62 protein-coding genes and 7 pseudogenes (1 of these 69 only partly in view) are annotated in these 54,000 nt (G+C 63.1%); 33 read left to right on the top strand and 36 right to left on the bottom strand.

Annotated elements, in window-relative coordinates:
* A protein-coding gene (locus QTI24_RS29585; protein WP_286605353.1) for an SCO family protein crosses the window boundary here: on the top strand, positions 1–478 show its 3' portion. Its footprint begins 1,106 nt before the window's first position; 478 of the gene's 1,584 nt are visible here — the last part of the coding sequence; its start codon lies off the left edge, out of view; its stop codon occupies positions 476–478.
* Positions 479–704: 226 nt separating this feature from the next.
* Here the strand turns inward: QTI24_RS29585 and QTI24_RS29580 are convergent.
* Positions 705–1,099, bottom strand: a pseudogene (locus tag QTI24_RS29580) (transposase); the annotation flags it as partial.
* 403 nt (positions 1,100–1,502) lie between these two features.
* On the opposite strand from QTI24_RS29580, the gene QTI24_RS29575 reads away from it, so the two are divergent.
* From QTI24_RS29575 to QTI24_RS29525, 11 genes are all read left to right on the top strand, one after another.
* Positions 1,503–2,567: a glycosyltransferase family 4 protein gene (locus tag QTI24_RS29575; protein ID WP_286605351.1), complete on the top strand. Its 1,065-nt coding sequence runs from the start codon at positions 1,503–1,505 to the stop codon at positions 2,565–2,567.
* Positions 2,568–2,595: 28 nt separating this feature from the next.
* Positions 2,596–4,749 (top strand): amylo-alpha-1,6-glucosidase, encoded by a 2,154-nt coding sequence (locus QTI24_RS29570; RefSeq protein ID WP_286605349.1) that lies wholly within the window; start codon positions 2,596–2,598, stop codon positions 4,747–4,749.
* Between the two features lie 235 nt (positions 4,750–4,984).
* The gene (locus QTI24_RS29565) at positions 4,985–5,224 is read left to right on the top strand and encodes a hypothetical protein (protein ID WP_286605347.1); all 240 of its coding nucleotides are present in this window, start codon (positions 4,985–4,987) and stop codon (positions 5,222–5,224) included.
* A 9-nt stretch (positions 5,225–5,233) separates the two neighbouring features.
* Positions 5,234–5,863 (top strand): plasmid pRiA4b ORF-3 family protein, encoded by a 630-nt coding sequence (locus QTI24_RS29560; RefSeq protein WP_286605345.1) that lies wholly within the window; start codon positions 5,234–5,236, stop codon positions 5,861–5,863.
* A complete protein-coding gene (locus tag QTI24_RS29555; RefSeq protein WP_286605343.1) occupies positions 5,860–6,333 on the top strand; it encodes a hypothetical protein in 474 nt (157 codons plus the stop codon). The genes QTI24_RS29560 and QTI24_RS29555 overlap by 4 nt, the downstream gene beginning before the upstream one ends.
* Positions 6,305–6,859, top strand: a complete 555-nt coding sequence (locus tag QTI24_RS29550; RefSeq protein ID WP_286605341.1) for a hypothetical protein — start codon at positions 6,305–6,307, stop codon at positions 6,857–6,859. Before QTI24_RS29555 ends, QTI24_RS29550 begins: the two co-directional genes overlap by 29 nt.
* Before the next feature lie 30 nt (positions 6,860–6,889).
* Positions 6,890–7,243 carry a hypothetical protein gene (locus QTI24_RS29545; protein WP_286605340.1) on the top strand — a complete coding sequence of 118 codons (354 nt, stop codon included), beginning with the start codon at positions 6,890–6,892 and terminating at the stop codon, positions 7,241–7,243.
* A 75-nt stretch (positions 7,244–7,318) separates the two neighbouring features.
* Complete coding sequence (locus tag QTI24_RS29540) at positions 7,319–8,305, top strand: hypothetical protein (RefSeq protein WP_286605339.1); 987 nt, start codon at positions 7,319–7,321, stop codon at positions 8,303–8,305.
* 615 nt (positions 8,306–8,920) lie between these two features.
* Entirely contained in the window at positions 8,921–11,131 is a 2,211-nt protein-coding gene (locus QTI24_RS29535; RefSeq protein ID WP_286605338.1) for a sulfatase-like hydrolase/transferase, read from the top strand.
* Between the two features lie 124 nt (positions 11,132–11,255).
* Positions 11,256–11,744: a hypothetical protein gene (locus QTI24_RS29530; protein WP_286605337.1), complete on the top strand. Its 489-nt coding sequence runs from the start codon at positions 11,256–11,258 to the stop codon at positions 11,742–11,744.
* A 71-nt stretch (positions 11,745–11,815) separates the two neighbouring features.
* Positions 11,816–12,070, top strand: a complete 255-nt coding sequence (locus QTI24_RS29525) for a hypothetical protein (protein ID WP_286605336.1) — start codon at positions 11,816–11,818, stop codon at positions 12,068–12,070.
* A 184-nt stretch (positions 12,071–12,254) separates the two neighbouring features.
* On the opposite strand, the gene QTI24_RS29520 is transcribed toward QTI24_RS29525, so the two are convergent.
* The 3 genes and pseudogenes from QTI24_RS29520 to QTI24_RS31560 form a co-directional block, all read right to left on the bottom strand.
* The gene (locus QTI24_RS29520) at positions 12,255–12,536 is read right to left on the bottom strand and encodes a hypothetical protein (protein WP_286605335.1); all 282 of its coding nucleotides are present in this window, start codon (positions 12,534–12,536) and stop codon (positions 12,255–12,257) included.
* 115 nt (positions 12,537–12,651) lie between these two features.
* Entirely contained in the window at positions 12,652–13,956 is a 1,305-nt protein-coding gene (locus QTI24_RS29515; RefSeq protein ID WP_286605334.1) for a cation:proton antiporter domain-containing protein, read from the bottom strand.
* A gap of 114 nt (positions 13,957–14,070) precedes the next feature.
* Positions 14,071–14,193 (bottom strand): annotated as a pseudogene (locus QTI24_RS31560) (DNA polymerase ligase N-terminal domain-containing protein); the annotation flags it as partial.
* Positions 14,194–14,454: 261 nt separating this feature from the next.
* Here QTI24_RS31560 and QTI24_RS29510 point away from each other — a divergent pair.
* Entirely contained in the window at positions 14,455–14,679 is a 225-nt protein-coding gene (locus QTI24_RS29510; protein WP_286605333.1) for a hypothetical protein, read from the top strand.
* Positions 14,680–15,216: 537 nt separating this feature from the next.
* Here the strand turns inward: QTI24_RS29510 and QTI24_RS29505 are convergent.
* Positions 15,217–15,393 (bottom strand): DUF3606 domain-containing protein, encoded by a 177-nt coding sequence (locus QTI24_RS29505; protein ID WP_286605331.1) that lies wholly within the window; start codon positions 15,391–15,393, stop codon positions 15,217–15,219.
* Positions 15,394–16,279: 886 nt separating this feature from the next.
* On the opposite strand from QTI24_RS29505, the gene QTI24_RS29500 reads away from it, so the two are divergent.
* On the top strand, positions 16,280–16,786 hold the full coding sequence (locus QTI24_RS29500) for a YciE/YciF ferroxidase family protein (protein ID WP_286605329.1): 507 nt from the start codon (positions 16,280–16,282) through the stop codon (positions 16,784–16,786).
* A 199-nt stretch (positions 16,787–16,985) separates the two neighbouring features.
* Positions 16,986–17,699, top strand: a complete 714-nt coding sequence (locus tag QTI24_RS29495; protein ID WP_286605327.1) for an OmpH/Skp family outer membrane protein — start codon at positions 16,986–16,988, stop codon at positions 17,697–17,699.
* Positions 17,700–17,722: 23 nt separating this feature from the next.
* Here the strand turns inward: QTI24_RS29495 and QTI24_RS29490 are convergent, their stop codons facing one another.
* From QTI24_RS29490 to QTI24_RS29460, 7 genes are all read right to left on the bottom strand, one after another.
* Positions 17,723–18,664, bottom strand: a complete 942-nt coding sequence (locus tag QTI24_RS29490; RefSeq protein WP_286605326.1) for an alpha/beta fold hydrolase — start codon at positions 18,662–18,664, stop codon at positions 17,723–17,725.
* 5 nt (positions 18,665–18,669) lie between these two features.
* Positions 18,670–19,014 (bottom strand): hypothetical protein, encoded by a 345-nt coding sequence (locus tag QTI24_RS29485; RefSeq protein WP_286605324.1) that lies wholly within the window; start codon positions 19,012–19,014, stop codon positions 18,670–18,672.
* Between the two features lie 118 nt (positions 19,015–19,132).
* Complete coding sequence (locus QTI24_RS29480; protein ID WP_286605367.1) at positions 19,133–19,885, bottom strand: extensin-like domain-containing protein; 753 nt, start codon at positions 19,883–19,885, stop codon at positions 19,133–19,135.
* A gap of 370 nt (positions 19,886–20,255) precedes the next feature.
* Positions 20,256–20,633 carry a hypothetical protein gene (locus QTI24_RS29475; RefSeq protein WP_286605323.1) on the bottom strand — a complete coding sequence of 126 codons (378 nt, stop codon included), beginning with the start codon at positions 20,631–20,633 and terminating at the stop codon, positions 20,256–20,258.
* A gap of 25 nt (positions 20,634–20,658) precedes the next feature.
* Positions 20,659–20,958, bottom strand: a complete 300-nt coding sequence (locus QTI24_RS29470) for a hypothetical protein (RefSeq protein ID WP_286605321.1) — start codon at positions 20,956–20,958, stop codon at positions 20,659–20,661.
* Positions 20,958–21,797: an SHOCT domain-containing protein gene (locus tag QTI24_RS29465; RefSeq protein ID WP_286605319.1), complete on the bottom strand. Its 840-nt coding sequence runs from the start codon at positions 21,795–21,797 to the stop codon at positions 20,958–20,960. The genes QTI24_RS29470 and QTI24_RS29465 overlap by 1 nt, the downstream gene beginning before the upstream one ends.
* 15 nt (positions 21,798–21,812) lie before the next feature.
* Positions 21,813–22,115 (bottom strand): type 1 glutamine amidotransferase family protein, encoded by a 303-nt coding sequence (locus QTI24_RS29460; protein WP_286605318.1) that lies wholly within the window; start codon positions 22,113–22,115, stop codon positions 21,813–21,815.
* Between the two features lie 537 nt (positions 22,116–22,652).
* On the opposite strand from QTI24_RS29460, the gene ligD (QTI24_RS31555) reads away from it, so the two are divergent.
* Both ligD (QTI24_RS31555) and ligD (QTI24_RS31550) read left to right on the top strand, forming a co-directional pair.
* Positions 22,653–22,841 (top strand): non-homologous end-joining DNA ligase LigD, encoded by a 189-nt coding sequence (ligD, locus tag QTI24_RS31555; protein WP_353506124.1) that lies wholly within the window; start codon positions 22,653–22,655, stop codon positions 22,839–22,841.
* Between the two features lie 101 nt (positions 22,842–22,942).
* Positions 22,943–23,503, top strand: coding sequence for a non-homologous end-joining DNA ligase LigD (gene ligD, locus QTI24_RS31550; RefSeq protein WP_353506123.1), 561 nt, complete (start codon positions 22,943–22,945; stop codon positions 23,501–23,503).
* Here the strand turns inward: ligD (QTI24_RS31550) and QTI24_RS29450 are convergent.
* Positions 23,481–24,644: a PAS domain-containing sensor histidine kinase gene (locus QTI24_RS29450; RefSeq protein WP_286605317.1), complete on the bottom strand. Its 1,164-nt coding sequence runs from the start codon at positions 24,642–24,644 to the stop codon at positions 23,481–23,483. The genes ligD (QTI24_RS31550) and QTI24_RS29450 overlap by 23 nt on opposite strands.
* Positions 24,645–24,859: 215 nt before the next feature.
* On the opposite strand from QTI24_RS29450, the gene ku reads away from it, so the two are divergent.
* Together ku and QTI24_RS29440 are read left to right on the top strand one after the other, a co-directional pair.
* A complete protein-coding gene (gene ku, locus QTI24_RS29445; protein WP_286605315.1) occupies positions 24,860–25,798 on the top strand; it encodes a non-homologous end joining protein Ku in 939 nt (312 codons plus the stop codon).
* Positions 25,799–25,807: 9 nt separating this feature from the next.
* Positions 25,808–26,647 carry a tetratricopeptide repeat protein gene (locus QTI24_RS29440; protein ID WP_353506122.1) on the top strand — a complete coding sequence of 280 codons (840 nt, stop codon included), beginning with the start codon at positions 25,808–25,810 and terminating at the stop codon, positions 26,645–26,647.
* A 543-nt stretch (positions 26,648–27,190) separates the two neighbouring features.
* Here the strand turns inward: QTI24_RS29440 and QTI24_RS29435 are convergent.
* The 5 genes and pseudogenes from QTI24_RS29435 to QTI24_RS29415 form a co-directional block, all read right to left on the bottom strand.
* Entirely contained in the window at positions 27,191–27,679 is a 489-nt protein-coding gene (locus QTI24_RS29435) for a hypothetical protein (protein ID WP_286605313.1), read from the bottom strand.
* A 1,734-nt stretch (positions 27,680–29,413) separates the two neighbouring features.
* Positions 29,414–29,997, bottom strand: a pseudogene (locus tag QTI24_RS29430) (transposase); the annotation flags it as partial.
* A 407-nt stretch (positions 29,998–30,404) separates the two neighbouring features.
* On the bottom strand, positions 30,405–31,352 hold the full coding sequence (locus tag QTI24_RS29425; protein ID WP_286605312.1) for an IS5 family transposase: 948 nt from the start codon (positions 31,350–31,352) through the stop codon (positions 30,405–30,407).
* A 141-nt stretch (positions 31,353–31,493) separates the two neighbouring features.
* Positions 31,494–31,958 carry a GAF domain-containing protein gene (locus QTI24_RS29420; RefSeq protein WP_286605310.1) on the bottom strand — a complete coding sequence of 155 codons (465 nt, stop codon included), beginning with the start codon at positions 31,956–31,958 and terminating at the stop codon, positions 31,494–31,496.
* Positions 31,955–32,251, bottom strand: coding sequence for a hypothetical protein (locus tag QTI24_RS29415; protein WP_286605308.1), 297 nt, complete (start codon positions 32,249–32,251; stop codon positions 31,955–31,957). The genes QTI24_RS29420 and QTI24_RS29415 overlap by 4 nt, the downstream gene beginning before the upstream one ends.
* Positions 32,252–32,976: 725 nt before the next feature.
* Here QTI24_RS29415 and QTI24_RS29410 point away from each other — a divergent pair.
* Positions 32,977–33,219 carry a hypothetical protein gene (locus QTI24_RS29410; protein ID WP_286605306.1) on the top strand — a complete coding sequence of 81 codons (243 nt, stop codon included), beginning with the start codon at positions 32,977–32,979 and terminating at the stop codon, positions 33,217–33,219.
* A gap of 146 nt (positions 33,220–33,365) precedes the next feature.
* A complete protein-coding gene (locus tag QTI24_RS29405; protein ID WP_286605304.1) occupies positions 33,366–33,872 on the top strand; it encodes a YciE/YciF ferroxidase family protein in 507 nt (168 codons plus the stop codon).
* Positions 33,873–33,977: 105 nt separating this feature from the next.
* Here QTI24_RS29405 and QTI24_RS29400 read toward each other — a convergent pair whose 3' ends face one another.
* A complete protein-coding gene (locus tag QTI24_RS29400) occupies positions 33,978–34,199 on the bottom strand; it encodes a hypothetical protein (RefSeq protein WP_286605303.1) in 222 nt (73 codons plus the stop codon).
* Between the two features lie 506 nt (positions 34,200–34,705).
* Between QTI24_RS29400 and QTI24_RS29395 the strand changes: the two genes are divergently transcribed.
* Entirely contained in the window at positions 34,706–34,939 is a 234-nt protein-coding gene (locus QTI24_RS29395; protein WP_286605302.1) for a DUF2630 family protein, read from the top strand.
* Here QTI24_RS29395 and QTI24_RS29390 read toward each other — a convergent pair.
* The 5 genes and pseudogenes from QTI24_RS29390 to QTI24_RS29370 all read right to left on the bottom strand — a co-directional run bounded on the left by QTI24_RS29390 (position 34,927) and on the right by QTI24_RS29370 (position 39,058).
* Entirely contained in the window at positions 34,927–35,607 is a 681-nt protein-coding gene (locus QTI24_RS29390; protein WP_286605301.1) for an amino acid ABC transporter permease, read from the bottom strand. The genes QTI24_RS29395 and QTI24_RS29390 overlap by 13 nt on opposite strands.
* A 13-nt stretch (positions 35,608–35,620) precedes the next feature.
* Positions 35,621–36,322: an amino acid ABC transporter permease gene (locus tag QTI24_RS29385; protein ID WP_286605299.1), complete on the bottom strand. Its 702-nt coding sequence runs from the start codon at positions 36,320–36,322 to the stop codon at positions 35,621–35,623.
* A 10-nt stretch (positions 36,323–36,332) separates the two neighbouring features.
* Positions 36,333–37,126 (bottom strand): annotated as a pseudogene (locus QTI24_RS29380) (amino acid ABC transporter ATP-binding protein).
* Positions 37,127–37,155: 29 nt separating this feature from the next.
* A complete protein-coding gene (locus QTI24_RS29375; RefSeq protein WP_286605298.1) occupies positions 37,156–38,025 on the bottom strand; it encodes a transporter substrate-binding domain-containing protein in 870 nt (289 codons plus the stop codon).
* Positions 38,026–38,047: 22 nt separating this feature from the next.
* On the bottom strand, positions 38,048–39,058 hold the full coding sequence (locus tag QTI24_RS29370) for an alanine racemase (RefSeq protein WP_286605366.1): 1,011 nt from the start codon (positions 39,056–39,058) through the stop codon (positions 38,048–38,050).
* Between the two features lie 57 nt (positions 39,059–39,115).
* On the opposite strand from QTI24_RS29370, the gene QTI24_RS29365 reads away from it, so the two are divergent.
* From QTI24_RS29365 to QTI24_RS29355, 3 genes are all read left to right on the top strand, one after another.
* A complete protein-coding gene (locus QTI24_RS29365) occupies positions 39,116–39,349 on the top strand; it encodes a hypothetical protein (RefSeq protein WP_286605297.1) in 234 nt (77 codons plus the stop codon).
* Positions 39,346–40,128, top strand: a complete 783-nt coding sequence (locus tag QTI24_RS29360) for a hypothetical protein (protein WP_286605296.1) — start codon at positions 39,346–39,348, stop codon at positions 40,126–40,128. Before QTI24_RS29365 ends, QTI24_RS29360 begins: the two co-directional genes overlap by 4 nt.
* 151 nt (positions 40,129–40,279) lie before the next feature.
* Entirely contained in the window at positions 40,280–40,585 is a 306-nt protein-coding gene (locus QTI24_RS29355; protein WP_286605295.1) for a hypothetical protein, read from the top strand.
* Between the two features lie 357 nt (positions 40,586–40,942).
* On the opposite strand, the gene QTI24_RS29350 is transcribed toward QTI24_RS29355, so the two are convergent.
* The 5 genes from QTI24_RS29350 to QTI24_RS29330 all read right to left on the bottom strand — a co-directional run bounded on the left by QTI24_RS29350 (position 40,943) and on the right by QTI24_RS29330 (position 44,211).
* On the bottom strand, positions 40,943–41,170 hold the full coding sequence (locus tag QTI24_RS29350) for a hypothetical protein (protein WP_286605293.1): 228 nt from the start codon (positions 41,168–41,170) through the stop codon (positions 40,943–40,945).
* A 433-nt stretch (positions 41,171–41,603) separates the two neighbouring features.
* A complete protein-coding gene (locus QTI24_RS29345) occupies positions 41,604–41,879 on the bottom strand; it encodes a hypothetical protein (protein ID WP_286605292.1) in 276 nt (91 codons plus the stop codon).
* A 475-nt stretch (positions 41,880–42,354) separates the two neighbouring features.
* On the bottom strand, positions 42,355–42,756 hold the full coding sequence (locus QTI24_RS29340) for an Hsp20/alpha crystallin family protein (protein WP_286605291.1): 402 nt from the start codon (positions 42,754–42,756) through the stop codon (positions 42,355–42,357).
* A gap of 11 nt (positions 42,757–42,767) precedes the next feature.
* A complete protein-coding gene (locus tag QTI24_RS29335) occupies positions 42,768–43,205 on the bottom strand; it encodes an Hsp20/alpha crystallin family protein (protein ID WP_286605290.1) in 438 nt (145 codons plus the stop codon).
* 634 nt (positions 43,206–43,839) lie between these two features.
* Complete coding sequence (locus tag QTI24_RS29330; RefSeq protein ID WP_286605365.1) at positions 43,840–44,211, bottom strand: response regulator; 372 nt, start codon at positions 44,209–44,211, stop codon at positions 43,840–43,842.
* Positions 44,212–44,324: 113 nt separating this feature from the next.
* On the opposite strand from QTI24_RS29330, the gene QTI24_RS29325 reads away from it, so the two are divergent.
* The 5 genes and pseudogenes from QTI24_RS29325 (at position 44,325) to QTI24_RS29305 (ending at position 47,085) form a co-directional block, all read left to right on the top strand.
* On the top strand, positions 44,325–44,519 hold the full coding sequence (locus QTI24_RS29325) for a hypothetical protein (RefSeq protein WP_286605289.1): 195 nt from the start codon (positions 44,325–44,327) through the stop codon (positions 44,517–44,519).
* A gap of 159 nt (positions 44,520–44,678) precedes the next feature.
* Positions 44,679–45,191 carry a hypothetical protein gene (locus QTI24_RS29320; RefSeq protein ID WP_286605288.1) on the top strand — a complete coding sequence of 171 codons (513 nt, stop codon included), beginning with the start codon at positions 44,679–44,681 and terminating at the stop codon, positions 45,189–45,191.
* Between the two features lie 473 nt (positions 45,192–45,664).
* Positions 45,665–45,910 carry a hypothetical protein gene (locus tag QTI24_RS29315; RefSeq protein WP_286605286.1) on the top strand — a complete coding sequence of 82 codons (246 nt, stop codon included), beginning with the start codon at positions 45,665–45,667 and terminating at the stop codon, positions 45,908–45,910.
* Between the two features lie 128 nt (positions 45,911–46,038).
* Positions 46,039–46,191: pseudogene (locus QTI24_RS29310) on the top strand (IS6 family transposase); the annotation flags it as partial.
* 150 nt (positions 46,192–46,341) lie between these two features.
* Positions 46,342–47,085 carry a carboxymuconolactone decarboxylase family protein gene (locus tag QTI24_RS29305; RefSeq protein ID WP_286605284.1) on the top strand — a complete coding sequence of 248 codons (744 nt, stop codon included), beginning with the start codon at positions 46,342–46,344 and terminating at the stop codon, positions 47,083–47,085.
* A 177-nt stretch (positions 47,086–47,262) separates the two neighbouring features.
* Here the strand turns inward: QTI24_RS29305 and QTI24_RS29300 are convergent, their stop codons facing one another.
* A complete protein-coding gene (locus QTI24_RS29300; protein ID WP_286605282.1) occupies positions 47,263–47,955 on the bottom strand; it encodes a GntR family transcriptional regulator in 693 nt (230 codons plus the stop codon).
* Between the two features lie 254 nt (positions 47,956–48,209).
* On the opposite strand from QTI24_RS29300, the gene QTI24_RS29295 reads away from it, so the two are divergent.
* Positions 48,210–49,100: a dihydrodipicolinate synthase family protein gene (locus tag QTI24_RS29295; protein ID WP_286605281.1), complete on the top strand. Its 891-nt coding sequence runs from the start codon at positions 48,210–48,212 to the stop codon at positions 49,098–49,100.
* A 29-nt stretch (positions 49,101–49,129) separates the two neighbouring features.
* A complete protein-coding gene (locus QTI24_RS29290; protein ID WP_286605279.1) occupies positions 49,130–50,110 on the top strand; it encodes a Bug family tripartite tricarboxylate transporter substrate binding protein in 981 nt (326 codons plus the stop codon).
* Positions 50,111–50,580: 470 nt separating this feature from the next.
* Here QTI24_RS29290 and QTI24_RS31670 read toward each other — a convergent pair.
* The 5 genes and pseudogenes from QTI24_RS31670 to QTI24_RS29265 all read right to left on the bottom strand — a co-directional run.
* Positions 50,581–50,908: pseudogene (locus QTI24_RS31670) on the bottom strand (IS5/IS1182 family transposase); the annotation flags it as partial.
* Between the two features lie 98 nt (positions 50,909–51,006).
* Positions 51,007–51,255 carry a hypothetical protein gene (locus QTI24_RS29280; protein ID WP_286605278.1) on the bottom strand — a complete coding sequence of 83 codons (249 nt, stop codon included), beginning with the start codon at positions 51,253–51,255 and terminating at the stop codon, positions 51,007–51,009.
* 96 nt (positions 51,256–51,351) lie between these two features.
* Entirely contained in the window at positions 51,352–51,642 is a 291-nt protein-coding gene (locus QTI24_RS29275; protein WP_286605276.1) for a hypothetical protein, read from the bottom strand.
* Positions 51,643–51,827: 185 nt separating this feature from the next.
* A complete protein-coding gene (locus tag QTI24_RS29270) occupies positions 51,828–52,475 on the bottom strand; it encodes an RES family NAD+ phosphorylase (RefSeq protein WP_286605274.1) in 648 nt (215 codons plus the stop codon).
* On the bottom strand, positions 52,472–53,143 hold the full coding sequence (locus QTI24_RS29265) for a hypothetical protein (protein ID WP_286605273.1): 672 nt from the start codon (positions 53,141–53,143) through the stop codon (positions 52,472–52,474). The genes QTI24_RS29270 and QTI24_RS29265 overlap by 4 nt, the downstream gene beginning before the upstream one ends.
* Before the next feature lie 43 nt (positions 53,144–53,186).
* Here QTI24_RS29265 and QTI24_RS31545 point away from each other — a divergent pair, with 43 nt between their 5' ends.
* Entirely contained in the window at positions 53,187–53,522 is a 336-nt protein-coding gene (locus QTI24_RS31545; protein WP_353506121.1) for an alpha/beta hydrolase fold domain-containing protein, read from the top strand.
* An 18-nt stretch (positions 53,523–53,540) separates the two neighbouring features.
* Here the strand turns inward: QTI24_RS31545 and QTI24_RS29260 are convergent.
* A pseudogene (locus QTI24_RS29260) lies at positions 53,541–54,000 on the bottom strand (hypothetical protein); the annotation flags it as partial.

The following is a 54,000-nucleotide window of genomic DNA, read 5'->3' as shown; positions in this document are numbered from 1 at the left end:
CGTGCAGCAGTTGCTTTCTGCCTCTCAGGAGAAGGTGATCCCGGCGCCGGCGGTGCCCGCTTCGTCATCGACGCCCTTCGCGCGACAGCGAGCTGCTCCGGCCGTGCGCGGCATCCCCGGTTGGACGTCGACCCTTCTTGCAATGGCCATCGCGCTTTTTCCGAAGTGTCCCATCTGTGGCCTGACCTATCTCAGCATGGGCAGCCTGGTTGCGCTGCCGCAGGTGCCAGGCTTGTACTGGACTTGGCCATTGATCGCACTGGCTTCCATGATCAACCTTGCAGTACTGGTCTGGCTGGCCCGGCGGGAGCGGCGCTGGCTCGGCGTGGCATTGGCTGCGCTGGGCAGCGCCATGCTGTTTGGCTGGGGTGCGGCGCTGCAGAGCGATTGGGGCCTCTGGGGCGGCGTCGTGCTGCACGCCGCAGGTGCGCTGATCAGCGTGTGGACGACATCGCAGCGTGTCGCGCAGGCTGTCTAGCTTGGCGCCAGCTGTCGACGCTGGCGCAGCGACACGAAAAGGCATCAGGCAGGCGGAGCAACGGCCGGCACGGGTGGAGTCTCGACTGGCTTCTCAAAATGATAGATCGCCTTGAGCTTGATCTCGCGCTTGAACGCTTTAAGGAAACGCTGATCTATGAGTCGCATCGGGGCGCAGCGATGATGGTCGCATCCACGATCGTGCCTGCGCGCATCAGCAACCCTTACTCTGCGAGGTGCGCATTGATTTCCTCGAACAGTGCGCGCGTGAGGTCGTTGTCCTGCAGCAGGCGCCGAAACTTCAGCAATGTCGTCGCGTCGGGCACCGACTCGCGGACAGGTCGATGCCCACGAAGTCGCGCAGCGCCTGGCTGTCGTACAGCGCGTCTTCGAGCGCCTCGTCGGCCAAGCCGTACCACAACTGAAGACAGTACATGCGCCGTATCTTCGGCAAGCCGATCGGTTGCCGACCCACGCGCCCGCTCTTGGGGTACAGCGGTTCGATCACCGCTATCAAACGTGCCCAGGGCACGATGCGCTCCATCTCGGTGAGAAACTTCTCGCGCCGCGTGCGCTTCTTCTTCATCGCGAACTCGGCGCTGGCAAAACTGCGTTGGCTCATCGTCGTACTGGTCCCCTCGGGCGTTTGATCAACAACGCATCGCTCGCCGGCTGCGTGGACGCGACTCTGAATAAATCAGCGTCTCCCTAGGCTTCCTGGCCGGCGCGAAACCGGGACTGTGAGCCTGGAAGAATGCCTGGCGGCGTCGCTGCCCGGCCTCCGGTTTTCACTCTTTAGCTCTGGGCTGCTTGCGTTCCACGGCGGGCACGTCCTGTAGGCCTCGATCGTCACCTTTGGTCGAAAGCTCCACCCATCCGTCGCACCGCGTCAGTACCCTTCGCAACTCACGCGGGTGAATCAGCTGTTGTACGATTTCGGACGACATCCCCCGTCGCCGCTTTCCGATCTCTCGGCCCATCGCGCGGCCTAGAGTCACGCTGACGTCTAGGAAACGGCGGACAACATGAAAATCGCACAGGTCGCCCCGCTCTACGAGGCGGTTCCGCCGCGCCTCTACGGCGGCACGGAACGCGTGGTGGCGCACCTGACTGACGCGCTGGTGGACGAAGGGCACGAGGTCACACTTTTCGCGTCGGGAGATGCGCGCACTCGCGCTGCATTGGTGGCCACTCGCAAGCAGGCGCTGCGCCTCGACCCGGCAGCCTTGAAATCGGATCTGGCCAGTCACCTGTCGATGCTGCACGAGGTGCGTCGCCGCGCGGACGAATTCGATGTGCTGCATTTCCACATCGACATGCTGCACTTCCCGGTGTTCGAGGACATGGCCGCACGCACGCTGACCACGCTGCACGGTCGCCTCGACATTGACGACCTGTCGGATACGTACCGGCGATGGCCCAACTATCCGCTCGTCTCCATCTCGGATGACCAGCGCAGGTCGCTCCCGGACGCGAGCTGGTATGCGACCGTTCATCACGGTGTCGACGCAGCCAGCTATCGCTTCAACGGCTCGCCGCGCGGCGACTACCTGGCCTTCCTTGGCCGCATTTCGCCGGAAAAACGACCCGATCGTGCCATCGAGATCGCGCGCCTCGCGGGCGTGCCGCTGCGCATGGCGGCCAAGGTGGACGACGTGGACCGCGACTACTTCGAACGAAAGGTCCGGCCCCTGCTGACTCACCCGCTCGTCGAGTACATCGGCGAGATCGGCGACGAGGACAAGAGCGAGTTCCTGGGCCATGCGCGCGCCCTCCTCTTTCCGATCGACTGGCCCGAACCATTCGGCCTCGTCATGATCGAAGCCATGGCCTGCGGCACGCCAGTGATCGCCTGGCGATGCGGCTCGGTGCCCGAAGTGGTGGACCCCGGCGTTACCGGACTCATCGTCGACGACATGGCCCAGGCAGTCGATGCGGTGCACGCGGTGCGCGGCCTGCGTCGCTCGCGCGTGCGCGCGGCGTTCGAGGAACGCTTCACCGCGCGGGCCATGGCCAACCGGTACGTACAGCTGTATTGGCAACTGGTGCGCGACAGCCGTACCGCATTGTTGGAGGGCGAAGCGGCATGAAAGGCAAATTCAGTTCCCGGAGCCGGTCATGAGCCAGGCGGACACCACCGGCGGCACGGACGACGCGTGGCCGAGTCCGCCAGCGCGAACCGGGCAACGCCTCTACGTACTGAAGGAAGGCGATACCTTTCTCGTGGCCGATGCCATGGGGGACGTCACGGGTGAAGGCGACGGTCTGTTCCACAACGACACTCGCCTGCTATCCAGCTTCAGGCTGCTGATGGACGGCCGGCCGCCGACCTTGCTCTCTAGCGCGGTGAGCCAGGACAACGCCTTCTTCACCGCGAACCTGACCAACCACCCTCTGCCGCCGTTGGGCGAGACTTCGATGCCCGAAGGGGTGATCCACCTGGAGCGCAGAAGATTCCTGTGGGGAGACCGGGTCCACGAACGCATCTCGCTCGTCAACTACAGCGACATGCCCGCGCGCGTCCCGCTGCAACTGCTCTATGCGGCGGACTTCCGGGATATGTTCGAGGTCCGCGGGCAGGTTCGCAGCAAGCGCGGCGAGTATGTCGCGGGACAGGTCGGCGATCATTGCGTCGAACTGCGCTACCACGGACTGGATGCCGTCTGGCGCGACATGACGATCGCATTCTCGGAGCCCCCGCGCCGCATGGACGCGCGCGGTGCGGCCTTCGACGTCGTCCTCGCCGGGCGAGAACACTGGGTGCTTTATGTGGAGGTCGGTTCCGGCCTCGTGCTGCCTTCGCGGCTGCGGTATCGCGCCGCGGCCGCCCATGCGCGCAGGGGTCTGCGCGTGCGTCGTCGCCGGTCGGCGCGACTGCATGCCTCGAGCCGGCTCTTCCAGGCTTGGATCGATAAATCCGAGGCCGACCTCGCGCTACTGACCTCCGACCTGCCGACAGGCCCCTACCCCTACGCCGGCATCCCCTGGTTCTCGACGCCCTTCGGTCGCGATGCAGTCATCACCGCCATGCAGACGCTGTGGGTCGACCCGGCGCTCGCGCGCGGTGTGCTCGCCTTCCTGGCCGCTCATCAATCCCAGGAGACCTCGGCCTTCCGCGACGCGGAACCCGGAAAGATCATGCACGAGACGCGCAAGGGCGAAATGGCCGCCGTCAACGAACTGCCCTTCAGCAAGTACTACGGCGGGGTCGACACGACGCCGCTGTTCGTGATGCTGGCTGCGGACTATGCACGGAGAACCGGCGACCTCGGCTTCATCGACGGCATCTGGAGTGCACTGGTGGCGGCCACCGCATGGATCCAGGACAACGCCAAGCGCCATGGCGGGTTCGTGAGCTACGCGCGCGGCGAAGCGACCGGCCTCGCCAATCAGGGCTGGAAGGACAGCCACGATTCGGTGTTTCACGCGGACGGCACTTCGCCCATCGGCCCCATCGCGCTGGTGGAAGTCCAGGGCTATGCCTTCGCGGCGCTTCGGGGCATGGCCGGTCTGGCAAGCGCGCGCGGGGACGTAGCCAGCGGCGCGCGATGGCGCGAGGCGTCCACGGACCTTGCCGCGCGGGTCGAAAGCAATTTTTGGCGCGATGAATTGCAGTTCTACGCGCTCGCTCTCGATGGGCAAGGCGATCCCTGCCGCGTGCGCGCATCCAACGCCGGCCATCTGCTCTTCACGGGTCTGCCCTCCCTGGAACGCGGGCGCGTTGTTGCGCGACAGCTCCTGTCCGGCGCGTTCGACACCGGCTGGGGCGTGCGAACCTTGGCCGCCAACATGGCGCGCTTCAACCCCATGTCGTACCACAACGGCTCGGTCTGGCCGCACGATGTGGCGCTGTGCGCCGCCGGCATGGCGCGCTATGGCGAGCGCGAAGGGGTGGTTCATCTGCTCGGCGACATGTTCGAGGCTGCCACGTACTTCGGCCTACGCCTGCCCGAGCTGTATTGCGGCTTCGACCGGGCTTCGGGGGAGGCGCCCGTCGCATATCCGGTGGCGTGCCTGCCGCAGGCGTGGGCAGCCGGATCCGTCTTTATGCTTCTGCAGTCCTGTCTGGGGATCCGGATCGACGGCCTCGATGACATTCTGGAAGTTGATCAGCCTCAATTGCCGCAAGGCATCGAGACCATGCAGATCGCCGACTTGGAGGTCGGTGGGAGTCGCCTGAACATCGTGTTCCGGCGCGTGGGCGGACGCGTGGTCGTCATCGCGGACCAACGGCCCGGCACCAAACCCACGCGTTTTGATCTGCGTTATTGACGTGACGACGCGCCGTGTGGCCATCGCCTTCGTCGTCTAGGAGCAGGCGCAATGTGAATTCGCAAGTGGCCGCCTTCAGCTTGCTGCGCCACTGTCTGCGATGCAGGCTCTTGCACCGTCAAGTGAGTCGCGCCGCGTAGTCGTTCCATGCGGCTGCTGGCCTCAATGGGCGCGCACGGCTCGCGTCAGAGGAATCGACCAAAGGCCACGACGTCGCCTGAAACCAGCACGTGGAATGAAATTGAAGCGCGGCGATCAGCAATTTGTTGGCGACGGGGAAATCCCAGCAACTGATCATGTCGACCACGACCGGCGCGGTTCCACTTGCGGCGGCGTCGGTGGGACGGATGAGGATTTCGGAGAAGGCGGCATGATGACTCATATTCGTCAGTCGGGCGTTTGTGGTGTCGAATGGAAGCGCCAGCATGCACAGGAGACCATCCATTTCCTGGGGGTGTGCGGTGCAGCAAAGTAAGCTTCACGGATGGAAGCCGGGGCATCTTCTGGGCAGGAGGTCCTGCAGCTGCGCGCCGTCCTGCGTAGCATCAGCCCGCTGATCTGGCGGCGCCTTCTGGTGCGTGGCGATACCAGCGTCGCCCGGCTTCACCAGATCCTGCAGGTCGCGTTCGACTGGCAGGACATGCACCTTCATCGCTTCGAGATTCGCGGTCGCGAGTACGGTGTCCATCAGGAGGGCGGCCTGTTCTTCGACACCGACGCACATGAAGTCCTGATCGGCCAATTGAAGCTGCGGCGCCTTGAGCGATTCACCTACGAATACGACTTCGGCGATCTGTGGGTGCACGACCTGCGCATCGAGGCGACCTTGCCCCTGGATCCCAAGCTGGTGTACCCGGTATGCATCGCAGGCCGGCGCGCCGCACCCCCAGAGGATTGCGGTGGTCCGCATGCGTTCATGGCCACTCGGTTCGAGTACACCCTGATCGGCGAGAGCAGGTCCCGCCAAGAGTTCGAGGATCTTCTCGACGTTGAGGTGGACGACGAGGAATGGGCCACCTTGCGCCACTACCACCCCGACTGTTTCGATCGGCGCGCCGTCAACCGAAGGCTCGCCGCGTTGGCTGCGCCATCTCAGGAAAGGCGGGTCCTATGAAAGTCACCCTTCAGATTTGCATTGAGGGGGCCGCGTCGCACCCCTTCACCGTGCCGCTTCACACGATTGACGGTCGATGTGACCAGGTGCAGGACGTCGGACTCTCCCTCGGCGACGCCAAATCCATCCTCGGCAAGATCCAGCAAACGTTTGTGCGCCAGCAACTTGAGAGCTACCTGGCACAGCGCAGGGCCTGTCCGCATTGCCAGAGGCCTCGAGCGATGAAGGGCTACCACCCGCTGCGCTTTCGCACCGCCTTCGGGGATATCGCGCTGCGTAGCCCCCGTTGGCACCGCTGTCAATGCGAACAGTCTCGAGAGGCTACGGTTTGCCCGCTGAGCGAACTTCTGAAGGTGCGCACGTCGCCGGAGTTGGCGTACCTGGAGTGCAAGTGGGCGGCGCAGGTTTCCTTTGCATCGGTCAGGGGCGCTGCTGCGGGAGGTGCTGCCGATCGATCATGGATTGCATGAGGAAACCATTCGCCAGCATGTTCTGGCCACCGCCGAGCGACTCGAGGCGCAGCTTGGCCCGGAGCAGTTCGCCTACGACGGCGCCTCCCAGTGCGAGATCGAAACTTCGCCGGAGCCTGCCGCTCCGATCACGGTCGGGCTGGATGGAGGCTATGTCCGAGGCCGCGACCGCCTGCCTGGCGCCAACGGTTGTTTCGAAGTCATCGCCGGGAAGAGCATCCCCGAGGAAGGTCCGGCCAAAGTCTTCGCCTTCGTTCATCGAGTAGACCGCAAGCCCAAGCGTCGACTGCGCTCAGTGCTTGAGTCGCAAGGCATCCTACCTCGCCAGCACATCACCTTCCTTTGCGACGGCGGCGACACGGTGCGCGAGCTCGGCGCGTTGGTGCACCCGCGATCCGAGCACATTCTGGATTGGTTTCATGTCGCAATGCGCATCGAGCAGCTCTTGCAGACAACACGAGGTCTTCAGGGCTCAGAGAAGGAGAATCTTCTCAAGGACATCGAGCGAGTCAAATGGTATTTGTAGCATGGAAACGTGCTCCACGCCGAAGGAGTCTTGTACAACCTGCTTGAGGACATCGGCGATGCCCGTGAGGAGCAGCGCAAGGCGGGACTTCCGAGTTCAGTCGTGCTCAAAAAACTTGATCGGGCGGTGAATGAATTCGCGACCTACGTCGACAACAATGCCGACGCCATCGTCAACTACGGGGAGAGGTACCGATGCGGAGAACGGATCTCCACCGGCTTTGTCGAGTCCGCGGTCAACCAGGTCATCTCCAAGCAGTTCGTGAAGAAGCAGCAATGCGCTGGACGCCGCGCGGAGCGCATCTTCTGCTCCATGTTCGTATACAGGTCCTCAACTACGAGCTACGCGGAGAGCGTTCGATTTGGTGGGGTGAGCTGCCGCTGACATTCATGTCACTGGCATAGGCTGCCCCAGCGGCGGCAGAGAATCTGACTTCCTTGCTCGCTCGGAGGTTGGCCCATGCCCATGCAGATCAAACTCAGCTTGGCGGTTTGTGACGGAGCGGTCGAATCGGATCCGCAGACGCTGCTGACCCTAATGCTCGATTCACAACCGAGTATCGAGACGCTGGGCCTGAGCTTGTTGAACGGCAAAGTGGCCCTCGCGCAGTTGCAGGCCCAGATCGTCACTCGGCAGGTGGAGCTGATGTCGGCCAGCCAGCGCCGGTGCGAATCCTGCGGCCAGAGTCGCGCCATCAAGGACTATCACGACATTCACTACAACAGCCTGTTCGGCAGGATTGCCGTGCGGGTGCCCAGGTGGCAGCGCTGTGCGTGCTCTATCGGCGCTGAAATTGCCGGTCACCGCGCCCGGCGCTGGATTTCGGCGGAGCTGGAGTACGTGCAAAGCCGACTGGCCGCCATGATCCCCTACGCCAAGGCGGCGCAGTTGCTGGAACTACTGCTCCCGGCGGCCGGAGCCAACGCACCAAGCACGGTGCGAGAGCACACACTGGGTGTGGGTCGCCGACTGGATGCTCAGGGCCTTGAGGCGCAGCCAGAAATGGCCGACGTGCAGTGCAAATCGAACGTCACCACGATCGGCCTGGACGGCGGCTACTTGCGGCTATGCCACCCCGACGAGGAGAAATCGTTCGAGGTCGTCGCCGGCCGGGCTATGCGCGCCGGCGTCGGTCAGCGCAGCCTGGCGTTCGTTCGAACAGTTGACGAGCATTCGCACGAGCGGGTGCGAGGTGTACTGGCTTCTTTTGGCGGGCAAGATTTGCCGATGGAGGTGTTCACCGACGGCGACATCCAGCTTCGCCAGTGGCAGCTGTCGACGCTGCCCCGTGCGAGGCATATCCTGGACTGGTACCACCTGCGACAACGAGTGGGCAAGCTCAACGCCGTCGTCCATGGCCGGCCGACGGCCAGTCAGCTGAGAGCGCAGCGCGCACCTGCTGCTGCAAGTGCGGGTTCGCGTCATCGACGGCCAACTGCGCGATGACTTCACCCGCTGGTACCCAGGATTTCCTTCGAATGATTCAACGCTGTGGTTGGCGGCGTGACCCCATCAAATCGAACGCTCTCACCCCGGTCAGGAATTGCGGCTGCCACGATACGAAAGTTCTAAGAACACAAGACGGGCCCGAAGGCCCGTTTCGCGCTGGACTGCAGCACGCTATTAGCGAGGACTCGAGTCGGCGCCTTCGTGATCACCGATAAAAGCGACACCCGCAAGTCCCGCGAGGGCGGCAATGACGATCGAAAGGAATTTGCTGTACTTCATCTGGAGGGCGTTGAATTCGGGTTGCTCGACAGGTAAGTCTAGCATGCGACATAGGGTTAACCCTGACATGGACGCCTCGTCGTGCGAGCGTGCAGTTCCACGAGTGCTGCAGCCCTCTCTAGGCGGATCACCGGCTATCCGACCCTTACCAAAGAGGCGTCGAGCCAAGAACGGCGGCTTGCCGATGCCAATCGGCGAGCCCTTCGAGGCGTTCGTGTTCGCTACCTTACAGAGCCGACCTCGCCTCGCCGCGCCGCTTGTCCAGGTTTGTGACGTCTTGTTTCGCGGCATTTCGATAGCTATCATCAAGTCACAATTCCGGAAGCGGAAATCATGGGCCATGCCCGTGCAGACCTGGCAGAGCGGCAATCGGGCAAGAGTCCGTGGATGGTCGCGTGGTTGCTGCTGGCGCCATTGGCGATCTGGCTGTTGCTCGCCAAGGCAGCGACGGTGATGGCCGGGTTCGCATGGCTTGGCCTCACATTGGACGAATCGGGTCCTGTCGCGTTTCTGAGGTGGGCCTGGGCATTCACTGCCATCCGTTTCGTGATGGCCCTGCTCTTGGCTCACGCGGTGCAAAGGCTCCTATTTCCGAGGCATCGCTTGATGACGGTCCCGATTGCCGCGGCCATCATGTCCGTGCTCGCGCTTGCGGTTGCGCTGGTTAGGCCGGAGCAGATCTTTCTCCAAGTCCTGACTCACTGGACAACAACTGCTGGCGCGCAGTTCTGGATGGTGATCGCATGCGCGTGGAACGATGCGGTGTCGATCGCGATCCTGACTCTGGTACTCGGGCTTGTGCTGACCGCGGTGCCCGCACGCGCCCAGGCTTGGCTGGTGCGGGCCATGCAGGTCTTGGTTGTCCTGCTATGCGGCCTGGTCGGATTGGTCTATGCGTATGAGTTGGCCACAGGGCAGCCGAGCAACTCACGGGTGCTGATCTTCAGCGTACTCAATGCCCAGAGCATGGCTTCCCTTGTCGCACCAGAAGTCACGCCTTTCAGAGTTGCGGCGATTGCGGGAGGAATTCTTCTTGCCATTTGGTGGGCATGGCGCAAGCGAGCGCTGGCGCGCATCCCTTTGCATGCGGGAAGCGGGCGCTCTTACGCAGGCCTTGGCGCCACATTGGCTACCGCTTTGGGAGTCTTCGTCACGGCACCTGTCGTCGAACTCTCGGAACTGGAACGACATACAGAAGGCACCTTGATCGCGCTTGTCAGGACAGTCGCTGCGTCGCCATCTGATGAAATCCGGGTCAAGGTTCTGCAGGAGTACGACACAAACAAGCGAGCGCGCTGGTCCAGCGCCGAGATGAAGCTTGTGGAGACGGACCAGACCCGCCGCAAGAATGTGGTCGTTGTCATTTTGGAATCGGCTCGGGCCATCTCGACGACGCTTCACACTGCCCGGCTACCCACCACGCCGTTCCTCAATCAGCTTGCCGAAAAGAGCCTCGTCATCGAGGACATGAACATCGTCGTTCCCCGCACCGCTGCTGCCTGGGTCGCCGTGCTCGGCGGCCAATACCCATTGACCAACGAAGGCACAGCAATCTGGGCCGCCGAGAACGCCAAGACGCCGCGCCTGCGCGGACTTCCAGGAGCGCTGCGAGATGCGGGCTATGCAACGAGCTTCTTCACGCCCACCCACCTGCGTCTGTTGAACGATGCCGAGGTGCTCGACGCCCTGGGATTCGAATCGATCTTTGCCGAAGAAGAGGTGACACCGCCCAACGCGAAACGGGTCAACTCCTCCGGCCCGGCCGACGAAGTGCTGATCGAGCCTGTGCTCGCATGGACCGCGATCCAGAAGGAAGCCGGGCGCCCATTCATGACGGCGATCATGACGAACGTCGGTCACCACCCCTACGAGACTCCCGCATCCTGGACGAAGGTCAAGTTCGAGGGAGTTTCCAATCCCGCCCTCGAGGCTTACTACAACTGCCTGCTCTACATCGATCACATCATGGCGTCGCTCATGCGAGGCTATGAGCGTTTGGGCGTGCTCTACGACACGATCTTCGTGTTTGTGGGCGACCATGGTCAGATGTTCGGAGAACACGGGCTCAAGCAGATGTTCAACGCCTTGTATCAAGAAGGCCTGCATGTCCCGGCGTTCATCTATGCCCCGGGTCTCTTGCCGCAGCACCGCAAAATCGAGGGGCCACGGCAGCAGATCGACATCGTGCCGACCATCGTGGAACTGCTCGGATACCGTCTGGAAGGCGCTGTCCTTCCCGGCGTGTCCTTGCTCCAGCCAGTCGGGCCAAACCGCAAGCTCTACTTCAGCAGCAGCATCGAATGGACCTACCTTGCCCTGCGGCAAGGCCAGCGCAAATACATCTACAGTTTCAATCGATACCGCATGAAAGTTTTCGATCTCGCCAATGATCCCTCGGAATCGCATGCCCTGAAGGGTGTCAGCGCCGACGAGTTCGCCGCTGCCCAGCAGGAGATGCTCGAGTGGAAGGCGCATAGGGAAGTCAGCATGTATGGCAGACCCACCCAGACGTACCGCCGGGCGCGTTCGTGGAAGGCCCAGTGACCACCATTTTTGGTTAATGGTGTATGGAATTACTGCCTGGTCGGCGCACGCCTCGCGATGTCGAGATGATTCGATTGCGTAGGGGCGGCTGGAAAAATACACTGCGCCTACTTTGGGGTTTTCCATGTTCCTGGAACACGGGCTTTCGCGTGGGTACTGGGGGCTACCGCTTCAGGCCCTGTGGCTGCTTGCGACGATCAACGCCGGCGCGGCGCAGCCGTACGTGACGGCCAAGGAACTGCTCGACTCTGGGGCGCCGCGGCTTTCCGCGACAGAAATGAGGGAGCTGATAGCTCCTGGTTCGGTCACGGAGTACATGTCGCCGTCGAGGATTGGGTGGAAGCTGAGCTGGAACAATGGACCAGACGGAAGGCACATCATTGCCAACCATGATCTTGAGAACCGATGGACTTACATGGGGTCGGGCACTTGGCGAATCCGAAGCGATGGCGCCTATTGCCTGGTGATCAAGTGGCATTCGTTGGATGATCGCTGGTGTCGATTCGTCCACCGCTACGACAACGCCCTCTACCTGGCACGCCCCGATCTTGAGAAGGCGCCCGACGGGAGGCAAGGCCGGATCGTATCAAGCCCGGGCCAGAAACGACACTGAAGGATGCGGATTGGACCGGGCAGTGGGGTGGAATAGTGCGGTCCACCGGGCCCACATTGCCATGGGAGGCGATGATCTCCCTATCCCCGGACGGCGGGTCGTGGCAAACCTTCACACGAATTTTCGAGAAAGACAATCCATGCCTCGGGAGGAAATATCGAATTCAGATCGTCGAGCGGATGGATATTGCTGTCGCCGTCAAGGTTTTCGCATCGGAGGTCGTGCCTGGATGCGAAGACCATACGATCACCCTGATAAAAATCGACGCCAATACGCTTGAAGGGCAGCTTGGAAGTGGAGGGGCGATCCGGTTGACCAGAAAATAGCATATGGATTTTTCCGAGATAATTGGGAAAATGGGATTCCGAAACTCCGACGACTTGGCATAGGGTATCGTGGCGGCCAGCCGGCTTTGGACGTACTCCAACTCCGCCGAGATCCAGCGCCGGGCCTACCGTTCGTTTGGGGCAGTGCCGCAACGACATTCGCATCGCTGCCAACGCGGCACTTTCACGACACACTGCCAAACAGGCTGCGGTAGTGGACGTCGTGGTAGTCCTTGATCGCGCGATTCAGTCCGCAGCCATCGCATCGGCGCTGGCTCGTCGACATCAGCTCGACCTGACGCGTGACGATCTGGGCCTGCAGCTGCGTGAGCACTGCCTTGGCATCGGCCAAGCCCAGCCCCAGCGTTTCGATGCTCGGCTGCGCATCGACCTCCAGCATCAGCAGCGGCAACGCGTCCGACTCGGCTGTGCCGCGGCAAATGGCAATACTGACTTTGATCTGCACGGCCAAACTCCGAGGGCGCGCCAGGCGTCATTTTCCAGCCAGCGAACTCGACCGCAGATCGGCCAATCAAGTCGCGCCGGAGGCCGCGCATCGGCGTGAAGCCTCCGGCCTCGGGCTAACCATGCCCGTCGCGTTGTCGCGTCGCCCGGTACAGCCGCATCAGCGGCGTCGCGGACACCCCGTGTAGCAGCACCGACAACGTCACGGTCACCAACACCACCCCTATCGTCGCGTCGAGGTCAGATTCGGCCGCTCCATGGGCCGATGCATACGCCAGGTAGTAAATGGAGCCGACGCCGCGGATGCCAAACCATGCACCCAGGCGGCGCTGGGACGGCGACCATCGACTGCCCCAGGTAGTCAGGTAAACGGCCACCGGGCGGGCCACGGCGAGCAAGAGCACCGCGAGGATCAGGTTTCGAACGGTGAACATTTCCGGCCGCAGCAGACATCCGATCACGAGCATCGCGACCAGCTCGACGAACTTCTCCATCTCCTTTGCAAAGCCGAGCACTTCGCGCGTCATCGCATTCGCCGTCTCGGCCTGCGCGGTCACAACAGAATCGGCGCCGTGCCCGGAGCGCGCGCCCTTTGCGCCCTCCGCTTCAGCCACGGCCTGCCGCTCGACATTGCGCATGCTCAGCCCAGCAACGAAGACGGCGATGAAGCCGTACACCAAGCCGTGCAACGCGACGCCATAGGTTAAGGCGATCAGGCCGAGTGCTAGGAAACTCTCCATTCCCAATGCCTGGTGCTTGCGGGTTTGCAAAAACAGCGTCAGTCGCGTGAAGACCGCGCCACTGGTCCAACCGAGTGCCAAGGCTCCGATCACTGCCCAGGCCACGTCGATACCGAGCCATCTCCATCCCGAGGCGTCCAAGAAGCCCGTGTGCAGCAGGCCGAGCGCGAGCAAGACGAGGGGGAACGCGGCCCCGTCGTTGAGGCCGCCTTCCGCGGTCAGCCCGAACCTCAGTTCGTCGGCGTCGTTCTCGTGACGCACCTGGACGTCAGAAGCGAGCACCGGATCTGTAGGGGCGAGGATCGCCGCCAGCAGTAACGCGCCCGGCAAGCTCCATTGCAGTGCAACCCCCGCTGCGGTCATCAACACCACCGTGATGACCATACCGACGCTGGCCAGGAGCGCAGGAAGAACCCAGCTGGAAAGCTGCGTGCGGATCTGCAGCCGCAGACCGACGGCAAACAACGAGACCAACACCGCGGCCTCGCTGATGTGCTCGATAAGTTTGTCGTTCTGCCTCAGCTCGAGATCTAGCACTCCAAATCCGCCCGGCCCAATGGCGAACCCGATGACCAGGTAAAGTGCGGCGGCGCTGATGGGAAGCGCCTTGAGCAACGTTCCCGTGAGCGCCATCAGGATCAGGAGCGCCCCAATCAGCAAAAGCCACGTCGCCGCCGTCATGCGCGAAGTGTGAACCTTGCTCTTCACAACGAAACAGCCCGGTCGACCGCTTCTTTGTGGGACATCGCCCCGAGCGCTGCTCTGCCTCCCCGCCACGGGTAGGCCTTCCATCTTGTGGCCATGCAACCGGAAGACCGGCTCGCCTTTCTGAATCCCTTCACGAGGGTCGCCGACGGGCTCCCACGTACCGCTGTCCCATACGATGACCGTTCCGGCGCCGTACTGCTTGGGCGGAATCGTTCCTTACGGCGTTGTCCGCCCTTCTGGCGTGCAGGATTGCAACGAGGGCGCGCGTATTGGTGGTGATGACAAGACCCATAGGCTCCCTCCCTTTCCTGTTTGTGGCGACATGACCTGAGCGGATATCGGCACTTTCTGGCGAACCTTTACCCTGGATTTGCGACCCGATGGGGGTGTTGCCATCCTTTCGCCCTTGCTTGAGCGCGCTTGAGCGCTCGTCCGACAGCAGCGACGCGACGGCTGGTGCGTGCTGGCTGCATGGACGACGAAGACAACGGCATCCTCCCTCAGATCCATGAAGCTCAAATTGCCCGAGCCGGTAGCACGTTACCGCCCGCTGCCGCCGATCAGGACAAGTACGCCTCTGTCGAGATCGCGGTGCCAGGCCTTGGCGGCGTGCGGATCAGGTACGAACTGATGACGAGCCCGAGAGAGCGCTCCAGCCACTGGTTCTGGACCGCTACCTATGCCGAGCTGGCTTAGCAGAACGGGATGGGCATGACTGCTGATTGGAAAGAGATCCTCGAGTCATCTGAGGAATATTTGATCGCTCAAGAGAGTATGAGGGAACTCAGGGAACGCGCGGACCGCGGCGAACCTGTCGGTCTGGCCGAGTGGAGGGCTAAGCTCACAGCGCTCAACCTCGCATATGTGCGCAATGAGCGCTTGACGGATGGAAAGGCCGCGACGCCACCAGAGGCGTAGGCGGCGGAATCAGTTCAGCGGGTCGGGCGACGACTTGGTCGGGGGCTGGGGTACCGGGCGCGGTCTCCATGGATGGTCACCCGGCTGCGGCCTGGCAGGCCCGGCGAATGTGCTCGGTCTCATGGTCGGGCAGAGAAGGACGGCGTCACGCGCGACCAGTACGGTCCGCATCGCGTTGCCCGCGCGGTGCCTTTGCCCGCTTCGCTGGTGCCCGTCTCATCGGCTTCCTGAGCGCTATCCGCATTGATGCGATCAGGCGCGCGGTTTCGGCATCGTACTTCGCGCCGCACGGCCCCATTGCAGGCGCTTTGGTGCTCATTTCCGCTTCAGGAACTCTCGCACCTTCTCCGCGCTATTGCCCACCTGGGCCACCGCCGACTGCAACTCCTTCTCGGTGACGCCGAGCGACTCGGTCCAGCTGCGAACCTCATGCGGCTCGTTGAGCGAGATAAGTTTTCGGTCCAGGCCGGTCTTCTTCGGGTCGTCCTTCATGGCGGTCTCCAGTTCAGTTGGTTTAAGGCGCGGCTCTGCTCGCGCCAGAGACTGGATACGTTCGACCCATTGCTGCCGAGTGACCATCGCCTTTTATGCTCCTTTTTCTGACAGCAAAAGCCGATAGGAAACGTGAATGTGTGCTTATTTATGGATCTCCACGACTACCCCCCGATGCTGTTCATCGAGCGCCCTCTCGCCCTCGGCGCATGTGCACCAAACTTTCGCGAGGTGATCACAACGCATCGTTCGGGACAACCTCAGGTGTGACTCTGACGCCTCGGCCCCTCGACCAGCGGAGGGGTCGACAACATCGGTGCTGGCGAGAAACTCAGCGGAACGAAGACCGGCACTGGCGAATCCGCATCCGGCCCGGCGCCGACAGAGCACATGCCGGCAAAAAAGAACCGTCGCCAGCACTAAAAAGGACGAATCCGCCGCGTTTGGCGTCGCGGAAGACCTGACGCCTTCCCGCAATATGGAGGACGACGCCTCATGAAAGCCACCGCTAATCCCACCCCCGAGCGGCAACCAACTCCGGCGGAGAACGCGATGAAGCAGTTCGCCAAGACGGATGCCGAAAGCGGAGTAGCCCCGGACGGGGGCGAACCTGAACCCGCACCCGCGCGTCGACCGGTGCGCCCGGGCGACGCTGGCGTCGGAGCCTCGGTCAACCAGGGAAGCTCACCGTACCAAGACCGCGAGCGGCCTGAGGAGGCAGAGCGCGAGAAACGATAAGCCGAGGTGCGTCGGCCGCCTGCCGGTGGCCCCTGCCCAGGAACATCGCAGGGCCGGACACGGACTGCACCAGCGTGCTCGTCTTCTCCTACACGGGCCGCACGCGGACGGCGCAGACTGGTCTCCCAGTTCGCGAAAGGAAGCTGCCATGTCCAATGTTTCAAGCCTTGAAGAGCTCTACGCAGACGAGCTCAAGGATCTTTGGTCGGCGAACGACCAAATGGCAAAGGTGCTCAAAAAGATTGCACCGAAGGCCACTCATCAGAAGCTCAAAACGATCCTGTCAAATTCTCAGGAGGGCATAGGCAAGCACACTGAGGTGCTCAAGGGACTGATTGAAGGCCTCGACCAGAAGGTCAAGAAAGAGCACTGCAAAGGCATGCAAGGGTTGGTCGAGGAAGCGACCAAACACACGATCGACGATGCGCCCGCGAAGGGACCGGTCCTCGATGCCGCGATCATTGCGCAGTATCAGCGCATGACGCACTACGGCATCACGGGATTCGGCACAGTCGCCGCCTTTGCGGGGGCCCTGAAGCGCTCGGAAGACAAGAAGGCGCTCGACACCGCGGTCGCCGAGATCGCCCGTGGCGATGAGTTGATGAGCGAGTTGGCCGAAGCAGCAATCAACGTGCAGGCGGCCGCCAAAAAGTAGCAGTCATCAGCCTAGCAATCGAGGCCACGCAGCGGTCGTGCCAGCTGGAGCCATTTGCGCTTCGACGGCCCGCTCGGGCGTGCGCTTCAGTCCTTGAGATCTGCGAGCACTGATGCATTCGAGCCATGCCTCCCAGCTGATGTCACAAACTTGCCGTCAATCAGCTCCGGCGGGAGCGGAGCGTAAGACTATTCGGAGTTTGAACAACACACTGAAATGCTTCGGAGAAGGCGGCGACGCGGGAGAGATCACGTCGAAGTCGACTCACAGGAGATCAGCAACCTTGAGTCCTCACCCAATGTTGTCCGGTGGTCAACGCCTTTTCCGCTTTATGGTTTTATTTGGGCGGCTGGCTATTGTGTCGGATGGGCGGCGTTGCTTGGTGGCCGTACTACTTCTGCTGTTAGGGGCTCATTCGAAGGCGAGCGGCCCGGGCGTCGTGGATGTTGAGCGCGTCTTCAGTGAATCGTGGATGGGAAGTCTGGCTCAGCGAGCCCTTGCCGACCAGTTCGTCGAGCGCGAGGCGTCACTTCGTCGGCGCACTGAGGAACTGGCTGTCGTGCGGTCTAGCCTTGAGGAGGGGCAATTGTCGCCAGCCTTGGTGAACTCAGCCGTGCTCCGATTGACGGAAGCGGAGCATCGGCTGATGATCGATCGCAAGTTGCTGGATGCTGAGAGGTCCCGCCGCGGAATCGAGTGCTATGACGAACTGTTCCGTAGGGTTCGCGTTGCCGTCGAGGGGCTTGCGAAGGAAGCGCAGGCGGACTTCATTCTGGACAGCGCGCTGTATGTCCGACCCTCCGCGGATTGGACCACGGAAGTCGTCCAAGCGTTGAACGAAGAGTCGATCCCATTTCAGGTGGCCGCGTGCACTTCACGAAGTGGCCTATCGTCGACGGTGCCCGCACCTTAGCGTCTCCAAGTCACCCCAGTAGCTCATCTCCATTCATCGTTACGGCCTGACCCCGCGACGAACTCGCGCACCAGCTTTTCGATAAGTGTCGGTTCCTCGTGATGCATCCAGTGAGTGGCGTTCTCGATGTGAATCACCTCGGCGTGGTCGCAGCGAGCGGCGCCATCTTCGGCAAGGGTTCTCTCCAACGCACTGTCCTTGTCCCCCCAAATTACACGCACCGGGACCGCGATCCGTTCCCGGCAAGGCGATGCCGTCGCAGCGGCTCTGTACCAATTCAGCATCGACGTCAGCGCGCGGTCCTGTGACCACGCCTCCTTGTATCGTTGAAGATCGTCCTCATTGAAGGTCCCTGGCAGGCTGCTATGCGTCAGTGCCATGACCAGCGCGGCGAAATCGTTCGTCCGCAACGCGATCTCCGGGATCACAGGGACCTGGAAGAACGCCACATACGTGCTCCTTAGCAACTGCATGGGATGGCGCAGCGCGTGGCGCAGCACCGTGTCCGGATGCGGTGCGTTGAGAATGACGGCGCGCTCGATGCGCTCCGGGTTGCGAGCTGCCAGTTGCCAAGCTATTACGCCGCCCCAATCATGGCCAACGACGCTGAAACGCTCATGGCCGAGGGCAGAGGCGAGCGCCAGCACGTCATCGGCAAGAAAATCGAGCCCATAGTCACGGATAGCTGGCGGCTTGTCGCTCAGGCCATACCCGCGCTGGTCCGGGGCGGCGACCCGCAGACCGCCCGCGGCCAGAGGCGCCAGGAGCCGCCGCCAAGCGTACCAGAACTCCGGAAAGCCATGCAGCAGAATGACCAACCGACCTTTTTCCGGCCCCGTCAGGGCTACGTGGAGCCGTACATCATCCGCTGGGACATCGCGGAACTGAAGGGTGTCGGAATTCACATTGCCTCGAGCTTCGTTAGGCTCCTCGGCATGCCAGGCGGCCGAGGCGAACGCCGGCACTCAACTCAGACTCCATCGTCTCCATCGGACTCTTCGCTTTCTCCTAGCGACTCACCGATCGGCCCCCGATCCTCGTCGTCGACATAAGCGCGCAAGGCGAGATTGCCCGCTTCAAAGGCCTCGATCCAAGTATCGTAAGACTCGAATCCCGTTTCGAGATCCAACCACACTGCGGGGTCGCCGGTACTTTCGAGCACGATCCAAACGAAATTTTCAATACCCGGGTTGTCGACGAAAACGGCCAGGCGGCGGTAGTGTTCGGACATCATCAGTTCCTTCAAAAACTCCCGCTCCGCGCTCCTTCCCAGCAGTCTCCACGTAAACACGGCGGCGCGTGAGTAGGACAGCATTCGCCGAACGCGGTAGGCGGAAGTGGGCGACCTATTGATCGTGCGTCCGCCGTGCGTTGCGGTCTGAACTCTCGCTACGTCGCCCTTGCGCCCGCCTCGACGAAAACGCGCAATGGGCTCAGCGACATGCACGCCCGGCGCCAACTTCCAGATGAAAGTGGTCGGCATGCACGTCGTTGTAGTCAGGGCCGAGAACGGCGTCGAAGAGCTCGCACGCCCCCTTGTGCGCCTCGCTCAGGAAGGCGCCTTCCGGTGTTGGCGCGTGCGACGCGCCGGGCATCCAGTCGCGCCGGATAACGAGGACGCGACCACGGTCTGCGCGGGTGTACGCGGTGACGTCCAACGCGTCGGCCGTTGCATGCTGGCTGCGCCGGCCGGGCACACCTTCTTGCTGCTGTCGGCCCACCACCACGTTTCGGCAGGCATAGCCGCCCAGGTGATCAACGCGGACGATGCGCGTGCCCAGCAATTCGGCGGCCGCTGGCTGGATCACATGGCGCTCCCACAACGCAAAGGCGAGCGCGGCGCGGCAGCTCAGCAGCACCGGCGTGCCCAACGTCAACTCGCGCGCGCGGGCCAAGCGTACCGTGTTGCGCAATGCGCAGCCCTCAGCTGTGGTGCGGTCGGGCATCGGCTCGAACTGCATCCCTGAGGCTTCCAGCAGCGCGAGGCAACGCGCGGGATCACGCTGCGCGCGCGAGAGCTTCACGGAGGTGAGGAGGTTTGGCGCTTCGGCCGTGTCCAGTTCGGCCCACGGGTTATAGCGCTCGGGAATGGCGATCCAGCCCGCCTTTAGCGCCCAAGCACCGAAAAGTAGCGCCACCAAGAGCACGACGCTTGCGATATGGGTTGGGCTCGGCGGCGAAGACATGCCCGCCAAGCGTTGCTCCTCGTCCAATCTGCCGATGTAGGCGCGGACCAGATTTACGACGCAGTTTTGGAAGGACGAAAGCGGCGTTTGGCGCTGAAGCCTGGCCGGCACCTCGGCAGAAGGGGTCTTGCTTGCAGCACGGCGGTCCTCTTCTCGCCCTGTCAGGACAAAAGCCGGTGCATTTACTTCACGGCGGCCATCCGGCTTGGCAAGACGAGAGAATGGCCGTCCGCCCGGATGAAGGGCGCTCGGGCAAGGCTCGTGACCGGTCACGCAGCAGGCACTGGCCCTTGCCGCGGCACTTCGAAGTGCCGATGGCGCTTGATGCGGCGGGACCGCAGTCGTGCGTGGCGGTGCGACGCCGCGGTCCTCAGAACGTGCCGCACTTGAGCAGGCCGGCCTTGCCGTCGAAGCTAAGTTCGCAACGATCCTTGAAATCGAGAAATCGCAGTCTCCTGCCCTCGGCCAGGTTGAGCAAATAGTTCACTGCTTCCTTGCGGTTCGGCCACGTCGTCGCCACCAGTTTGTGCGGCAAGGACTCCTCGTCGATCGCCACGTAGCGGCCGGTCGTATGGCGGCCGAAGCCGACTGGCACTTCGATACCCGCTTCGTCGCAAAAGGCTTGAATCCTGTCCTTGTAGCTGTCGAACATGGCGACTCCCTTGAAGGATCTGTCGCTTGATTCTTGTTGTACGAATGGGTGACTGAATGTCAGCAAATGCGCATTCCGAAGGCCGTCCTCGCTCAATATGCGGGCGCCCTCCTGCCCCGCACTATGGAATCGGATCGAGCATGGCGAGGGTTACTAGGCCATGTTGGCTGGTGAAGACGAGTCCGGCGCCGGACCCTCCCTGGCGCTGACTGACGCCAACAATCGCATGGTCACCCGTATCGTATTGAGTGACCTTGCCGCTGTGCTCCACTACGAGTCGCCGCTCGTCAGGAAAGAATGCATACCGCCAGTCGTCTTGAGCGCCAACAGTCGCCGGGCTGCCAAGACCCGGCGGCCACCAAGCTGCCTTCTCCATAGGCGTCATTGGTGCCATCGGCTGCATCGGCTTCATGGGTTCCATCAGAGTCTCCCGAGCAGTTCCGTCTTCTTGGCAATGAACTCGGCCTCCGTCAGCACGCCACGTTCGCGAAGGCCCGCGAGCCGTTCGATGGTGTCCAGAGTCTGCGCAGCGCCACGATCGGTCTTGGTTTCGGCCGCTGCGCCACTCGACGGATTGGTCTGAGCTTGCGTCGGGCCCTCCGCCGACGCGGCCGAGAACGCGACAGGCTCACGGGCAGGCGGGACTGTCGCGTGCGCCTCGTCCAACCGATTCAGCGATGTCAGCGAGACCGGCCCGTGCTGACTCGCAAATGTCAACGATTCGTCACCACCCTGCTGCTGGGAGACGCCACCGATCAGGTGATCGCCGGTGTCATAAAGCTCGATCGTGCCTGCGCGTTCGATCGCCAAGCGGTGCTGGGCTGGGAAATAGGCATAGCGAATGCCGTTCTGCGCCCCGCTGCTGGACGGACCATGAAGGCCGCTTGGCCACCATTCGGCTCCGGCGCCGGCAGCTTCTCGCATCGGCCGGCGCCACTGCGGATGCTCTGCGTAAAGCCGAGCGACCTCCTCGCACAGCGCGTTCACTCGTGCCTTGAGCCCATGGTCGAACATGTCACCGATCATGAGCATGCCGCCCCGCATCCACTGCCCGCTGCCGCCTAGCGCAGGATGGCCGAACTGGGCCATGCCGCCTTGGCCGAGGGTGACGGCCTCCCACATCACCTGGGCGGGCTCGGACTCAAAACCATGGCGAGCTGCAACGTCCGTCAGAGCCTGCACCAGTGGCGCAGGCCAGCCAGCCGAGGATTCCACCTGCGCGCGCGGCACGGCCGAATCGGACTGCGATTGGAACTGCATATCCGGCAACCGGGTTCAGGCCACAGACCGTTGATTGTCCCGCCCGTAGTGTCGGTGAGCGGCCATGGAAGAAAAACAGGCGGCAACGGCTTCGTCGGCGTCCGCCGCATTTGCCAGGATCAAGCCTTCGTCAGGGCTGCCGTCCGCTAGCGTCATGGGAATCTGCGCGTCGGCCAGCAGCGCTTGCAAGGCGCCGAAAGCCAGGATCGGCTTGCAATGCCAGTACTGAAGCCTCAGGAATTGCAGCGGATGTGCGTGGCCATCCAAGGTCCCGACGCCGCTCTCACCGTCAGGCAGGATCAGCGCGTCGAACAGCATGCCCGGACTGTTTTCCGATTTCTGTGCCCGCAGATCGCTGAAACCTGCCGCGGGAGGACCTGGATTGGCTGGTCCGCTACCGGTATTCCGGGCGGCCGCACACGCGGCCAGGATTTCGCAGTCTGCGGGAGTGGCGACAGTGGGACGCTTTCTGGCCATGGAAAATGCCTCGTGGTGACGGAGTGTGCAGGGGGACGGTGGGGGCTCGATCAAAGACCGTAGGCCCCACGTCCGCAGCGGCTTGTAGGAAATGTTTGGCTTTTTTTGAGCCTCAACAACCGGGGGCCTTTAGCTGAATCCGATCCCGCCTGAGGGCCGGGGCGCATTCCGCGATGGTTCGCAACCTGCACCGACGGTTCCTTCCTACAGCGCTGGCCAGCAACGGGCGCGACGCTCCGACTCCGGATAACCAATCCGACATGCCTCATATGTGGCGCTGCGCGACGACAAGCCGGCCTCGGCCATCGGCGGGATCAAGATGAGCAACGCGGACTGGGTCATCGAGTCCAGTTCCGGACTCACCAAGCTCTCGACCTGGTGCGCTACTACGAGTCTGTGGCCGAGTGGATTCTTCCGCACCTGAAGGGCCGGCCCTGCTCCCTCGTGCGTGGCCCGTCCGGTGTCCAGGGTGAACTCTTCTTCCAGAACCACGACGAGAAGATCAGGATCCCCGGCATCAGGGAACTGGACCCGTCGCTGTGGCCGGGACATGGGTGCGTTGCTTGAGGTGGGAACCACACAGGCGTTGGCCAGTGCGGCACAAATGAACGTCATCGAATTCCACACGTGGAACTCGACCGCCCGGAACATCGACCAGCCTGATCCGGATGATCTGCGACCTGGACCCCGGCGAAGGCACCTCGTGGCAACTCGTGCAGGAGGCCGCAGTGCTGGTCCGCACGCTTCTCTCCGAACTCGGCCTTGAAGCCTGGCTCAAGACCAGCGGCGGCAAGGGCTTGCACGTCGTTGTGCCGCTGGCACCTCGCTACGACTACGAAGCGGTGAAGGGGTTCTCACAGGCGATCGTGCAACATCTGGCCCGGGTGATACCGACGCGCTTCGTGGCGAAGAGCGGGCCTTCGAACCGCGTAGGCAAGCTGTTCGTCGACTTTCTGCGCAATGGGCACGGTGCCACGACGGCATCGGCCTGCTCGGCTCGCGCCCGGCCCGGGCTTGGCGTGTCGATGCTGGTCGCATGGGAAGACCTGTCGACGCTCAAGAACGGTTCGCAATGGAGCGTTGCGACAGCGCGCGAACATCTGACCTTGCAGAGCGTGGATCCCTGGGCCGGGTTCTGGAAGAGAAAGCAGCCGCTCGCCGCGGCGATGAAGATCCTGGGCTATGTGCCGGCCGGCAAGGCGCGTGCTACAGGCCGAGCGGCAGCCTGACTGTGAATTCGCTGCCCCGGTCCTTTCCATCTGAGCGGACCTGCACGAACCCTTGATGGGCGTCGACCAGATCCTTTACCAGCGAAAGCCCAACGCCGAAGCCTCCTTCAGACTGGGTCGGATTCTCCTGCGTGAACAGCTCGAAGATTTCGGGCAAGAGGGAAGGTGCGATGCCAACGCCCGTGTCCTCTACCTTGATCACCGCTTCTTTCGTCTCCACGCTGCAATGAAGCCAGATCAGACCGCCTTTCGGCGTGTACTTGACCGCGTTGTGAAGAAGATTGAACATGATCTGGTGCACGCGTTCCTTGTCCGCCAGGATAAGGATCGGCTCCCTAGGAAGATTCACCGCGAGCGTCTGTCCCTTGCGCAGCGCATCGGGCTGCACCACGGCGGTGATCGCGGCCAAGTCGTCCACGAGGTTGAACGTCTGCTTCCTCAACTGAAGCTTCCCGACGCCGGAGCGGACGACCTCCGCGAGGTCGTTCATCATCCGGACCATCAGGTTGACCTGCCGCTGCACGATGGCAAGCGGCGCTGCGGCTTCCTCGTGCGCGCTCTTGCGCTGAATCAGGCGACTCGCATCGCTGATCGGAGCGAGGGCATTTCTAAGTTCGTGGGTGAGACGGCTGAAGAAGGCATCCCGCTTGTGGAGCGAATCGTCCGCGTGCTTCAGCCGATTCCCGAGTGTTTCCAATTGGGCCCGCAGGTTGGTCCGATCGCACATCACCTTCGCGAAGCCGACGTGACGACCGTGCTCACGCAGCGCGACCAGACTTCCGCAGACCCAGATGCGCGTGCCGTCTTTGCGGACGTGCCAACGATCGTCCTCGGAACGATCGGCCGCCAGGGCCACAGAACGCTCGAGTTCCGGCAGGCCGAGCGCGCGATCTTCGTCGGTGAAGAGAAAGTCGATAGTGCGACCCAGAACCTCGGCCTCCGAGTAGCCGAAGACCCCCTCGGCAGCGGCGCGCCAGCCAATGATGGCTCCTTGCCGATCCTGGAGCACAAAAGCGATGTCTGGCGACTGCTGCCCCATGAGTTCGAACGCCCGTTGCGGCGTCAAATCGCCTGGCGCGCGAGCGACCTCATCTTCCTGCGGCGACACCGGTGGCCGCTGGCCGTCTTCCTGGTTGCTCATCGGTTCATTGTCGCGATGGCCTGCCGAGTTTCCAAGCCCGTAGAGCGAAGCCGCGGAAGTGCGCTGATTCCTCGAGTAGCCCGGGCTGCCCCATGCCATGTTGACGGACTCCACGAGCCAGAGGATGCAAACGTTGTCCTCTTCCTTCGACCGCCCGTTTGTGGCAAGTTTGTGGTTCCTGCGGCCGGACGGCGCCGCTTCGACACGAGGAAATCATGGCTGCACGTTCCATCGCATCGCTGTCGCTCAGCTTCGGGCTCGTCTCGATTCCGGTGAAGCTCTATTCGGCCACCGAGTCATCCGAAACCATCCGCTTCAACCTTCTCACGAAGGATGGCAGCCGGGTGAAGCAGCAGTACGTGTCCGAAAAGGACATGAAGACCGTGGTGCCGCGAAGCGAAATGATCAAGGGGTATGAGTTCGAGAAAGATCAGTATGTGCTGTTCGAGCCCGAGGAGCTCAAGGCCCTGGAGGAAGACGCCAGCCACGTGATCGACATCGTGGCGTTCATCCCCGAGAAGGAGGTCGACCCTCTGTATTACGACAAGGCCTACTTCCTCGCGCCGGACAAGCGAGGTGGCAAGCCTTACAGCCTGTTGCGCGCCGCGATGCGGGAGAGCGGGCGATGCGCGCTGGCCAAATGGGCCTGGAAGGGCAAGCAATACGTCGTCCAGGTGCGCGCCGCCGAGGACGGGCTCGTACTGCAGCAGCTGCTCTACGCGAACGAGGTCCGTTCACTGGAGGATCTCGACATCGAGCTCACCGAACCGACGCCGGCGGAACTGAAACTGGCGCTGCAGCTCATCGACCAGATCTCCCAAGACAGCTATGACCCGACCATGTTCGAGGACGAGGAAAAAAAGCGCATCCTCGCCGCTATCGACGCCAAGATCGCCGGCCAGGAAGTCGTGGCATCGCCGCACGCGGGCGGCGAGGAGACCAGCGGGCAGGTCATCGACCTCACCGCCGCTCTGATGGCCAGCCTGAAACGAAGCCCGGCTTCGGCGACGAAGTCGCCGCCCCCTGCCGGCAAGACCGCGACAGGAAACAACGTGAGCGCGATGGGAAAGGAGCGCAAAGGCGTGCGCCGTGCGCCCAAGACCGAGGTGGCTGAGCCGGTGGCAGCCCCGGCGCACAGCCGCGCAAGGAAATGATCGTCGGGGGTGGGTCTGGAATCGCACACGATCCGACGCGTTCAGGAGATGCTCGGCCTCTCCCGCAACGCCATCGTTCGTCTGGTCGAGATGGGTTTCGTGAAGCCCCGGAGAGGTTCGCGTCGCGCGTATCTGTTTTCGTTCCAGGATGTCCTGCTGCTTCGGACCGCCCATGAACTGAGAACAGCGCACATCCCGACCGCAAAGATTCTTCGCTCCCTGCGCCGACTGAAAGATGAATTGCCGCCCGAGGCGCCGCTGACGAGCTTGCGGATCATGGCAGTCGGCAAGGACATTGCGGTGCGGGACCGCGATGCTCAATGGGAAGCCGAGTCGGGTCAGCTGCTGATGAATTTCGAAGGTGGATTGCAGTCAACGCCCGAAGCAGTCGCGGGGGAGCCCCGGCTCCTTGCGCGCGGTCGGAGCGCCGGTCGCCAGCGAGCGTCGGCCGAGGAACTGTTTGCTCGCGGAGAAGCCTTGGAGGATGTCGATCCAGGTGCGGCCCGGCGCGCGTACGCACAGGCCATCGCCGCAGCACCCGACTTCACGAACGCGTATCTCAATCTCGGTGCGTTGCTTTGTGAAAAGGGTGAATGCAAAGAGGCCGTACGCGTTCTCGCCCAAGGCATTCAGCATCGTCCCGAAGAGCCTTTGCTGCACTTCAACCGCGCCGTCGCTCTGGAGGATCTCCACCGCTTCCCTGAGGCGCTGGTAAGCTATGACCGTGCGCTTCAACTCGATCCGGAATTGGCGGATGCCCATTTCAATGCTGGCCGGCTGTACGACGAACTGGGCCACCGCCAGCGTGCGATTCGACACTACAGCGCCTACCGGCGCCTCTCCCGCTAGCCAGCCGCCGGAACTCCTTACTTCGCCCGAGTCATTTGGCTGGGCCTGTCGACTTCTGGGAAGAGTCGGCGCTCGGCCTGGTCAAAGGCGCTTCCGATGTTTTCTCCCGAGCCAGGAAGTTGTAACTCAACGCTCCGACCAAGACGACGACCACTGCGATGACGACCCACCGGAGCACCCGTGTGTTGTCGCGTTCGTCGCTCTTGACTTAACCCTCGCTTTTCATTGCCGCGTCCTCAAAAAAGTCAAAGTGCGCGCGTGCGAAGGAACGCGTTGTCGGAGAACGCCGCATGGGAATGAGCGACAACGCAAGCCCCTTCGCAATCGACGCCGGAGCCGCAATCGTGAGCTCCCCCGCGCCTGCGCGCAAAAGCTGCCACGGCAGAGCGCAAGGCGGCCCCGGGAATTTCTTCGCTCCCCGCGATGATCATCACGGGACCCCGAACCTCGTTGTCCGCGTCTTCGGCCAGCTCCGGCAATGGCCATCGGGCCAGGACTGAGGCGGTCAGGCTCGGGACGAGAAGCTGCACCTCCCATCGGCATTCACGGCTTCACCGCAGAGGGCACGTCCGCCGCGGTAGTCACCGGTGTGGCTGCTTCCCTGGGCGGCACAAGGAAGTTCACCAGGTCCAACTGCAGCGCATCGGCGTCATCACGGCTGCACACGGCATGGTAGGAGGTGATGGCGCAGTTGAGAACGTCACCCTGCCGGTTGATCTCGAGGATTTCGTCGAGATGCTCACGGAGGTAGCGCATGCAATTCACGATCACTTGATGCGGCGTGCCCGGCCTGCCCGTTAACTCCGGCGTCCGCCAGTCCAATGCCGCCGTCTGTTCGCGTCTGCTGCCCGCGTTAGTGGGCCACGCGTGATCGGCGTCGTTTAGGCTGGAGGCGATGTCGACGGAATCGAAGGACTGCGAGCGATCAACGTGGCCGGTGGGATCGGGGTGCTCGAGGCTACGGACGAAGCCGTCGAAGCGGCACCGATGGCGAAACAGCGGAACGGCACGCCGGGAGTGCCGCAGACGCACTATTGCCTTCCACTCGACGACATCGCCGAACTACTGCGCAAACTGATCGACGGCGAACACTTCCCGTCCGCGCAGGCCTTGCCATGACCGCCGCTGCCATGGCCTAACGCTCCGGCCTTCGCTTTTCGGCTACGACATGAAGGATCCCGGTGATCGGGTGCATGTCGAAAGGGCCTCACGCAGAAGTACGGGCGCCCCGCGTTCGACCAAGGGGCCAGCCGGCATGGATAACTCCGGATGCGCAGCTGTCGTTGGGAAATTCCGGTGAGGTGCTGCTGCCCGGCTCTTGGAAGGCGCGGCAAAGTGCGCGGCCGCAGCTGCAGTAGATCTCTGAGGCTTCGCCTTCACGGTTTTCTTGCATCCTGTGGGCCATGAGGGCGTCTCAGCTGATAGGACAAGATCGTGTTCGTCACCGACATAGTCTTTCCATGGCCGCGCGGCGCGCGCGGGGGCTCGCGTCGGAGAACGCCTTCCCTGCGTTCGTCTAGGCCCTCAGCCTGGACTACCCTGTGCCGCCCGAGCCGAGGCCTGGCGCGTTGCGACCCTCCTCGAGTAGCACGCACCGCCAGATGGACGCACCAATGAGAAGTAGTGTGTCGTAGTCCGCGTTCGCTAGCGTCGGGCGCAGCCTGACAAGCATCTCAGCCAGGTATGTAATCGCATCGCTCATCGGGAGCGCGCAACCTTCACTTGCCAGTCGGCCCATGAGCTCAACTAATTCGTGTCGAGCCATCTCAGTACGAAGTTGGCGCGGCACAGCCGGGCAGTGATCCACTGACCACTGGATTGGTCCGCGCTAGCTGTTGCCGTGGCACAGGCCGCGCCGACCCACACGACGATGATGACAGCGGCCTAGAGGAAGGCAGAGCGAGCGAGTTCATTGATACTCCCGCAAAGGACAAAAACCGCCCTTGCCTCCACCCAACGCCCGAGACAGAGCCGAGGCTCACGTCGGCTTTGTGAAGTTGATTGCCAAACGTCTCAACCGGTGCAGCGTGCGGCTTTTCGACCGGAACGGGCGAATCGCCGCCCAGGATTTTGTCGCTGAACGATTTCTTCAAAAAGGGCTCTTGTGAGGCCTGGGACGCTCCTGGACTGTCGAAGTCGAGCTACGCGTCGTGTTTGGCGTCCTGGTGGGCGAGACGTTGCTAGACCGTATCGTGGAGGCCGATGTTGCCCTGACTGACCTTCTCGGCTGGCGCAACGACAACGGATACACACCAGAGCACGCGCAGGGGCCTCGCGGTGAAGGGCCAGTTCCCACGTACACCCCCCGGCCCCGGTGAAAAGTGCCGAGATCGGGAAAGCACATGGACAGCTCGCCGAACGAGTCCTCCAACGGGCGGCTAAAGTTCCTGAACGGCACCGAGGATCACTACGATGCAGGATGCGGGCGAAGTTGAAGGCTTGGCGCACGATCAAAACCATCACCGCCCGCACGGTTCGCGCGGCACTTGACCCCCGGGCGCGTTCGTCCCAAAAGAGGAGTAAGTCGCCCAACTCCAGTTTGGAGATGTCCAAATACGGGGCAAACCTCAGGAAGTGGTCAATCGGCGGGGCGACGCGGCGCTCTCAAAAGGGGCAACCATGAAGATTGCTAGCCTAGATCACATTGTTCTCTGTGTTGCTATCGCCTGCTGTCACCGTCCCAGGCTACTTGTGGTGCTGGCGCGCCAACGCTGCCGCTGTCTTGTTGTGTTACGAATCTCGCTACCCGAACGCAGCTTCGTGAGGTCGCGTTCGTCTCAGGTGCTGCAGCAATTCCTTCTTCAAGGCCCCGCGGGCTTGAATGAACAGGCTGCGGTAGATGGTCTCGTGTGACACGTGGCAGGTCTCGTCGCAAGGGTAGGTGTGTTTGAGCCACCCCGCAATCTGCTCCGGAGACCATTGCAGGCGAAGTTTGCCCGTGACGATGCGCGCCAAGACCCGTTCTCGGCCAGCTTGCAGCGCTTGGGCCGACGAGCCCGGTCCCAGGCTGCCTGGTCGGCCTGGGTCGCCCGATAGCATTCTGGACCACCATTGCGCTTGATCTCGCGGCTGATGGTGGAGGGAGCTCGCCCGAGGATCACCGCGATCGCGCGAATCGAGAAGCCAGCCACCATGGCACGCGAGATCTCTTCGCGCTCGGCCAGCGTCAGTGCCTTCGGTGAACGGCTTCGCTCCGGCGGCTAAATGCCGCCAGTGCGCGACAGAATTCCCTGTACCGACGTGTGCGGTCGATTGAACGAGCGATCTGATGGAGGGTCCATCCCTGCCTCCATGTCCGACATCAATGCCTTCTGGCTGTCTGTGTAGTAGGGTCGCGTCCGGTAAGCCATCTGCAACACCCTTCTGCCTACGGCAGTTTCAGTGTTGAATCCGCGAGCGGTAGCTGTCGTCCGATGGCCACTTCTGGATCTCGGCACACAGGCCAGGAGCCGTCACTCGTTGATCGCGTTCAACTCGCCCAAATAGGTTCCATTGCTTGGCCGCGGTCCTTTGTGGCGAGTGGGTCTGCTCCGCGGGGACGGCATTCTGTTTCATCATCGCTAGGGATGGTCTGCAGAACACGCGCAGCGCGGACGGTTGAATGAATAGGGCGATGTCGATGCATCCGAACATCTCAATCGAGCTGTTGTGGCGTCGATTTGCTGTGCGGCGCAGCCTTCACAGAGGTCTTGTGGGCCCAATTCCGACCCTGCAGACGCACTCATCGCTGGATCCCGATCAAACGCCGCCGCACCATCTACAGGTTCGACAGCGCGAACAGCGTGACGACTTGCGCCGTGTTCTTCGCCAGCCCGCGATAGCGCACCTTGGTGAAGCCGAACTGCTGCTTGATCACACGGAACGGGTGCTCGACCTTGGCTCGGATGCTGGCCTTCATCTTCTCTATACGCTCGGCCACGAACTCCGGCCCGATGAAGGGGTTGAGCATCCTGCGCTTGCCCGGACGCATCGCCACATGCCAGGTCGGCCCTTGGGCTTCGCCACGCTTGTGCACGCCTTGGTAGCCGGCGTCACCGTAGGCCGCCTGCTCTTCACCATGCAGCAGTGCGCCAGCGACGTTGATGTCGCTCACATTGGCGGCGGTCCCCACCACCGTGTGCACGAGGCCAGAGGAGGCATCCACGCCGATGTGCGCTTTCATCCCGAAGTACCACTGGTTGCCTTTCTTCACCTGATGCATCTCCGGGTCGCGCTCGCCTTCGGCGTTCTTGGTCGAACTCGGCGCCGAGATCAGCGTAGCGTCCACCACGGTGCCCGTGCGCAACAACATGCCCTTGGCTTGCAGGATGTCGTTGACCACGCGAAGCATGTCGGCGGCCAGGTCGTGGGCCTCCAGCAAATGGCGAAACCGCAGGATGGTGGTCTCGTCAGGCAAGCGGCTCACGCCATCACCGAGGCCAGCGAACTCCCGGTACAGCGGCACGTCGTGGAGCGCCTCTTCCATCGCCGGATCGCTCAACCCGAACCATTGCTGAAGGTAGTGAATGCGCAGCATCGTCTCGATCGCAAACGGTGGTCGCCTGGTCTTCGCCCGCGGCGCATGCGGCTCGACGATCTGCACCAGTGCGCCCCAAGGCACCACCCGATCCATCTCGTCGAGAAACTCGCGTTTGCGCGTCTTCTTGGTGGACAGGTTCAGCCCCAAGCCGAGTTGATTCGGCGGCGTCACGCGTTTGGAAATCATGGGCTCAGATCATGCAAGGCCTGGGCCTGTTTTGCAGACCATCCCTAGATAAGAGCGACCAAGCGCACGATCAACATGAGCATCCGCGACTTTTTGCCAAAGCATCGTGGCATTCTGCGCGGCCGCAGCCCCGACCGCGGTTCAGCGATGGGGATCCACGGCAAAGGAAGCAACGATCGGAGCCACCAACTCCAGAATCTCGAACGCGTCGTCAGAAAGCGCAATTGGGGCGAAATCGTAGTGACAGATCACGCCCCATGAATGGCCAGCTGGCGTGACCAGAGCGGTGCCATGGTAGGAGAAGATAAACCTCTCGAAGATCGGGGCGACGAGCCTCTCGTCTTTCGAGGAGTCATTAGTCCGGAAGGGGGTGCCAGGCTTGATAAATTGCGCCAGGCTCTTGTCCAATGGAATGGCCGACAGGAAAGACGGGCGACCTTCACCCAGGGCGTCATGGAAGCCCACGCTCTTCATCAGCAGGCCGGCGTACCTGTTGACCGCCGTGTACCGCAAAGGGACGCTGGCATTCAAGAATGCCAGCGCCTGGTCAAGACCCTCCTGATCCAGAATCTGAGAGAACGCTTCTATGACCTGTTCGTTGCTCATGCGCGAGTTCGATCCAGGATTTGCGTGATGAGCTTCGTTGCGACACCAACACCGAGTTTCTCGGCGACGCTCAGCGTCCATTTACTCATGTTTGCGAGAGTAGAGGCGACCTTGTCTCGGTCTCCCTTCATTGCCGCTATTGTTGCAGACGCGACCAGTCCCAACTGCTCCTGCTGCTCAGCACCCTCCGCCCGCTGAGCGACCGCCTGTCGAAGCTCTTCCAGTTCTGCGCTGAGCGCGCCGAGGTCCACCTCTGGCAGGGCGTTGTTTTGGAAGGTGGCTGTTCGTGACATTGGCGTTTGGCCCCATGACGTTTGTTGGGCCATAGTAGTTGAAGACGTTGCCTGTCTGGGTGAATGCCCGGTCTCCCGGTCCGATGCCGATGAGTTCCGGAAGCAGCTTGTCGCCGCCCTTGCCAATCAGCGGGCGAACGCGTGAATAGGCGCACTCGTGGCCATGGCGCTCGAGTACCTCCACCCAACTGCGGGCGTGCGCGTCATTGCTGTCTACAAGTGTCCCGTCGACGTCCAGCAGCACGGCTTTGAGGGCGGCTGGAGCGATCATGTTCGTGTGCCGGCGAAAGCAGTGGTTGATGTGGATGGCTCTGGGGGCTTGAAATCTCAAGCTACTCCCGCAGCGCGACGGCGGTTGTAGGCATCACGCCCTGTCCGAATTCAGACTTCTTGGAAGCGCGCATGTCCTACATAGCGCCACAGACGCACGGCTGAGGGTGTGTGCTCTCTTTCAAAAGGACCCCCATGAGCAACACACCAATCGCAGGAATCGCAGGAACAGGAGATGGGACGCGCCCCACGACCAGCGGAGGGGTCGACAACATCGGTGCTGGCGAGAAGTTCAGCGAAACGAAGACGGGCGCTGGCGAATCCGCATCCGGCCCAGCGCCCACAGAGCACATGCCGGCAAAAAGAACCGTCGCCAGCACAAAGGAAGACGAATCCGCCGCGTTTGGCCTGACAGAAGACCTGACGCCTTCGCGCAATACGGAGGACGACGCCTCATGAAGGCCCCCACCAACCCCACCCCCGAGCGGCAACCAACCCCGGCGGAGAACGCGATGAAGCAGTTCGCCAAGACGGATGCCGAAAGCGGAGCAGCTCCGGATGGGAGCGAACCTGAACCCACGCCCCCGCGTCGACCCGTGCGCCCGGGCGACGCGGGCGTCGGCGCCTCGAGCAACCAGGGAAGCTCACCGTACCAAGACCGCGAGCGGCCGGAAGAGGCAGAGCGCGAGAAGAAATGAGCCGAGCCGAGTCAGCCGCCTGCGGGTGGCCTCGCGGGGGAACATCGCGGGGCCGGACACGGACTGCACAAGCGTGCTCGTCTTCGCCTTCATGACCCGCAAGCGGACGGCGCAGACTGGTCTGCCCGTCTCGAAAGGAAGCTGTCATGTCCAATATCTCCAGCCTTGAAGAACTGTACGCAGACGAGCTCAAGGATCTTTGGTCGGCGAACGACCAAATGGCAAAGGTGCTCAAGAAGATCGCACCAAAGGCTACTCACCAAAAGCTCAAGACGATCCTTTCAAACTCCCAGGAGGGCATCGCCAAGCACACCGAGGTGCTAAAAGAATTGATTGAAGGCCTCGACCAAAAGGTCAAGAAGGAGCACTGCAAAGGTATGCAAGGCTTGGTCGAGGAAGCGACCAAACACACGATCGACGACGCGCCCGAGAAGGGGCTGGTCCTCGACGCCGCGATCATTGCGCAGTATCAGCGCATGACGCACTACGGCATCGCGGGATTCGGCACCGTCGCCGCCTTTACGGGGGTTTTGAAGCGCTCCGAGGACAAAAAGGCGCTTGATGCCGCTGTTGCAGAGATCGCGCGTGGTGATGAGTTGATGAGCGAGTTGGCCGAGGCAGCGATCAACGTGCTGGCTGCTGACAAGAAGTAGCGGTGTAAGGCCGTGCACCGCGTAAAGGGCTGGCAGCAGAAGGCGGAGCTCCGCTCGGTGAGCTCTACGACGCGGTGAACGACTGCGTACCCAATCCTCAAACCACTAGACCGCCTTCGAGCGCTTAGGAACGGCGATCTGACGAGATGCCTGTTGAATAGTGGCGCGCTTGAGCGGCTTGCGCGGACCGAACGGCGATAGAAACTGATGGTCGCCGGGCGGCACCGGCTCGAAAATCGCCTCCATCCGCCGGGAGAATTCGGCGCACCTGCGCTCGAGCTCCGCCATGGCCAGCAGGTACTCGCGGCGGGCGGACTTGGTACTCATGACCCAGGGACAGCTTGCGACGCTACGACCCGCACTGCGCCGCCTCGCACATCGCTGCTTTCATGCGTCGCTGCACGCGCTAGCTGGAGCGCATGAGGGGCCGCGCCCGTTGACGGCTTCACCCCTGGTGGCGGCTCCCTCATCCACAAAGCAATCAAGACCACTGCGCCAACGATCAAGAACGCAATCAGAAGTCCCATTCGACGTGCGGGACGTCGGCCCTTATCTTCCGACTTCGACATCTCACATCCCTTTCAGGAGCTTGCCCCGATGGTGCCACAGCCAATGCTGTGCGCTCCCAGATCGCGTGCCAAGGGGACTTTTTCGCATTCCCCTGCCAGTCCGAATCGTATCTCGTTGGTTTTACCGGCCAGGCGGTCTGCTCCTTGGAACGACTCTTTGGACCGACTTTGCGCTCGCGATCGAAACCGTTCAGCCTGCAACAGTCCTTCACTGCCGTTCGCGCGGGTTTGTCCCAGTCTGCGCAATCCTCGGAGGCATTCACCATGAGCGACAAGTCCCATCCGGAGCCCATCACCACGCTGGTCGCGGGGGAGCATCAACTGCGGTCGGCCCCCGCGGCCTTGGAATCAAACGCGACGCGACTGCGGCACGTGGAAGAGCAAAACGACCAATGCTGGGATCTGCTGCGGCAGCGCCGCGCCAAGGGCGAGTTCGGGGACGATCCGGCCGACGCGAAGGTTCGGGACGCGCGCACCGTCGAAGGCTACGTGGGCTGATCAGGGCGCGCCGAGGCCGTAGCGCCGCCGAAGTGCGTCCGCCACGGCCTTGAGCAACGCCGAGACCGCGAAGATGAAGACGATGTATATCGCCGCCGTGGCCGTGAGGATCTCGATCGGTTCGTACCAGCGGTTAATTTCTGCGACTGGAACATCAGGTCCGGCACGGCGATCACGGACACCAGCGCCGACGACTTCACGATCACCGTGAACTGGTTACCGATCGACGGGGCGGCGTCGAGCAGAACCTGCGGCAGCACGATGCGCCAGAAGGCACGGATGCGCGACATGCCGAGCGAGCTGGCCGCCTCGACCTGCCCGCGCGGCATCGACTCGATGGCGCCGCGGAAGGTTTCCGCCAGGTAGCCGCTCGACTGCAAGGCCAGCGCCACGCAGGCGGCGGCGAAGAAGGAGTTCGGCCAACCGATGAGTTCGGGCCAGACATAGTTGACCCACAGCAGCTGCACCAGCACCGGCGTCGCGCGAAAGAACTCGATCAGCCCGATCGCGACGGGGCGCAGCGGCTTCACGTACAGCCGGAGCAGCGCCAGCACCAGTCCGCCGATGAGCGCGAAGACGAAGGACACCGCGCAGACCTCGAGCGTCACCTGGAAGCCCGCGGCGAACGCGTCACGCTGGTTCCAGACCAGGCGTTGCCAGTTGCTCATGACGCGGCCTTTTTCATGCGAAGACCTTGGAGCGCCAGCGTTTCGACAGGGCCTGCAACAGCGAGGCGGCGCAGAAGACAATCACGAAGTAGACCAGTGCAGCCCCCGTGTAAAGCGGCATCGGCTTCATCTCCTGCGAACTCACCATCGAGACCTGATACATCAGGTCCGGCGCCGCGATCAGCGAGACGATGCTCGTGGCCTTGAACATCGAGATGAACTGGTTGGTCGATTCGGGCAGCATGCGCCGCACGACCTGGGGCAGCACGATGCGCCACGTGATGTGGCGTTCGGACATGCCGAAGGCCTGCGCGGCCTCGAAGTGTCCGCGTGGCACGGCCTCGATGCCCGCGCGGAAGGTCTCGGCGAAGTAGCCGCTGTAGACGTAGCCCAGCGCGATCACCGACGAGACGAAGGGGTCGAACTCGAGCCGGCGCGACAGCAGCGTGCCGATGAGCAGCGGCAGCACGAAGTGCACCCAGACGATCATGATGTAGTCGGGCGAGTTGCGGGAGATCTCGGTGTGCAGCGTCGCGAGCCAGCGCAGGGGCGCGAAGCGGCTTCGCCGCAGCAGTGCGACGCCGAGCCCGGCGAGGACCGCGATCGTGGCCGCGCAGGCGAACACGCCCAGGCTCACCGCCAGTCCCTTGATCAGGGCCTGGCGGTATTCCCAGAACAATGACAGGTCGAATGTTTCTCGCAACACCTCGGGCATCGAGCGACTCCTAGCCGCCGGCCTTGCTGAGGAACTGCCGCAGCCGTTCCGAGCGGGGGGTGTCGAACAGCTCGGCGGGCGGGCCTTGCTCTTCCACGAGCCCGTTGTGCAGAAACATGACGTGGTCCGAGACTTCGCGCGCAAAGGCCATCTCATGCGTGACGACCATCATGGTCGTGCCGTCCCTCGCGAGGTCGCGCATCACGGCCAGGACCTCTTCCGTCAGCTCGGGGTCGAGCGAGGAGGTGGCCTCGTCGAACAGCATCACCTTGGGTTGCATCGCGAGGGCGCGCGCGATGGCGACGCGCTGCTGCTGCCCGCCGGACAGCCGCGCAGGATAGGCGTCGGCCTTGTCGAGCATGTGCACGCGGTGCAGGCAGGCCTCGGCGACTTCCCTGGCCGCCTTGCGGGAGAGGCCGCGCGCATGGCGCGGCGCTTCGGTGACGTTCTCCATCACGGTCATGTGTGGCCACAGGTTGAACTGCTGGAACACCATGCCGAGGTCGCGCCGGATCCGGTTCACGTCTGCGACGGAGCGCGGCCGTCCGTCGCGCACGCAGAGCGATTCGCCTTCGATGAGCACATTCCCGGCGCTCGGCGTCTCCAGCCGGTGATGCAACGCAAGAGCGTGCTCTTGCCCGATCCGCTCGCGCCGATCATGCTCAGCACGGTGCCGCGATGGACGTCGAAGCTGATGCCCTTGAGTACCTCCAGGGTGCCGAAGTGCTTGTGCAGGCCGACCACGCGAATGCAGGGCGCGCCGGCCTGAGGCGGTGCTTCGGGCGGGGCGGCTTCGAGCGCCATGACGGAGAAGGCCGGGGGATGCGCCGGCTTCACGCGTTGCCGAGCCTTTCCATGTGGACCTTCATCAGGCGCTCCGTCTCGCCGTTGGTGCGCAGGAAGCCGGCCCAGAAGTCGAGGAAGTTCTTCCATTCGTAGTCGCCGTAGCGCACGGCCCAGCTGCTCGGTCGGCGGTCGATCGGACGGTTTGGCTCGAACGCCATGGCCCAGTTGACGCGCTTGGCCATGAGCTGCACGGCCACCTGACTGCTCATCCACACATCCGATTTCTTGGCACGTACCGGCTCGGCGCCGAGTTCGGCCTGGCCCGTAGTGGTGATCAGCTTGGCCTTCGGGAAGAGCACCGGGATACGCGGTTCCTCGCTGCCGCCCGAGACGACCGAGAAGGTCACGCTCGGATCGTTGAAGTCTTCGAGCTTCTTGAAGCGGCCTGAGTTGTCCTTGTGCACGAGCAGCAGGCTGCCGACTTCGTAGATCGGCCCGATGTAGTCGACTGCCATGGCGCGTGCCATCGTGTAGGTGAGCGCGGAGCCGAACACGTCGTAGTCGTCGCGCCGCAGGGCCACGGTCGCGTTCTGGAAGGTCACCTCCTTGAACTCGACCTTGACGCCCATCTGCTTGGCAAGTTCGGTCGCCGCGTCGAAGTAGATGCCGCCGAGTTCGCCGGTCTTCGCATTTTTGTAGAAGAAGGGCCCCGTCTGCGCATAGCCGACCCGCAGCACGCCGGACTTGAGCACTTTGGCCAGCGTTGATTCGGGACGAATGCCGCTGTCGAGCGATTGCGCAAGCGCCTGCTGGGGGATCAGACCCACGGCGGTCGTCGCAAGCCCGGTGGCCGCGGTGCCGAGCAGCGCAGTGCCCTTGAGAAAGTCGCGTTTGTTGCTGACGTTCAGTGAGTCCATGGTGGGGTTCTCCAGTGGTAGCCTAAGGTTGGGGAGCGGGCTGCGCGCCAGGGCGTGTGTCCTGTAGCGCAAAACGAGTCTCGATCCGGGTGCCTCGCAGGCCGACGATTTCCCGGTGCAGGAAGACGGTGGCATCGGCGTAGCCGATGTCGAACTCAATGGGGGCACCGATGGCGGGCGATGACGCCTCGGCTTCGAGTTCGAGCGTGAGGTGCGAAGCCGAATGCGCGATGCGCGCCGCGCAGGCCATGCCGAGCACGCGCGGCGCCTTCGGGTAGACCGCGAGCGACTTACAGCCCGCATCGCAGACGATGCGGGTCGCCGTCGGGCGCGCGAGCACGCTGGCGCGTAGCCGCATCGCAGCTTCGAGGTCGATGCCGAAATCCTCCCGGCACCGCAGGTCCCCGAACACGCCGCCTCCGGCCTGGATCTCGGTCACGCCATCGAGCGTCGCCGTGGTCTCGAAGGTCCCCGTTCCGCCGCAACTCACGACGCGCGGCAGGAGCCCAGCAACGGCGCAAAGGCGTGCGCTTTCGGTCAGCAGGCCCACGGCTTCGACGATGGCGTTGCGTCGCGCCCCATCTTCCGCGACCCGGGTTGTCTGGCCCTCCCACGCCATGAGGCCCTCGAAGCACAGCCCGTCCTCCCGCGCCAGCCCCTGGGCCAGTTCCGCTACGCCTGGCCCGGGTGCCACGCCGGCACGGCGCAGGCCAACATCGACTTCGATCAGCACCGGAATCGTGACCCCCGCGCTGCGTGCTGCGCGCGCAAGAGGCAGCACCTGGGCCATGGCGTCGATGGCCACCGCGACCTGCGCATGCCGGTTGAGATCGGCCAGTTTCAGCAGCTCCGCGGGCTGGATCACTTGCGACGCGATCAACACGTCATTGACGCCGCCGTCCACCATCGCCTGCGCCTCGTCGATCGTCGCGCAGGTCACGCCGCGCGCACCGGCAGCCAGCAGGCGCTGGGCGAGAGCGGCTGAGCGAATGGCCTTGACGTGGGGACGCCAGCGCTTGCCGCCCTGCGCGATCGTGCGACGACTTCCGCCTCGTCGAACGATTCCAGACGCTTGAGCCTGGGCACTCAGGTGGCGCAGTCCTACGTGCGGGAAGCGAAGCCGAGCAACAGCTGCGCGACGCTCACGCGAGTAGAACCGTCAATCGACGAGGCGCTCACTTTCTGGATGAATGACATCCGCCCGGAAGGCGCGCAAGGAAACAGCTACAGGCCGGAGAAGGTACTCGTGAATCCGGACGCCTGGGACGGCGAGAAAGCGCAATTGATCGCCGCTCTGGATCTTCATACCAAGGAATCTGCATGACCACGACGTCCACACACGCCCTCAGTCCCATCATTCGAGATCGGGCGGGCGCCGTGCAGCCGATCCCCGCGGCGATCGCTGCAATCACCGGGCAGCCACTGACCGAGGTCAGTCGGATGCTTTGGCAGTGCATTGAAGCCTTGAAAGGGCTCGCAGGGGTCAATGCCGAGGTTTCACCCGAGGACGCTTGTCACGCGGCGTTGCACCGGTTCGGCTACGAGCCCCACCGCCTTTACGCCGACGAGCGGCGACGGCCTTTCATGGGCGAGTTGCTCCGCGCTTACGCGCAATCTCCAGGCCCTTGTGAGCGGCTTTTTGCAATCTGCGAGTCCGGTGATGCATTCGCATTCTTGGGCATTGAAGCAGCCGCCTGGACCGGCAGCGCGCCGACCACTCTCACGGCACTCGTTCGGGCCGGGACCTTGGAACTCGACATGCCAGTGCGCTTTGCCTTCACCGTCAAAGCGTACCGTCCCGTGCCAATCGCCTCGCCAGATCACAAGTTCCTCGAATCGGTAGCCATCCCGGCCTTCGCACTGGCCGACGCCTACAACATCGAAGTCATGCCCGCCGGGTGGCCGTACTGGAACCTGTCCTTCCCCGGCGAAATGACGGATGGCGGGCCGGGCTCCGGCGCCACGTTGGTCTGCGGCGAGCACGAATTGCTGAGCGTCATCAATGACCGGGTGCGTCTGCTCCAGCAGGCTGATGAAACCACTGAAGAGCTGATGACTCGCCTGCGGCTGGATCGGCCCGCTACCTCTTCGGGCTCGGCTTGACGGCCTAGGCGCCGAGGTACGCGTTTCTCCCCGGCCGACGTCGATCCTCTCTTCTGTCAGACAAGGGCCGACAAGGGGTTGGGTGCGTTCTGACTTGACCGCCGCCGGGCCGTCGATATTCTGCTTCGCGGACTTTGTAGAGGAGGTTGCTATGTCGGTTGAATTCTTGCGGCAGATCGCTGCCACTCCCCTTCCCCAGTCGTTCAATGCAGCGAGAGACGTCGACGCGATCAGGATACTGCGCCAGGCCGGGTTGGTGCTGGCCTTGGTGGATGAGCCTCCGGAGCGCGGTGCCCGGGTGTTGGCGATCACAGAAAAGGGAAACCGTGAACTGCTGCGCTACCACTATCCTGAGGCTAGCAAGAACCGAGGCGCTGCCCGCAACAGCTGGTTCCAGATCGCGGCGGAGCGCGCTCGCGAAGTAATTCGGCCAGCGGAGCGAAGCGACGACCGCTGAGACGGCTTTTCTAACCCGCACGTCACTTTGAGAAAGGAGTTGAGCATGTCATCGAGATTTGGCGCTTCCCTCTCGGATGGCGGCTTGGCGGCCAGTAGGCGTTCAGGACCTGGCAGGGCGGTCATGAGCGAGAACGAGATCCACGCCTACCTCGTCGCCCGCGAGGCAGTTCGTCGGATCCAGCGAGTTTCGCGCTTACTCGTTCCGAGGAACCGGTCAAGAGCACGCTAGGCGGCCACCCCCAGTCTGTATCGGGACGGCTAGAGCGGCCTGCCGGCCACCACAGCGATTTCCTGCTGCGTCGCTTGCTGTGGTGGATGCGCGGCGCGCGTTCTACTGGAGCATCGCGAGCGCCACTCAGAATTGCCCCTGCCCATCGCCGGTGCGGTCATGAACCCAGCGCATCGCCTGTTGCTCGCCGTGACGGATCGCTTCCGCCTCGGTGCCATAGACAATTTCCTCGGTGTCGTTGGGCAGTTGCGTCTCTTCCTCATCCGCAGGAGTTCGAACAAGAAACGACGACAGGTTGATAGCCGCCGCGCGCGCCCGGTGCGCGTAGCTCAAAGCGGAAGCCGCGGTATTCAAGGGAGTGGCCGTCTGAAAGGGGGATGCTTCGATCTGTGGACATAGGTTCTGGCCTTAGAGATACAGCCTCAGATAGTGCACGGAGGTCATGGCGTCGACTGCAGGCGGGCACAGCCCTTGACGGCAGGAGAGCGCGCGAGGGCACGCCAAGGTGCTGGTGTTCATGAGCGCGCTCCGACAACGCCACCGCGCTGAGGAACCGGTCAGGCTGTCACGAGCAAAAAAAGCCCCCGGATTTCGCCGAGGGCAGAGGCGCGAGGATTGGGCGAAAACACGATGACGCCCCCGCGCGGCGCGATTGTCGCACCGGGCATCCACTCGGCCAAATGCAGGAGCCGTTCGGCGGCCGCGACGACCTGTGCGTTGCTGTGTTCTTCCGACCTTCAGCTGCTCATAGCGCGAAGCTGGGGGCATGCGAGGACCGGCAGCCTCTTCATGGTGCCGATGTTTGATCGTCGATGCGGTTCTTTTGGTTACCAAGGTCATCCAGCTTGCGAAGTAGCGCAGCATTGAAATCGCGTTGACGGTAGGCGCCGAGGGTCACCTGGATCGCTCGAAAGAGCACATAGGGAAGCACCGCCAATGCGATCGCCAGTGCGGCCATGGCGGCCTGCTGAGGCGCTCCGTTAGCCATCGTGAAGCCGACAACCAAAACCAAGGTTCCGGCAAGTGAGCCGAGGCCTGCCAGAAAGGCAAATAAGGTGATCACATGGACTCTCCTCTGCTGCTCGAGGGGCGCTAGTTTGCGCCAAGCCAAGGAATTCTTTTGGGTGGATAGTGTTTCGAAATTTGCACGTCATTGGCCTGCGTGGGTTCCATCTCGACCACCGAGGCACGTTGATAACGCTGAGTTTGAGCACGACCGGCTGAGCGTGATCAGAGACTGCGCCTGTATGAGCTACGGTGCTGATGGATCAGCTGCGGTGGACCGCCTTCATCGGCCAGCACCTTCATGCGCTCCCAAGTCCTGCGGGGCCGCTATGTGTTTGGGCAATGTGAAGAAGCTCTGCCCAGGAGCTCGCAGTGCGGATCTTCGGGCGCATTTGGCCCAGATGGACCATGGCTCGGGTCTGGTCCCCGAGCACGTAAACGCCGAGTTGCAGATCCTTGGCAGGACGGCGATCAACGAGCGTCTAACCCGACCGAGCAGGACCGGATCACCGGGTCCCGCCCGGCCAGGGCGCTTAGCTCACCCGCACGTTGATGCGTCGCGGCTGAGCGTGCTCTGCTTTCGGAATCCGCAGCTTGAGCACGCCTTGGGCCAATTCCGCGGAGATCTTCTCGGTATCGAGTTCCTTGCTCAGCGTGAAGACGCGATGGAACCGGCCTAGTCCGACTTCGGTGTGGCTTGTCTGCAGCCCCTCCGGGATCGCTAGGTCGATCTCGCCCTCGATGGTCAGCGAGTCCGCTTCGACGTTCAGGTGCAGCTTGTCACGGGGCACGCCCGGCAGGTCGGCATACAGCGTGATGCCGGAGCTGTCCTCGATCACGTCTACGGGCGGCGTCAAGGAGGACTCGGCGTAGCGCCTGTCCTCCGTGCGCGCCGGCGTGCGAGCGGTGTCGTTTGTCTTCTGAATGTCGTTCATGTCGGTTCTCCTCATTGGATGGCGATGCGACGTGGCAGGGACGAGGCCTGGCGCTGCACCGTGATGTGCACGACTCCGTCGCGGGCCTTGGCCTCGACGGACTCGGGGTCCGCGTCATCGGGCAGAGTCAGTACACGCCGAAAGGCACCTTCGAATCGCTCGTTGATGTGCAAGGTTTCCTTCCCATCGGAAGCGGGCGCGGCGCCCTTGCGCTCGCCGGCGATGGTCAGAATGCCGCGGTCGAGATGGACCTCCAGCGTCCCGGGGTCGACGCCCGGCGCCAGGGCATAGATCTCGACCGTCTTGGCGGTGCCGCCGACGTTGAGTGCCGGAAAGCCGCTGCGGCCGAAGCCACGGATGGTGGGGGAGAGATCGAAGGCCTGCTGCATCTCGCGCTGCAGGCGATCCATCTCCGCGAACATGTCGCGCGGGAACAGGGATCGATACATGGCGAATACCTCCATTCAAAGGTTGAACGGAGCGCCGGAGGCGTCTCCAGCGCTTCCGCTATCGAAATTAAGTGCCGCCCGCGCGTGTTCAAGAGGGATGGGGAGGAAATGTTCTTGATGAAGTCGTTGCCATCGAGCGTGCGCTAAATCGCGAACAACCCGGCATGCGCCTGCATCACCGGGAAGAGAAAGCCGAGAATGCCAGGATGAGACCTGAAGCCGGGCGAGCAAGAAGGGCTTGCCGGCTGCCACAGCAGCCATGATTTTGAACATTCCTACCCCTCCCTGTCGCATGATGGTAGCTGGCCCGTCTGGGTTCAGCGTTGGGGCAATCGTGAATGTTCGCTAGGGCTGTCACCTTTTCGCCCGGGCTGCCTGGGGCTTTGTCACGTTCGATCGAGACTCAAGGGCGGAACAACATGGCGCGTCGTTCAAGGCTTAGGACGTTAGCGGTGGCGGCGACGTTTGCCGCGGTCGCGACCGGCGTTCGGAGCCTACACCGGGTTCAAGCGCCACCTCATCGTGTACCGTGACGGGGTCGTCGTGTGCTCAACGGAGCCCGGAAACTCGGCGGCAAAGGCCGCCTACCTTGCTCGCTTTTGCGACGCTCTGGAAACTGAGCCGAATTGAAAATCTAGCCCCTGTCGAGGCAGAACTCAAAGAATTGCTCCAGCTCGGTGGACTTGTCGAAAAACGCATCTGCCCCCGCCTCGAGGCACGCCTTTCGCATGGTGTCAGTCGCGTAGTTGGTCAGTACGGCGACGCGCTGATGGGGCTCTCTCCCGCGGCACCATTCGACGACGCCTAGACCGTTCCCTTGCTCCAAGAACAGGTCGACAACCGCCAAGTCCCACTGGCCCTTGTGATGAGCGAGCCACGCGATCGCTTCCGGCTCAGATTTTGCGATTGCAATCACGCTTGCCGACCCCAGATCTGCAAGGGCCGGAACGAGGTGATCTCGAATCTTCTGATTGTCTTCAACGAGGAAGACTGATAGACCAACCATTGCTTCCACCGTCTCTGGTTTTCGTTCCGGCGAGGCTAATGCGATTCATTCCCTGGTGAGTGGGCGCTCAGGAAATGAATGGGTAGGATGTAACCGCCATGAGGAGGATCGTGATGGACAGAACACCCGAGCAGCGCCAGGCCCAGTTGACGTGGGTGCTTGCGTGCGAGCGTCTCGGCTTCGTGATGGATCCGCCTGAAGGAGCAACGCCGGAGGGCGGGTTGGCAGATTTGGCCGCGGCCATCGCGCAGGTTCGCCTTGCGCTTGAGGAATTGGAATCAGTCTTTGCACCCGGGAAGAAGGGCTGACTCGGTCGACTGCACGCCGAGTCTCGGCTTTCGAAACGTAGGCTCCGACCGGCATCGGCTGCGGCTTCTCTCTCGCAGGCTAACGCGCTCCACCCGGCCGAACGCGGCCGGCCCAACGGTGCATTGTTTTGTCTCCAATCACTTACCAGGAGACCTGCAATGTCTGATCTGAATGATCCTCGAGTGCCGGCCGACAAGGACGGTACTGCAACCGGCGTAGGAGCCGTCGTCGGCGGAGTGGCTGGCGGCGTGGCGGGCGGCGCTGCCGCCGGCGCCGCCGTCGGCGGAATGACTGGTCCTGTCGGCGCAGCCGTCGGCGCGGCGGTCGGCGCCGTCGCCGGCGCACTGGCTGGCCGAGCAGTCAAAGCCGCCCCGGTCGCAGAGGACGCCTATTGGCGCGACAACTACTCGACCCGGGACTATGTCCAAGCCGGCACCAGCTATGACGACTACTCGTCCGCCTACCGCTACGGTGTAGACGCGTATTCGCGCTACCCGGATCGGAAGTTCGACGATGTTGAAGCCGACCTCGGTCGCGACTGGAGCACAGCTCGCGGCCGGTCGTCGTTGGAATGGGATCGTGCGAAGGACGCCACACGCGACGCGTGGCAGCGGCTCAGCGACAACGTCGAACGAGCCATCCCGGGCGATTCGGACCGGGACGGTCGTTAGGGGCCCATGATCGGCAAGTCGGCCACGGTGTCGTCTTGTCGATTGCGCCATCAGCCGCTCCGTCCCTTGCCTGAGCGCATGCGCCCAGATGTCGTAGCGGCCTCCGGAAGCTTCAAGCTCCTGGTCAACCGAGGCATCCCGTGCTCTCGATCAGCACCCATTGAAAGACGCCCGGATCGGGTTCGTCCACGGTAACGGCGATCGAGCGGAGACGGTCAGTCATCAGTTGGGACTTCCTCAAGGTGGGCACATGAATCGAGAAATCGTACCTGTGAGGCCGCGGATTGCGTGTCCGTGCTTCGCCCGCCGACGCCGATGAAGCCGATGAAGCCGATGAAGCCGTAGAAGCCGTAGAAGCCGTAGAAGCCGTAGAAGCCGCAGAAGCCGACGGTCTCCTACGTACAGCTGGGCGAACTACTACCTCGCCGTGTTCGCGGTATGACCAGTCTTGAGTTTCGTCCAAGGAGATCGAAATGACTGAAGACAAGCGACCCACCGCGGTTCCCTCACCGGCGCATGAAGCAAGGCTTGGAGACCGTGGTGCGTCCTCGGGCCGCAACATCGAGCAGAGCCGCGCCATCGGGCAGGACCCGCCTGAGGAGGGCAGCCGAATGGGACGCGAGGCGAATCAAAAGACTGGCTTCCCGGGCACGCCCGACATAGGCACCGACGCGGCCCAAACCGAGGAAGCCGCGGGCGACGACAGCGCTAGGCAGTGACCCGGCGCGCGGCCGCGCCCGGGGTCCGGCCAAAGGCGCGGCGCGAAAGCGGGCGACCTCATCTGAGGCTTACCGAGGTGCTGGCCGACCTCGTGGTCGTCGACATTGATCCTGGCGCGATCCTGTGCCGACCGATGATGGGATTCAAGTCCTTTGACTGTGCTGCTCGGCTGATCGCCGCCATCGAGACCATGCACATGGTCAAGAAGGGGCAGCTGCGCTGCCCCGGTGGCCTGGCATTTTCGGATGCCGACTACTTCTACAGCCTCGCCGTCCGTTGACCCGAAGGTGCCGGACTTCGTCCGCCTCGACTAGCTTAACGCGACAAAACCGCCGGGCCACCATCGTCGCGCCACCCGGCACCTCGACCCCCTCCAGCGGCTCACCGCGGGCGATGCCCGCGCCACCATCGTGCTGGCCCAGGAGCCGCGATGAGCACGCCAGACCCTGCGACCGATGCGGCGCGCGAGCAGGTCAAGGACTACTTCATCGCCGAGCGCGGCTACTGGCGTCCATGGACCGACACCATGCTGGAGGCGTGCCCCGGCTTCCTCCAGCAATACGCGCGCTACGCCGGCTATCCCGCGCGCACCGGGCCGCTGTCGGAGCGCATGGTGGAGCTCATCTATGTTGCGCTCGATGCTTCGTCCTCGCATCTTTTCGAGTCGGGCCTGCACACCCACATGAATCGGGCGTTCGAGGTGGGAGCCACACAGGCCGACGTCTTCGACGTGCTGCATCTCGTGGCGGTGCAAGGCGTCGCGAGCGTGTGCCAGGCGACCGATATCCTGGCGGAATTCATGGACCTGAGCGAAGCGGCGGCCATCGACGACAAGCTCCAGGACCGCATCAACGGGGTTGGCTCCGCCCATGCCCTGACCCTGAACGCCATGACGAGGCTCGACCCTGGCTATGCCGAGGTGCTGCTCGACTTCGTCGAACAGGGCCGGCCCGGCGCAGGCCTGACGCCCTCGGAGCGCAGCCTGGTGCAGCTCGCCTTGCATGCTTGCTTCACGGCGTTCAACCCTGGCGCGGTGCGGCAGATCGTCGCCACCGCGCTGTCGCAAGGGCTGCAGCCGGCCGAGTTGCTGCAGGCCATTCAGTTGGGCGCGCATCTGGCCGTGCATGGCTCGGCGCTGGGTGCCAACGTCTTTCGGCAGACAGCCTCCACCTAGACCGGTGCCCTGCGGAGGCCGGCGCCTTCCAGGAGAAGCGCGCTCAGGTCTGTCAGGGCCGCTGATCGCGGTGCGCGCCGAGCAGGTGCGCCTCGTCGGGCGTCGGGGCTGATGCGCGAGCTTCACGCGTCCCGATTCGCTCACCTCGTAGAACATGGTAATCGTCCGAGCGAGGCGCTACGCGGCGGCCGCACTCGTTTTGATCGAACCTGATTGGTTTGACCCTAGCATCGCATCGAGAACACGCGCCCTGGAGCGCTCGATGTGCTCGCTGATGGATTTGATTGCCTTGTCCTCATCGCGCGCCCTCAACGCGGCGATGAAAGCCAGATGTTCCTCCATCGCGGGAACGATGCGCATCGGGCGAACCAGGCCGGCGTCGAGGCGTATGAGCCTCACATGCAAACTGTTCACCCGGTAGATCTCGGACAGGATCTCGTTGCCGATGCTGTCGACCATCGTGTCGTGCAGGCCCCAATCCACCGTCTGCGCATCTGCGTCAAGCGTCGGGTCGGGCTCGGCCGAGCTGGCGCGCTCGAGGATCGTCAGGTGTTGTTCTTCGATGCGAGCCAGCTCATCGTCCGATGCCGAACGCAGAAAGTGGCGTACTGCCTCCCTCTCCACCATGCTTCGCACCTGAAATGCGTTGCGGATCAGCTTCAGGTCCACTGGCGCGATCTGCAAACCCCGCTTCGGCACGGTCACGATCAGCCGGGCGGCCTCCAGCCGGGGAATCATCTCGCGGATGGCGCCCAGAGGCAGGTCGAGCAGGCGGGTGAGCTCGCGCTGCGACACGAACTGCCCCGGGCGAATCTTTGCGCTCAGGATCTGCCGCCGGAAGCTCTCGTAGGCCAGGGTGCGCTGCGACACGGCAGGTGGCGCAGGCGCGGGCTTTTTCTTTGACGCACTCATCAAGGTCCTTTCCCGGCGAATTGGTCGCTCGGATGAGGCACGACTCTACGCCAGGACGAACAGTGCGGCAGCTGACAGATTAGAAGACCCACACTGAGCTGTCCAGAAGTGTTACCGCGTTTGCACTGACATGTCAGATGCCATATAGTTTGCTTCATGGCGCAATTGTCAGTTGCGCTATTACCCACCCAAACTGCAAACGGAGCACTTTCATGAGTCTTGAACTGACCGGCGTCATCCCTCCCCTTGTCACTCCTTTCACCGCCAACGGCGACATCGACGAAGCGGCCTATCGCAGGGTCATCCGCTTCAACCTGGACAAGAGGGTGCATGGCGTCTGCCCGGGCGGCAGCAGCGGCGAGGGCCACACGCTGACCATCGATGAATTCAAACGCCTGCTGGAGATCACCGCGGAGGAAGTGGCGGGCGCCGTACCGATCGTTGCCGGCATCATTTCGAACAGCACGCGCGATGCCATCAACCGCGCCAAGGCGATCTCGCACCTTCCCATTGCCGGGCTGCAGGTCACCCCCGTTCACTACCTCTTCAAGCCCGATGAAGACGCCACCCACCGCCACTTCAAGGCGCTGACCGAGGCGGTTGACATCCCCGTCATCATCTACAACGTCGTACCGTGGAACTACCTGAATCCGGCGCAGATGATCCGCCTGATGCAGGATCTGCCCGGTGTGCAAGGCATCAAGCAGAGCCAAGGCGACCTCAAGCTCATGGCCGATCTGCTGCTCGGCGTGCCCGCGGGCTGCAAGGTCTATTCGGCCGTGGACGCGTTGCTGTATTCGTCGTTCGCCTTGGGCGCGCACGGCACGATCGCCGCCACGCCGGCGGCGCTGCCGGGCGTGTGCGTGAACCTGTGGAACACGGTGCAGGCCGGCGACCATGTGAAGGCGCTGGAGATGCACAAATCCATGTTGGCCTTCTGGAACGCAATCGTCGCGGACAACCTGCCTGCGAACCTGAAGACCTCCATCACGCTGCAAGGCTGCAACGCCGGCCTGCCCCGGGCACCCATGCCGACCACCAGCGACGCCCAGCTAGCCAGGATCAAGGCCGCGCTCGACGACGTGCTGCGCTTTGACATCTGACTCTAACTTCATCCGGAGACACAAGAATCATGAATATCCGACGTCGCGAGCTTCTGAAGCTCGGAACGCTCGCCGCCGCGGGCAGCGCATTGACAGCTACCGCATGGGCCCAGGACTTTCCCAGCAAGCCGGTGACGATCGTCGTCCCCTTTGCGCCGGGAGGTAACACCGACATTGTGGCGCGAACAGTGGCGGTTGCCCTCGGCAAGGTGCTGGGGCAGTCGGTGATCGTCGACAACCGAGCGGGCGCCGGCGGCTCGATCGGCGCCATGCAAGTCGCTCGCGCCGCTCCGGATGGATACACCCTGCTGCTTTGCGGAGCCGGCGTGGTGGTCACGGTTCCGGAAATGGTCAAGACAAGCTACAGCCGGTCGAACTTCGCTCCACTCGGCCTGGTGAACAAGGGTTCGATGGTGTTGCTCGCGCGCAGGAACGAAACCAAGTTCAAGAGCTTCAAGGAACTCGCCGCCTACGCGCGTTCCGGCGAGGGCAAGCTGATCGCTGCGCATTCCGGGCCGGGTACGCCCAACCACCTCGCGTTGCTGCAACTCGAGACCCTGCTCAAGACCAAGTTCACGATCGTTAGCTACAAGGGGTCGGGTCCTGCACTGATCGACCTGATCGGCGGACAGGTCGATGTGCACTTCGACCAGGTCAGCAGTTCGCTGCAGCACATCAAGGGCGGCGCGCTTCAGCCGCTTGCGGTGTTGGGGCCGACGCAAGATCCATCGCTGCCCGGTGTCCAGACCGTCGCGGAACTCGGCTTCGGCGAGATCGATGGCACCACCTACGTCGGAGTGCTGGCGCCCAGCGGGACGCCCAAGGCGGTGCAGGACAAGCTCGCCGCCGCGCTTGCGCAAGCCGTCAAGGACCCACAGACGGTGAACAGCGCCCGCGAACTCGGCAGCGTCGCCTACTCCAGCACGCCGCAGGAATTCGCACGCTTGCTCGACGCCGAATACGCACTGGCCTCGCAAGCCACCAAGGATGGCCGCCTGAAGGCCGACTGATCCGGCCCAAGCGCGCGGGCGCCGAGCACAAGCCGGCGCCGGCACGGCCGTCGCCGGCCGGCGCGCGACGGAGCATCGTGAAAAAGATCCTGAACGACCCGAACGCCTACGTCGACGAAATGCTCGACGGCCTGTGTTTGGCCCACCCCGAGTTGCAGCGCCGCGGAGAAGGCGGCCGCGTGGTGGCGCGCAGCAGCGGCGCCGTGCCCGGCAAAGTGGGCATCGTCACCGGATGCAGCCGGCGCCCACGGATGGCGCCACGCACTGGAGCAGCCGCAAATAGGCGGCCATCGTCAGCACGAACAGTTGGTCGACCTTCTTGATGCCGCGCACCTTCATGCGCTAGAGCGCCTCGATGAACTCGGCCGCGTTAGCCCTTGTCGGCGCCGAGCGTGATCTTGGTATCCGCACTCGCGGTGGCTTGACTTGCGTCCTGATCATGACCTTGACCGCTTCTCATTCGGCAAAGCGTCGGCCTGCGTGACCATGGCTCTGACAACCAGACCGTGACGGTTGTCGGTGAGCATGGGCCCATGTAGCCCAGCTCGCTGGCAGTCCTGCCCTTGCGGTACAGCTTCGAATCAGGATCGGTCTTCGACTCGTGCGTTGCGTTGCTGCGTCGCTGCCCCTTGGAGTCCTCGTCGCCTGCCGGCATCGTCGTCACCGTCCTTGCGAACGAAGCTCTTGTGTCCGGCCCAGGCCTGGATCAGCGCACCGTCGACGCTGAAGTGCTCTCCCGACAACCATCCATGTTCTCGCCGCCTCCAGCACTTCGTTGAACCTGCAGATGACCGACTCGATCCAGAGGCTGCCAGACGGTCGCGAGTAGAACGGGGTGCCGCAATGACCCGGCTTTGCTGCAAGGCCTGCCACAGGAAAAACTCGACCCTCGTCGCCTAAAAGTCAGCGCTGCGCAGCAGCACGGGAAACCCAGGAGCCTGCGCGAATCGCTCGAGGGCCTTGTCGACGATCGTCGCCTGGTTCGCACCAAAGACCTGCATCAAGTGCGTAGCACTACCGGTTGCGCGGAAGTGGTCCTGCAGTGCTTCCTCAGTGATCCGCGCGACGACGCGAGCAGTACCGGCACCGTCAGGGTAGATCGCGAAGCTAATGCAGCCGTTGCTGTAAGCAGCCTCAGTCGTCATGGAGGTCTCCAAGTATTGGGAGGCTCAGTATGGCCCATGCCTGCCGCGCCGCTCCGTCCAACAAGGCGGTGCCGTGCCTGCTCGCTCCGAATGAGGTCAGATCCCGTACATCTTGTTGAGCTCCTCGATGTCCAGCAAATCAATCTCGGCGTCGAGCGCCAGGTCGACCGCTTGGCCGACCGTGTCGCCAGAGACGTTGTTCAGCACACCACCTGCGAGCTGGTGCCGCTTGCCGCTGAGCAACAGCACCTCCCCGCCCCAACCGGCGGTAGAGCCGTCGAGGACGTATTCGACCAGGTAGGAGATCGGCTTGCCGGTGCCGGCCTGTGTCCGCTCGAGATCGGCCCGCCTTGCGATCGACGCTCGACTCAACGCGAAGCCTTCCACGTGTAGATTTGCGCTGCGGGCGACATTTGGCTGCGATAAGCGGGGGTGTCGAGGGAATGCGCGTCTGAGCGGCCCTTCCCCCAGCGAGGCCCGCAAATCCCGGCCTGCCCATGTGCAGGCGCCGATACGAGCCAGACATTGGCTGGATGGGTGCCGGCGAATCGAGAATCCGCGCCGCGCCGTCGTCAGGCCGCGTCGATGCCGGCGCGCAAGGCCGCAGCCAGGATCGTCTGCCGCAGGGCGTCGTTGCGGGCGAGCGGTCCACCCATGCGGGTCCCGGTCAGAACTCCTTTGGCGCGGTCGCCGAACAGCATGACCGAACGATCGCGGTCGCGCTGGCGCGACATCCACACCACTCCGTCCGCGTCTCGGAATTGATGGTGTAGTGCCTCAGCCCACTTGGCGGTCGCGAGATAGTTGCGGGCCGGGCTGGTGATGAGTTCGTCCTTCGGAACCTTCAATCTGTGCAGGCCTCCGCTTGTCAGATCCACGAGCCTCAGATCGCGACTTGGCACGACCTCACCATGGCCCCGCTGCGCAAAGAAGTCCAGATCCACGAACTTGTCTGCTGCATCGACCGGTACGTCATGAAATACGGTCTCAAAAATCACACAGTCCAGCGTTGCGCCGCCGTACAGATAGGGCACTACCCTGCCCTTGACGTCACGGATCGGCGCGAAGCGTGTCGGTTTGTGCAGCAGCCCCGCCGCGTCCGCACCGGGATTGAAGCTTTCTGGCGCGAACGCAGTGTCGTGGATGACGTGGATCCCCTCGCCTGCGGGCCAGCGATCGAACAGGGCATCCAGCGGAGGGATCGGTGCGCGGCAACTCAAGCCGCGCTTCCTTGGGCGTCGCGCTTGGCGGCTGCGATGACAGCCTGCGAGTCTGTGGTCAGCAGATCGACGGGCCGCGCGCTGCCAGGCAGCCAGCCATTGTTCGACGTGAACCACAGTGCCAACTTCCATGGCGCCTTGTGTGCGCCGAAGGCTTCGAGCACGTCATGCACCGCCTTGATCGGCTTGTGCTCCTCAAACTGGAAGGCCGGATAAACGTCGCGCTCGCGCGCTGCCTTCTCGGGATGCGGCACTGCAAAAATCTGTCGGCGCTTGCGCCAGTTGGCGGCCAGCGCCGCGCGGTTGCCCGCTTGTGATCGGTTGGCATCGGCCAGTTGCTCGGCCGTGAGGTAGCCAAACTCGTTGAGGACGCGCGCGTGCCGCGTGGCGAGCCGCTGGGCCATATCCATCTCGACCGTGCTGGGCACCAGCAGGCGCTCCGTCATGAAGTCGACTACCTCCTCCATGTGGCGTTCGCGCGCGGCTGCCATCTTTTCGACCAGCAGTCGGTCGAGCATCGAAAGCGAAGACATCAGTACGCTGGAGAGGGCGGCGTCCTTCACCTCCAACAAGAAGGTGCGACCGGGAGTACCGTGGTCCCGATCGTCGCGGTAGGGCTGCACGGAGAGCAGATCTCCCTGCAGCGTGGCGGAAGCGGCTTTGCCCATGGGTTTCCACTCCAGTTGATCTATTTGATGAGATTATATACCGGTGGATCAAAAGGTTCAAAGGGCGCGCGTGCCCGAACACCGTATCCCGCCGCGGTCTAAGACTGATGGCTGGCGATGCAGTGCTAGCGAGCAGCGGACGCGCCTCACCGGACGGCACGACGCGCCGTTGATGGTGTCAGGAGATAGTGCCGGCGGCAACTTGGCTGCAGTCGTCGCGCAGCGCAGCTTCGCCTGGAAACGCTGCGACATCGTCGACGTTGCCATGCCACCGCGAGCACGGGCACATTCGATCCTTGGCTCAGGCGGAGACGCCTTCCTTGGGTCTCGAGCGGAGCGATGTCGATGTGCTGGGCCAGCACCTCGTTGCAAAGGTTAAGGGCTCCTTCAGAGGAACTCACCTTTTCGCCGCTGTGATCAACAAGGCCGGCATTGCGAACGAAACCATGCCGCCGGCATCGACGAATGGCAGCAATGCGTCTTGCGCTTCGTCCCGCAGAAGCTCGAACTGGGTTGCGTCCAGCTGACCGCCAAGCGTCCACACGCAGGCGCGTTCGGTCGACACCAGCAGGTCGATCGATGCGAAGCGAACGATGCCATTGCATTGAACGACAGTCGCGTCCGTGATATCCGCGGCTACGCACAGTGCGCGAAGTGCAGCCGCATCGCCGAGCACGAATGGTGCACGGAAGGCATCGGCAACGGTCTTGCCGAATAGCCGCTCGAGCAGCACGGCGAGCGACGCGTAGCCGGGCGAGCGCTCGAGCGCATCGCAAACCGCCACGACAAGGCGGCCGCCCGGCCGAAGCACGCGCTGCATCTCGCGCAACGCGGCAACACGATCGTCGAAGAACATC

Origin of the sequence: Variovorax sp. J22P240, assembly GCF_030316855.1 — a bacterium.
GTDB lineage: Bacteria > Pseudomonadota > Gammaproteobacteria > Burkholderiales > Burkholderiaceae_C > Variovorax.
This window is presented reverse-complemented; position numbering and strand designations above follow the sequence as displayed.

What these genes read in the sequence shown, in the direction of transcription:
- QTI24_RS29575 (WP_286605351.1), top strand. Translation starts at nt 1,503, where the DNA reads ATGAAAATCGCACAGGTCGCCCCGCTCTACGAGGCGGTTCCGCCGCGC.
- QTI24_RS29570 (WP_286605349.1), top strand. Translation starts at nt 2,596, where the DNA reads ATGAGCCAGGCGGACACCACCGGCGGCACGGACGACGCGTGGCCGAGT.
- QTI24_RS29565 (WP_286605347.1), top strand. Translation starts at nt 4,985, where the DNA reads ATGAAATTGAAGCGCGGCGATCAGCAATTTGTTGGCGACGGGGAAATC.
- QTI24_RS29560 (WP_286605345.1), top strand. Translation starts at nt 5,234, where the DNA reads ATGGAAGCCGGGGCATCTTCTGGGCAGGAGGTCCTGCAGCTGCGCGCC.
- QTI24_RS29555 (WP_286605343.1), top strand. Translation starts at nt 5,860, where the DNA reads ATGAAAGTCACCCTTCAGATTTGCATTGAGGGGGCCGCGTCGCACCCC.
- QTI24_RS29540 (WP_286605339.1), top strand. Translation starts at nt 7,319, where the DNA reads ATGCCCATGCAGATCAAACTCAGCTTGGCGGTTTGTGACGGAGCGGTC.
- QTI24_RS29535 (WP_286605338.1), top strand. Translation starts at nt 8,921, where the DNA reads ATGGGCCATGCCCGTGCAGACCTGGCAGAGCGGCAATCGGGCAAGAGT.
- QTI24_RS29530 (WP_286605337.1), top strand. Translation starts at nt 11,256, where the DNA reads ATGTTCCTGGAACACGGGCTTTCGCGTGGGTACTGGGGGCTACCGCTT.
- QTI24_RS29525 (WP_286605336.1), top strand. Translation starts at nt 11,816, where the DNA reads ATGATCTCCCTATCCCCGGACGGCGGGTCGTGGCAAACCTTCACACGA.
- QTI24_RS29515 (WP_286605334.1), bottom strand. Translation starts at nt 13,956, where the DNA reads ATGACGGCGGCGACGTGGCTTTTGCTGATTGGGGCGCTCCTGATCCTG.
- QTI24_RS29510 (WP_286605333.1), top strand. Translation starts at nt 14,455, where the DNA reads ATGGACGACGAAGACAACGGCATCCTCCCTCAGATCCATGAAGCTCAA.
- QTI24_RS29505 (WP_286605331.1), bottom strand. Translation starts at nt 15,393, where the DNA reads ATGAAGGACGACCCGAAGAAGACCGGCCTGGACCGAAAACTTATCTCG.
- QTI24_RS29500 (WP_286605329.1), top strand. Translation starts at nt 16,280, where the DNA reads ATGTCCAATGTTTCAAGCCTTGAAGAGCTCTACGCAGACGAGCTCAAG.
- QTI24_RS29485 (WP_286605324.1), bottom strand. Translation starts at nt 19,014, where the DNA reads ATGCTGTCCTACTCACGCGCCGCCGTGTTTACGTGGAGACTGCTGGGA.
- QTI24_RS29480 (WP_286605367.1), bottom strand. Translation starts at nt 19,885, where the DNA reads ATGTCTTCGCCGCCGAGCCCAACCCATATCGCAAGCGTCGTGCTCTTG.
- QTI24_RS29470 (WP_286605321.1), bottom strand. Translation starts at nt 20,958, where the DNA reads ATGGAACCCATGAAGCCGATGCAGCCGATGGCACCAATGACGCCTATG.
- QTI24_RS29465 (WP_286605319.1), bottom strand. Translation starts at nt 21,797, where the DNA reads ATGCAGTTCCAATCGCAGTCCGATTCGGCCGTGCCGCGCGCGCAGGTG.
- QTI24_RS29460 (WP_286605318.1), bottom strand. Translation starts at nt 22,115, where the DNA reads ATGCTGTTCGACGCGCTGATCCTGCCTGACGGTGAGAGCGGCGTCGGG.
- ligD (WP_353506123.1), top strand. Translation starts at nt 22,943, where the DNA reads ATGATCTGCGACCTGGACCCCGGCGAAGGCACCTCGTGGCAACTCGTG.
- QTI24_RS29450 (WP_286605317.1), bottom strand. Translation starts at nt 24,644, where the DNA reads ATGAGCAACCAGGAAGACGGCCAGCGGCCACCGGTGTCGCCGCAGGAA.
- ku (WP_286605315.1), top strand. Translation starts at nt 24,860, where the DNA reads ATGGCTGCACGTTCCATCGCATCGCTGTCGCTCAGCTTCGGGCTCGTC.
- QTI24_RS29425 (WP_286605312.1), bottom strand. Translation starts at nt 31,352, where the DNA reads ATGATTTCCAAACGCGTGACGCCGCCGAATCAACTCGGCTTGGGGCTG.
- QTI24_RS29420 (WP_286605310.1), bottom strand. Translation starts at nt 31,958, where the DNA reads ATGAGCAACGAACAGGTCATAGAAGCGTTCTCTCAGATTCTGGATCAG.
- QTI24_RS29415 (WP_286605308.1), bottom strand. Translation starts at nt 32,251, where the DNA reads ATGTCACGAACAGCCACCTTCCAAAACAACGCCCTGCCAGAGGTGGAC.
- QTI24_RS29410 (WP_286605306.1), top strand. Translation starts at nt 32,977, where the DNA reads ATGAAGGCCCCCACCAACCCCACCCCCGAGCGGCAACCAACCCCGGCG.
- QTI24_RS29405 (WP_286605304.1), top strand. Translation starts at nt 33,366, where the DNA reads ATGTCCAATATCTCCAGCCTTGAAGAACTGTACGCAGACGAGCTCAAG.
- QTI24_RS29400 (WP_286605303.1), bottom strand. Translation starts at nt 34,199, where the DNA reads ATGAGTACCAAGTCCGCCCGCCGCGAGTACCTGCTGGCCATGGCGGAG.
- QTI24_RS29395 (WP_286605302.1), top strand. Translation starts at nt 34,706, where the DNA reads ATGAGCGACAAGTCCCATCCGGAGCCCATCACCACGCTGGTCGCGGGG.
- QTI24_RS29390 (WP_286605301.1), bottom strand. Translation starts at nt 35,607, where the DNA reads ATGAGCAACTGGCAACGCCTGGTCTGGAACCAGCGTGACGCGTTCGCC.
- QTI24_RS29385 (WP_286605299.1), bottom strand. Translation starts at nt 36,322, where the DNA reads ATGCCCGAGGTGTTGCGAGAAACATTCGACCTGTCATTGTTCTGGGAA.
- QTI24_RS29375 (WP_286605298.1), bottom strand. Translation starts at nt 38,025, where the DNA reads ATGGACTCACTGAACGTCAGCAACAAACGCGACTTTCTCAAGGGCACT.
- QTI24_RS29360 (WP_286605296.1), top strand. Translation starts at nt 39,346, where the DNA reads ATGACCACGACGTCCACACACGCCCTCAGTCCCATCATTCGAGATCGG.
- QTI24_RS29355 (WP_286605295.1), top strand. Translation starts at nt 40,280, where the DNA reads ATGTCGGTTGAATTCTTGCGGCAGATCGCTGCCACTCCCCTTCCCCAG.
- QTI24_RS29340 (WP_286605291.1), bottom strand. Translation starts at nt 42,756, where the DNA reads ATGAACGACATTCAGAAGACAAACGACACCGCTCGCACGCCGGCGCGC.
- QTI24_RS29335 (WP_286605290.1), bottom strand. Translation starts at nt 43,205, where the DNA reads ATGTATCGATCCCTGTTCCCGCGCGACATGTTCGCGGAGATGGATCGC.
- QTI24_RS29330 (WP_286605365.1), bottom strand. Translation starts at nt 44,211, where the DNA reads ATGGTTGGTCTATCAGTCTTCCTCGTTGAAGACAATCAGAAGATTCGA.
- QTI24_RS29325 (WP_286605289.1), top strand. Translation starts at nt 44,325, where the DNA reads ATGGACAGAACACCCGAGCAGCGCCAGGCCCAGTTGACGTGGGTGCTT.
- QTI24_RS29320 (WP_286605288.1), top strand. Translation starts at nt 44,679, where the DNA reads ATGTCTGATCTGAATGATCCTCGAGTGCCGGCCGACAAGGACGGTACT.
- QTI24_RS29315 (WP_286605286.1), top strand. Translation starts at nt 45,665, where the DNA reads ATGACTGAAGACAAGCGACCCACCGCGGTTCCCTCACCGGCGCATGAA.
- QTI24_RS29305 (WP_286605284.1), top strand. Translation starts at nt 46,342, where the DNA reads ATGAGCACGCCAGACCCTGCGACCGATGCGGCGCGCGAGCAGGTCAAG.
- QTI24_RS29295 (WP_286605281.1), top strand. Translation starts at nt 48,210, where the DNA reads ATGAGTCTTGAACTGACCGGCGTCATCCCTCCCCTTGTCACTCCTTTC.
- QTI24_RS29290 (WP_286605279.1), top strand. Translation starts at nt 49,130, where the DNA reads ATGAATATCCGACGTCGCGAGCTTCTGAAGCTCGGAACGCTCGCCGCC.
- QTI24_RS29280 (WP_286605278.1), bottom strand. Translation starts at nt 51,255, where the DNA reads ATGACGACTGAGGCTGCTTACAGCAACGGCTGCATTAGCTTCGCGATC.
- QTI24_RS29265 (WP_286605273.1), bottom strand. Translation starts at nt 53,143, where the DNA reads ATGGGCAAAGCCGCTTCCGCCACGCTGCAGGGAGATCTGCTCTCCGTG.